The sequence below is a fragment of the Curtobacterium sp. MCLR17_034 genome (assembly GCF_003234485.1).
In the GTDB taxonomy this organism is placed as follows: Bacteria; Actinomycetota; Actinomycetes; order Actinomycetales; family Microbacteriaceae; genus Curtobacterium; species Curtobacterium flaccumfaciens.
In genome coordinates, this window is the sequence record NZ_QKTH01000006.1 from 57,672 (window position 1) to 115,342 (window position 57,671).

At 70.4% G+C, this 57,671-nt stretch carries 47 protein-coding genes and 1 tRNA gene (2 of these 48 cut by a window edge); 9 read left to right on the forward strand and 39 right to left on the reverse strand.

What is annotated here, in order from left to right:
- The 6 genes from tkt to pgl all read left to right on the forward strand — a co-directional run.
- Positions 1-655, forward strand: the final stretch of a protein-coding gene (gene tkt / locus DEI98_RS08450; RefSeq protein ID WP_111029283.1) for a transketolase. 1,439 nt of this gene lie to the left of the window's left edge; the window shows 655 of its 2,094 coding nt (coding positions 1,440-2,094); its start codon lies beyond the left edge, outside the window; it ends in the stop codon at positions 653-655.
- Positions 656-793: 138 nt separating this feature from the next.
- Complete coding sequence (gene tal / locus DEI98_RS08455; protein WP_071403753.1) at positions 794-1,906, forward strand: transaldolase; 1,113 nt, start codon at positions 794-796, stop codon at positions 1,904-1,906.
- Positions 1,906-3,504 carry a glucose-6-phosphate isomerase gene (locus DEI98_RS08460; RefSeq protein ID WP_111100494.1) on the forward strand — a complete coding sequence of 533 codons (1,599 nt, stop codon included), beginning with the start codon at positions 1,906-1,908 and terminating at the stop codon, positions 3,502-3,504. Before tal ends, DEI98_RS08460 begins: the two co-directional genes overlap by 1 nt.
- A gap of 22 nt (positions 3,505-3,526) precedes the next feature.
- Positions 3,527-5,065, forward strand: a complete 1,539-nt coding sequence (zwf, locus tag DEI98_RS08465; RefSeq protein WP_027465683.1) for a glucose-6-phosphate dehydrogenase — start codon at positions 3,527-3,529, stop codon at positions 5,063-5,065.
- The gene (locus tag DEI98_RS08470; RefSeq protein WP_027465684.1) at positions 5,062-6,006 is read left to right on the forward strand and encodes a glucose-6-phosphate dehydrogenase assembly protein OpcA; all 945 of its coding nucleotides are present in this window, start codon (positions 5,062-5,064) and stop codon (positions 6,004-6,006) included. Before zwf ends, DEI98_RS08470 begins: the two co-directional genes overlap by 4 nt.
- Before the next feature lie 100 nt (positions 6,007-6,106).
- Entirely contained in the window at positions 6,107-6,877 is a 771-nt protein-coding gene (pgl, locus tag DEI98_RS08475) for a 6-phosphogluconolactonase (protein ID WP_111100495.1), read from the forward strand.
- Between the two features lie 751 nt (positions 6,878-7,628).
- Here the strand turns inward: pgl and DEI98_RS08480 are convergent.
- From DEI98_RS08480 to uvrB, 11 genes are all read right to left on the reverse strand, one after another.
- Entirely contained in the window at positions 7,629-7,997 is a 369-nt protein-coding gene (locus DEI98_RS08480) for an RNA polymerase-binding protein RbpA (protein WP_110862753.1), read from the reverse strand.
- A gap of 3 nt (positions 7,998-8,000) precedes the next feature.
- On the reverse strand, positions 8,001-8,252 hold the full coding sequence (gene secG / locus DEI98_RS08485) for a preprotein translocase subunit SecG (protein ID WP_017887256.1): 252 nt from the start codon (positions 8,250-8,252) through the stop codon (positions 8,001-8,003).
- Between the two features lie 108 nt (positions 8,253-8,360).
- Positions 8,361-9,140: a triose-phosphate isomerase gene (gene tpiA, locus DEI98_RS08490; RefSeq protein ID WP_031259782.1), complete on the reverse strand. Its 780-nt coding sequence runs from the start codon at positions 9,138-9,140 to the stop codon at positions 8,361-8,363.
- Positions 9,137-10,354, reverse strand: a complete 1,218-nt coding sequence (locus DEI98_RS08495) for a phosphoglycerate kinase (protein ID WP_110864545.1) — start codon at positions 10,352-10,354, stop codon at positions 9,137-9,139. Before DEI98_RS08495 ends, tpiA begins: the two co-directional genes overlap by 4 nt.
- Before the next feature lie 3 nt (positions 10,355-10,357).
- Positions 10,358-11,362 carry a type I glyceraldehyde-3-phosphate dehydrogenase gene (gene gap, locus DEI98_RS08500; RefSeq protein WP_017887253.1) on the reverse strand — a complete coding sequence of 335 codons (1,005 nt, stop codon included), beginning with the start codon at positions 11,360-11,362 and terminating at the stop codon, positions 10,358-10,360.
- A gap of 269 nt (positions 11,363-11,631) precedes the next feature.
- Complete coding sequence (whiA, locus tag DEI98_RS08505; RefSeq protein WP_027465690.1) at positions 11,632-12,612, reverse strand: DNA-binding protein WhiA; 981 nt, start codon at positions 12,610-12,612, stop codon at positions 11,632-11,634.
- 75 nt (positions 12,613-12,687) lie between these two features.
- On the reverse strand, positions 12,688-13,587 hold the full coding sequence (rapZ, locus tag DEI98_RS08510) for an RNase adapter RapZ (protein WP_027465691.1): 900 nt from the start codon (positions 13,585-13,587) through the stop codon (positions 12,688-12,690).
- Between the two features lie 103 nt (positions 13,588-13,690).
- On the reverse strand, positions 13,691-15,760 hold the full coding sequence (uvrC, locus tag DEI98_RS08515) for an excinuclease ABC subunit UvrC (RefSeq protein WP_111100496.1): 2,070 nt from the start codon (positions 15,758-15,760) through the stop codon (positions 13,691-13,693).
- Entirely contained in the window at positions 15,761-18,832 is a 3,072-nt protein-coding gene (gene uvrA, locus DEI98_RS08520; RefSeq protein ID WP_111023039.1) for an excinuclease ABC subunit UvrA, read from the reverse strand.
- A 48-nt stretch (positions 18,833-18,880) separates the two neighbouring features.
- On the reverse strand, positions 18,881-19,798 hold the full coding sequence (locus DEI98_RS08525; protein ID WP_111100497.1) for an SDR family NAD(P)-dependent oxidoreductase: 918 nt from the start codon (positions 19,796-19,798) through the stop codon (positions 18,881-18,883).
- Positions 19,788-21,860 (reverse strand): excinuclease ABC subunit UvrB, encoded by a 2,073-nt coding sequence (gene uvrB, locus DEI98_RS08530; protein ID WP_111100535.1) that lies wholly within the window; start codon positions 21,858-21,860, stop codon positions 19,788-19,790. Before uvrB ends, DEI98_RS08525 begins: the two co-directional genes overlap by 11 nt.
- A gap of 170 nt (positions 21,861-22,030) precedes the next feature.
- On the opposite strand from uvrB, the gene DEI98_RS08535 reads away from it, so the two are divergent.
- The gene (locus tag DEI98_RS08535) at positions 22,031-23,359 is read left to right on the forward strand and encodes an MFS transporter (protein ID WP_071403746.1); all 1,329 of its coding nucleotides are present in this window, start codon (positions 22,031-22,033) and stop codon (positions 23,357-23,359) included.
- A gap of 151 nt (positions 23,360-23,510) precedes the next feature.
- On the opposite strand, the gene DEI98_RS08540 is transcribed toward DEI98_RS08535, so the two are convergent.
- The 7 genes from DEI98_RS08540 to polA form a co-directional block, all read right to left on the reverse strand.
- Positions 23,511-24,755, reverse strand: coding sequence for an acyltransferase (locus DEI98_RS08540; protein ID WP_181437986.1), 1,245 nt, complete (start codon positions 24,753-24,755; stop codon positions 23,511-23,513).
- A gap of 47 nt (positions 24,756-24,802) precedes the next feature.
- Positions 24,803-26,299 carry an AMP-binding protein gene (locus DEI98_RS08545; protein ID WP_111100499.1) on the reverse strand — a complete coding sequence of 499 codons (1,497 nt, stop codon included), beginning with the start codon at positions 26,297-26,299 and terminating at the stop codon, positions 24,803-24,805.
- A 22-nt stretch (positions 26,300-26,321) separates the two neighbouring features.
- On the reverse strand, positions 26,322-27,365 hold the full coding sequence (locus tag DEI98_RS08550; RefSeq protein WP_111100500.1) for a hypothetical protein: 1,044 nt from the start codon (positions 27,363-27,365) through the stop codon (positions 26,322-26,324).
- Positions 27,362-27,964, reverse strand: a complete 603-nt coding sequence (coaE, locus tag DEI98_RS08555) for a dephospho-CoA kinase (RefSeq protein WP_111100501.1) — start codon at positions 27,962-27,964, stop codon at positions 27,362-27,364. The genes DEI98_RS08550 and coaE overlap by 4 nt, the downstream gene beginning before the upstream one ends.
- 92 nt (positions 27,965-28,056) lie before the next feature.
- Entirely contained in the window at positions 28,057-29,532 is a 1,476-nt protein-coding gene (gene rpsA, locus DEI98_RS08560; protein WP_071403741.1) for a 30S ribosomal protein S1, read from the reverse strand.
- Positions 29,533-29,690: 158 nt separating this feature from the next.
- Positions 29,691-31,370, reverse strand: coding sequence for a DUF885 domain-containing protein (locus DEI98_RS08565; protein WP_111100502.1), 1,680 nt, complete (start codon positions 31,368-31,370; stop codon positions 29,691-29,693).
- A 50-nt stretch (positions 31,371-31,420) separates the two neighbouring features.
- Positions 31,421-34,090, reverse strand: a complete 2,670-nt coding sequence (gene polA, locus DEI98_RS08570) for a DNA polymerase I (RefSeq protein WP_111100503.1) — start codon at positions 34,088-34,090, stop codon at positions 31,421-31,423.
- A 101-nt stretch (positions 34,091-34,191) separates the two neighbouring features.
- On the opposite strand from polA, the gene DEI98_RS08575 reads away from it, so the two are divergent.
- Positions 34,192-34,560, forward strand: a complete 369-nt coding sequence (locus DEI98_RS08575; RefSeq protein ID WP_051596794.1) for a PaaI family thioesterase — start codon at positions 34,192-34,194, stop codon at positions 34,558-34,560.
- 16 nt (positions 34,561-34,576) lie between these two features.
- On the opposite strand, the gene DEI98_RS08580 is transcribed toward DEI98_RS08575, so the two are convergent.
- From DEI98_RS08580 to DEI98_RS08605, 6 genes are all read right to left on the reverse strand, one after another.
- Complete coding sequence (locus DEI98_RS08580; protein ID WP_111100504.1) at positions 34,577-35,047, reverse strand: GNAT family N-acetyltransferase; 471 nt, start codon at positions 35,045-35,047, stop codon at positions 34,577-34,579.
- Positions 35,048-35,156: 109 nt separating this feature from the next.
- Positions 35,157-35,762, reverse strand: coding sequence for an ANTAR domain-containing response regulator (locus DEI98_RS08585; RefSeq protein ID WP_017887240.1), 606 nt, complete (start codon positions 35,760-35,762; stop codon positions 35,157-35,159).
- A gap of 107 nt (positions 35,763-35,869) precedes the next feature.
- Positions 35,870-35,951: transfer RNA gene (locus DEI98_RS08590), tRNA-Leu, on the reverse strand.
- A 55-nt stretch (positions 35,952-36,006) separates the two neighbouring features.
- A complete protein-coding gene (locus DEI98_RS08595; protein WP_084740350.1) occupies positions 36,007-37,176 on the reverse strand; it encodes a helix-turn-helix domain-containing protein in 1,170 nt (389 codons plus the stop codon).
- 52 nt (positions 37,177-37,228) lie between these two features.
- Positions 37,229-37,627, reverse strand: coding sequence for a DUF779 domain-containing protein (locus DEI98_RS08600; protein ID WP_110864558.1), 399 nt, complete (start codon positions 37,625-37,627; stop codon positions 37,229-37,231).
- Entirely contained in the window at positions 37,627-39,168 is a 1,542-nt protein-coding gene (locus tag DEI98_RS08605) for an aldehyde dehydrogenase family protein (RefSeq protein ID WP_110864559.1), read from the reverse strand. Before DEI98_RS08605 ends, DEI98_RS08600 begins: the two co-directional genes overlap by 1 nt.
- Before the next feature lie 151 nt (positions 39,169-39,319).
- Here DEI98_RS08605 and DEI98_RS08610 point away from each other — a divergent pair, with 151 nt between their 5' ends.
- Complete coding sequence (locus tag DEI98_RS08610) at positions 39,320-39,859, forward strand: HdeD family acid-resistance protein (protein ID WP_173033968.1); 540 nt, start codon at positions 39,320-39,322, stop codon at positions 39,857-39,859.
- A 23-nt stretch (positions 39,860-39,882) separates the two neighbouring features.
- Here the strand turns inward: DEI98_RS08610 and DEI98_RS08615 are convergent, their stop codons facing one another.
- The 15 genes from DEI98_RS08615 to DEI98_RS08685 all read right to left on the reverse strand — a co-directional run.
- Complete coding sequence (locus tag DEI98_RS08615; protein WP_111100506.1) at positions 39,883-40,977, reverse strand: VIT1/CCC1 transporter family protein; 1,095 nt, start codon at positions 40,975-40,977, stop codon at positions 39,883-39,885.
- A 130-nt stretch (positions 40,978-41,107) separates the two neighbouring features.
- Positions 41,108-42,553 carry a pyruvate kinase gene (pyk, locus tag DEI98_RS08620; protein ID WP_017887208.1) on the reverse strand — a complete coding sequence of 482 codons (1,446 nt, stop codon included), beginning with the start codon at positions 42,551-42,553 and terminating at the stop codon, positions 41,108-41,110.
- A 179-nt stretch (positions 42,554-42,732) separates the two neighbouring features.
- A complete protein-coding gene (locus DEI98_RS08625) occupies positions 42,733-44,190 on the reverse strand; it encodes a glutamate synthase subunit beta (RefSeq protein ID WP_071403731.1) in 1,458 nt (485 codons plus the stop codon).
- A 53-nt stretch (positions 44,191-44,243) separates the two neighbouring features.
- Positions 44,244-48,848, reverse strand: a complete 4,605-nt coding sequence (gltB, locus tag DEI98_RS08630) for a glutamate synthase large subunit (protein WP_375334811.1) — start codon at positions 48,846-48,848, stop codon at positions 44,244-44,246.
- Between the two features lie 223 nt (positions 48,849-49,071).
- Positions 49,072-50,058 carry a prolipoprotein diacylglyceryl transferase gene (lgt, locus tag DEI98_RS08635; protein WP_071244753.1) on the reverse strand — a complete coding sequence of 329 codons (987 nt, stop codon included), beginning with the start codon at positions 50,056-50,058 and terminating at the stop codon, positions 49,072-49,074.
- A gap of 96 nt (positions 50,059-50,154) precedes the next feature.
- Positions 50,155-50,949, reverse strand: a complete 795-nt coding sequence (trpA, locus tag DEI98_RS08640; RefSeq protein WP_111100507.1) for a tryptophan synthase subunit alpha — start codon at positions 50,947-50,949, stop codon at positions 50,155-50,157.
- Positions 50,946-52,160 carry a tryptophan synthase subunit beta gene (gene trpB / locus DEI98_RS08645; protein ID WP_071244754.1) on the reverse strand — a complete coding sequence of 405 codons (1,215 nt, stop codon included), beginning with the start codon at positions 52,158-52,160 and terminating at the stop codon, positions 50,946-50,948. The genes trpA and trpB overlap by 4 nt, the downstream gene beginning before the upstream one ends.
- A 100-nt stretch (positions 52,161-52,260) precedes the next feature.
- The gene (gene trpC, locus DEI98_RS08650; protein WP_071403979.1) at positions 52,261-53,046 is read right to left on the reverse strand and encodes an indole-3-glycerol phosphate synthase TrpC; all 786 of its coding nucleotides are present in this window, start codon (positions 53,044-53,046) and stop codon (positions 52,261-52,263) included.
- 19 nt (positions 53,047-53,065) lie between these two features.
- Positions 53,066-53,305, reverse strand: a complete 240-nt coding sequence (locus DEI98_RS18640) for an HGxxPAAW family protein (protein ID WP_017887200.1) — start codon at positions 53,303-53,305, stop codon at positions 53,066-53,068.
- The gene (locus tag DEI98_RS08660) at positions 53,302-54,000 is read right to left on the reverse strand and encodes a Trp biosynthesis-associated membrane protein (protein ID WP_110864562.1); all 699 of its coding nucleotides are present in this window, start codon (positions 53,998-54,000) and stop codon (positions 53,302-53,304) included. Before DEI98_RS08660 ends, DEI98_RS18640 begins: the two co-directional genes overlap by 4 nt.
- A complete protein-coding gene (locus DEI98_RS08665) occupies positions 53,997-55,541 on the reverse strand; it encodes an anthranilate synthase component I (protein WP_111100508.1) in 1,545 nt (514 codons plus the stop codon). Before DEI98_RS08665 ends, DEI98_RS08660 begins: the two co-directional genes overlap by 4 nt.
- Positions 55,538-55,936 (reverse strand): phosphoribosyl-AMP cyclohydrolase, encoded by a 399-nt coding sequence (hisI, locus tag DEI98_RS08670; protein ID WP_110864563.1) that lies wholly within the window; start codon positions 55,934-55,936, stop codon positions 55,538-55,540. The genes DEI98_RS08665 and hisI overlap by 4 nt, the downstream gene beginning before the upstream one ends.
- A gap of 25 nt (positions 55,937-55,961) precedes the next feature.
- Positions 55,962-56,717, reverse strand: a complete 756-nt coding sequence (hisF, locus tag DEI98_RS08675; RefSeq protein WP_232536485.1) for an imidazole glycerol phosphate synthase subunit HisF — start codon at positions 56,715-56,717, stop codon at positions 55,962-55,964.
- Positions 56,718-56,728: 11 nt separating this feature from the next.
- Positions 56,729-57,568, reverse strand: a complete 840-nt coding sequence (hisG, locus tag DEI98_RS08680; protein WP_071403725.1) for an ATP phosphoribosyltransferase — start codon at positions 57,566-57,568, stop codon at positions 56,729-56,731.
- A gap of 58 nt (positions 57,569-57,626) precedes the next feature.
- On the reverse strand, positions 57,627-57,671 hold the 3' end of the coding sequence (locus DEI98_RS08685; RefSeq protein WP_027465728.1) for a phosphoribosyl-ATP diphosphatase. 219 nt of this gene lie beyond the right edge of the window; only the last 45 of its 264 coding nucleotides appear in the window; its start codon lies beyond the right edge, outside the window; it ends in the stop codon at positions 57,627-57,629.

Consider the following 57,671-nt stretch of genomic DNA (forward strand, 5'->3'; position numbering starts at 1 on the left):
CTGGACCCACGACTCCATCGCCCTCGGCGAGGACGGCCCGACGCACCAGCCGATCGAGCAGGTCTCGTCGCTCCGTGCGATCCCCGGTCTCGACGTCGTCCGCCCGGCCGACGCCAACGAGGTCGCGTACGCGTGGCTCGAGATGCTCAAGCACACCGACCGCCCGGCCGGCATCGCGCTGAGCCGTCAGAACCTCCCCGTGTTCGAGCGTGGCGAGGGTGACGCCTCCGGTGAGGTCTTCGCTTCGGCGAAGAACGTCGCCAAGGGTGCGTACATCCTGGCCGAGGCGCCCAACGGCACCCCGGACGTCATCCTCATCGCGACCGGTTCCGAGGTCCAGATCGCTGTCGATGCTCGCGAGCAGCTCAAGGCCGAGGGCATCAACGCCCGCGTCGTGAGCGCGCCGTCGATCGAGTGGTTCCGCGCCCAGTCCGAGAACTACCAGGACCAGGTGCTCCCGAAGAACGTCACCGCTCGTGTGTCGGTCGAGGCCGGCATCGCCATGAGCTGGCGCGACATCGTCGGCGACAAGGGCCGCAGCGTCTCGATCGAGCACTTCGGTGCCTCGGCCGACTACCAGACGCTCTTCAAGGAGTTCGGCTTCACGACGGAGCACGTCGTGGCCGCCGCGAAGGAATCGATCGCAGCTTCCTGACCTGCAAGGGCCGGGTCCGGTTTCCGGATCCGGCCCTTCTTCCGGGAGGCCCGGCTCGGTTCCGCCACGGGCCTCCCGTCCCCGAAACCCCGACTCACGGTCCTCACGGACCCGTCGATGAAAGAAGAAGAGAAACACATGGCTGAGAACACCCCCACCGCCGCCCTCTCCGCGGTCGGCGTGAGCATCTGGCTCGACGACCTCTCCCGCGAGCTCCTCGAAACCGGCAAGCTCACCGAGCTCATCGAGCAGAAGAACGTCGTCGGCGTGACGACGAACCCGACGATCTTCGCGTCCGCCCTCGCCAAGGGCGAGCGCTACGACTCGCAGGTCAAGGAGCTCGCCGCTGCGGGCACCGACGTCACCGACGCGATCTTCGCGATCACCACGCAGGACGTCGCGAACGCCTCCGACGTCTTCAAGCCGATCTACGACGAGACCAAGGGCTTCGACGGCCGCGTCTCGATCGAGGTCGAGCCGGGCCTCGCGCACGACACCGCCAAGACCATCGAGCAGGCCAAGTTCCTGTTCGAGAAGGTCGGCAAGGAGAACGTCCTCATCAAGATCCCGGCGACGCTCGAGGGTCTCGAGGCGATCACCGAGGTCATCGGCGCCGGCATCTCCGTCAACGTCACCCTGATCTTCTCGCTCGAGCGCTACCGCGCCGTCATCGACGCGTACCTCGGTGGGCTCGAGAAGGCCAAGGCCGCCGGCCACGACCTCTCCAAGATCCACTCGGTCGCGTCCTTCTTCGTGTCGCGCGTCGACTCCGAGATCGACAAGCGCCTGGACGCCGTCGGCACCGACGAGGCCAAGGCCCTCAAGTCGAAGGCCGGCATCGCCAACGCGCAGCTCGCCTACCAGGTCTGGACCGAGGCGTTCGCCTCCGAGCGTGCCCTCGGCCTGCTCGAGTCCGGCGCCAACACGCAGCGTCCGCTCTGGGCCTCGACCGGTGTCAAGGACCCGTCGCTCCCCGACACGCTCTACGTGACCGAGCTCGCCGCCCCGAACACCGTCAACACGATGCCGGGCAAGACGCTCGACGCCACGTTCGACCACGGTGAGATCCACGGCGACGCCATCGCCGGCACGTTCGACCAGGCGCAGCAGGTCCTCGACCAGCTCGCCGCACAGGGCGTCGACTACGACGAGGTCGTCGCACTGCTCGAGAAGGAGGGCGTGGACAAGTTCAACGTCTCCTGGGGCGAGCTCGTCGACACCGTCAAGGCAGCGCTCGAGGGCGCCAAGTAGTGACGGTTTCCATCGCAGCCAGCGGCGACGCCGCGCGGGCCATCGAACAGGTGGTCCCGCGGCTCGTCGCTGACCTGGTGGCCTCGGGCATCACCGCCCAGGACGCCGATCTGTGGGGAACCACCGCCGAGGCCGAGGCGTCGAAGCGCCTCGGCTGGGTGGAGGCCGTCGCGGTCTCCCGCCCGCTCGTCGCCGAGGTGACCGCGCTGCGCGAGTCGCTCCGTGCCGAAGGGGTCGACCACGTCGTCCTCGCCGGCATGGGCGGCTCGTCCCTCGCACCCGAGGTCATCACGCGCACCGCCGGCGTGCCCCTCACGGTCCTCGACTCGACCGACCCCGCACAGGTCCGTGCGGCCGTGACGACCGACCTCGAGCGCACCGTGCTCGTGGTCTCGTCGAAGTCCGGCTCGACGCTCGAGACCGATTCGCAGCGGCGTGTCTACGAGCAGGCCTTCCGCGACGCCGGCATCGACCCGGCGCGCCGCATCGTCGTCGTCACCGACCCGGGCTCCGCGCTCGAGGCCGCTGCGACCGACGCCGGCTACCGCGTCTTCACCGCCGACTCCACGGTCGGTGGCCGCTACTCCGCGCTCACCGCCTTCGGCCTCGTGCCGTCCGGGCTCGCGGGAGCGGACATCGCCGAGCTCCTCGACGAGGCCGACGCGATCTCCGCGCTGCTCTCGGTCGACCTGGACGAGAACCCCGGGCTCGTGCTCGGTGCGGTCCTCGCGGGCACCGAGCCGCTGCGCGACAAGATCGCCATCGTGCCCGACGGCACGCACATCGTCGGTTTCGGCGACTGGGTCGAACAGCTGATCGCGGAGTCGACCGGCAAGGACGGCCGCGGCCTGCTGCCCGTCGTGCTGCACGCGGACTCCCCCGAGGTCACCGCCGGCCTGCCCGACGTCCAGGTCATCCGCCTGGTCGGTTCGCGCGAGGACGAGCGTCACGTGGCCGAGGGCGAGGTCGAGATCACCGGCACGCTCGGTGGCCAGATCCTCGTCTGGGAGTACGCCGTCGCGGTCGCCGGTCGCCTGCTCGGCATCAACCCGTTCGACCAGCCCGACGTCGAGGCCGCCAAGGTCGCGACCCGCGCGCTGCTCGACGACCGCCCCGTTCCTGCCGAGCCGGCGTTCTCCGAGGACGGCATCGCCGTCCACGCGACGCCCGGACTCGCGGTCGGTGCGACGCTCTCGGAAGCCGTGTCGGGCCTCCTGTCCGCACTCGACCCGACCGGCTACGTGTCGGTGCAGGCGTACGTCGACCGCACCACCAACAGCGGTCTCGAGTCGCTGCGCGACGCGATCGCGGCGCGCACGGAGCGCCCCGTCACCTTCGGGTACGGCCCCCGGTTCCTGCACTCGACCGGCCAGTACCACAAGGGCGGCCCCGCCACGGGAGTGTTCCTGCAGATCGTGGCCGACGAAGCGGAGGACCTGGCGATCCCGGGTCGGCCGTTCACGTTCGGGCAGCTCCTCCGGGCCCAGGCAGCCGGCGACGCGAGCGTCCTCGCCGAGCACGGCCGGCCGGTCCTCACCCTCACGACGTCGGACGTCCACGCCGCCACCGCGGCGATCGCGTCCGCCGTCTCCCACTGACTCGTAAGGAGTTCACCGACTCATGTCACCGGTGGCAATCACCCCGGAGCACAACCCGCTCCGGCTGCCGACGGATCGTCGACTGAACCGGATCGCGGGACCGAGCACGCTCATCATCTTCGGCGTGACGGGCGACCTGTCACGCAAGAAGCTGATGCCCGCGGTCTACGACCTGGCCAACCGGGGGCTCCTGCCCCCGGGATTCGCGCTCGTCGGGTTCGCTCGTCGCGACTGGGAGGACCAAGACTTCTCCCAGCTCGTCCACGACGCCGTCAAGGAGCACTCGCGCACCCCGTTCGACGAGGACGTCTGGCGTCAGCTCGAACAGGGCATCCGCTTCGTCCAGGGCTCGTTCGACGACCCCGAGGCGTTCCGCGAGCTCAAGCGCACCGTCGACGACCTCGACGCCGAGCGCGGGACGCTGGGCAACCACGCGTTCTACCTGTCCATCCCGCCGAAGATGTTCCCGGTGGTCACCGAGCAGCTGAAGCTGTCCGGGCTGACCGAGAAGCGCGAGGGCTCCTGGAGCCGCGTGGTCGTCGAGAAGCCGTTCGGTTCCGACCTCCGCACCGCGCGCGAGCTCAACGCGATCGTCGAGAGCGTCTTCGCGCCCGACGACGTGTTCCGCATCGACCACTACCTCGGCAAGGAGACCGTCCAGAACCTCCTGACGCTCCGGTTCGCGAACCAGATGTACGAACCCATCTGGAACTCGAACTACGTCGACCACGTGCAGATCACGATGGCCGAGGACATCGGCGTCGCCGGGCGTGCCGCGTACTACGACGGCATCGGTGCGGCGCGCGACGTCATCCAGAACCACCTGCTGCAGCTCCTCGCACTCACCGCGATGGAGGAACCCGTCTCGTTCAAGGCCGCCGACCTGCGTGCCGAGAAGGAGAAGGTGCTCTCCGCCGTCCGTCTGCCCGAGGACCTGTCGACCGCCACTGCCCGCGGGCAGTACGACGGCGGCTGGCAGGGCGGCGAGAAGGTGCTCGGCTTCCTCGAAGAGGCCGGGATGAACCCGGAGTCCGGTACCGAGACCTACGCGGCGATCAAGCTCGACATCGCCACGCGTCGCTGGCAGGGCGTCCCGTTCTACCTGCGCGCCGGCAAGCGTCTGGGTCGTCGTGTGACCGAGATCGCGATCGTGTTCAAGCGCGTCCCCGAGGACGTCTACGGCAACACGCAGTCCCCGCTCGGTCAGAACGCGCTCGTCATCCGTGTCCAGCCGGACGAGGGCGTCACGCTCCGCTTCGGCTCGAAGGTCCCCGGCGTCGGCACCCAGGTGCGCGACGTGACGATGGACTTCGGCTACGGCCACGCGTTCACCGAAGCATCCCCCGAGGCGTACGAGCGACTCATCCTCGACGTGCTCCTCGGTGACCCGCCGCTGTTCCCGCGGCACCAGGAGGTCGAGCTGTCCTGGAAGATCCTCGACCCCATCGAGGAGTTCTGGGCCACGCAGGGCCAGCCCGAGCAGTACCGTCCCGGAACGTGGGGGCCGGCATCCGCCGACGCCCTGCTCGCCCGCGACGGTCGGACCTGGAGGCGTCCGTGAAGATCGACATGCCCGACACCACGGTGTCGAAGATCCAGAAGAAGCTCGTCCGCATCCGCGAGGAGGGCGGCGCCGTCGCCCTCGGCCGTGTGCTGACCCTCATCATCTCGACGGCCCTCGGCCACGAGGAAGAGGCGATCGAGGCGGCCAACGAGGCGTCCCGCGAGCACCCGATGCGCGTCATCATCGTCTCGAAGAACAGCGGTGACACGAAGTCCCCCGGTCGCCTCGACGCGCAGATCCGCGTCGGCAGCGACGCGGGCGCGAGCGAGGTCATCGTCCTCCGGGCGTACGGCGAGACCGCGACCGACGAGGAGAGCCTGGTCACCGGCCTCCTGCTGCCGGACGCACCCGTCGTGGCCTGGTGGCCGCAGACCGCTCCCGAGCAGCCCGCGGCCTCGGCCCTCGGCCGCATCGCGCAGCGACGGATCACCGACGCGGCCGCGCAGAAGGACCCCAACGGCGCGATCGAGGCACTCGGTGCGTCCTACGTACCGGGCGACACCGACTTCGCGTGGACCCGTCTGACCCTGTGGCGAAACCAGCTCGCCGCGGCGCTCGACCAGCCGCCGTACGAGCCGATCACCGCCGTCGAGGTCTCCGGAGCGTCCGACAGCCCGTCGACGATCCTCCTCGCCGCCTGGCTGCAGCTGCAGCTCCAGGTGCCGGTGTCCGTCGTCACGTCGCCGCGCGCAACGGGGTCGAGCGGCATCCACGGTGTGAAGCTCGTCCGTGAGTCCGGCACCATCGAGCTCGAGCGTTCCCTGGTGGACGTCGCCACGCTCTCGATGCCCGGGCAGCCGACGCACGACCTGTCGCTGCCACGCCGCAACCTGCGCGACTGCCTGGCCGAGGAACTCCGTAGACTCGACCCGGACGTCCTCTTCGGAGACGTCGTCAAGCACGGGGTGCCCCAGCTGCGCGAGACCATCGCCCGCTGATCAACACCCCACACGGTCGGGCCGCCTGTCTGGTGCAGGCGGCCCGACCGGACCGAAGGCGGTCGGACGACCGGTCGGCCGCCACGAACACGGGAGTCACGTGACCAACGAACGGCGGGTGCTCGTGCACCCGGACAAGCAGGCCCTCGGCGCTTCGGTCGCCGCACGCTTCATCACCAAGATCATCGACGTGCTCGACGAGCAGGAGCGCGCCGACATCGCGATCAGCGGTGGCTCGGTGTCCTCCCTCGTCCTCGCCGCGATCGGCCAGTCGCCGGCGCGCGAGAGCGTCGACTGGTCGAAGGTGCACGTCTGGTGGGTCGACGAGCGCTGGGTCCCGTCGGACGACGCCGACCGCAACACGATCGGCACCCAGACCGACTTCTTCGACCACGTCGACATCCCCGCGTCGAACATCCACCCGATGCCGGCGTCGGACGGCGGGCTCGACATCGAGGCCGCGGCGACCCAGTACGAGCGCGAGCTGCGGGACGCCGCGCCCGAAGGTGCCGTCGCTCCGCGCTTCGACATCACGCTGCTCGGTGTCGGCCCCGACGGGCACACCGCCTCGCTCTTCCCGGAGTTCCCGCAGCTCACCGTCACCGACCGTGCCGTCGTGTCGGTCGACGACTCCCCCAAGCCGCCGCCGCAGCGTCTGACCGTCACCTTCCCGGTGATCAACGCCTCGCAGCGCGTCTGGGTGATCCTCTCCGGTGCCGAGAAGGCATCGGTCCTCGGGCTGGCCCTCGCCGGTGCGTCGATCGAGGACGTCCCCGTCGGTGGCGTGCAGGGTCGCAAGCGCACCGTCTTCTTCGTGGACCAGGACGCCGCACGCGACGTCCCCGAGAACCTGATCGCGTCGACGTACTAGACGCGCGTTCCTGACGGACGGGAGGCCCGGTGCCAGCTGGCACCGGGCCTCCCGTCCGTCTGTGGTCGCGCCCACTGCGCGCCGCGCCCGAGCGCCTGAGTCGAGGGGGCACGAACTGTCGGCCGCGGGCGCCCCAGGCGACAGTTCGTGCCACCACCGCGCACCGCACGCGGCGTGTCGTGACCACTCGGCGAACCGCCGCTCCGCGCGGCATCCCGGCACCGAGCGACGCCGAGCGGTCACGACTCCCCGCCGGCACGACGCCGAGTGGTCACGAACTGTCGCTTGCGGGCGCCGCAGGCGACGGTTCCCGCCACCTCGGCGCACCGCACGCGGCGTGTCGTGACCCCTCGGCGAACCGGCACTCCGCGCGGCACCCGGACGCGGCACCCCGGCGCCGAGCGGTCGCGACACCCCGCCGGCACGACGCCGAGTGGTCACGAACTGTTGGCCGCAGGCGCCGCAGGCGACAGAACGCGCCACCTCGACACACTTCACGCGGCGTGTCGTGACCCCTCGGCGAACCGTCGCTCGGCGCGCGCGGCCGGGCACCGACCTGCCGCGACTCCCCGACGGCACGACGCCGAGTGGGCACGAACTGTCGGTTGCGGCGCCTGCAACCGACGGTTCGCGCCACCAGCGCGCACCGCACGCGGCGTGTCTTGACCACTCGGCGACCGAGCCGCCCCTGCCCCGGACGCACCAAGGCCCCCACACCATCGGTGCAGGGGCCTTCGGCAGCGTGTGTGCGCTAGCTCTTCTTCGCCGCGGTGCCGCGACGCTCTCGGAGCTGCTGGAGCGCGTCCTCGAGGAGCTGCGCTGCCTCTTCCTCGGTGCGGCGTTCCTTCACGTACGCGAGGTGCGTCTTGTAGGGCTCCGTCTTGGAGACCACGGGAGGGTTCTCCTTGTCGCGCCCAGCCGGCAGACCACTCGACGGCGAGTCCACCGTCTCGGGGATCTCTTCATCGGGCAGGTTCGCGGCGAAGTACCGCACGACCTCGTTGCCGAGGGCGTCCCAGTACGAGATCGCCACGCGCTCTGCCTGGACCCCGCGGTCCTGTTCGCCCATCGGTCCCGCGCCGACGCGAGACCCTCGGATTGCACTGCCTCCGCTTGCCATGGATCAGACCCCCGCCGTGAACTTGTTGATGAGACCGAGCACGATGATGGAGACGATCCAGACCAGACCGAGGATCACCGTGATGCGGTTGAGGTTGCGCTCGGCCACGCCGGACGCACCGAGGTTGCTCGTGACCCCACCGCCGAACATGTCGGAGAGGCCACCACCGCGGCCCTTGTGCAGCAGGATGAGGAGCGTGAGCAGGAGGCTCGTGATTGCGAGCAGGACCTGCAGCACGACGGAGAGTATCGCCACGACGTACCTTTCGTGTCAGTCAGCCGTACCAGTGTACCGGCCGCGCGGAGCACGGCCGGTACCTGGACGGGAGTGGTGCGGACGACTGCCCGCGACGACGCCTGCGGACTACAGCCCGACGTGCTGACGGAACCGGGCGATGGCCGCGAACTCCTGCACGTCGAGCGAAGCGCCACCGACGAGCGCGCCGTCGATGTCGGGCTCGCGGAGGAACCCCGCGATGTTGCCCGACTTGACCGAGCCGCCGTAGAGCACTCGGGTGTCTGCAGCAGCCTGGTCACCCCAGGCTGCGGCGATGCCACGACGGATCGCCGCGCACTCGTCCTGCGCCTGCTCGGCCGTGGCGGCCTGGCCGGAGCCGATGGCCCAGACGGGCTCGTACGCCACGACGATGTCGGCGGGCTTGACCGCGTCGAGCACGACGCGGAGCTGCTCGACCGGCACGACACCGGCGCCGCGCTCCTCGCGCTGCTCGCCGGTCTCGCCGACGCACACCACGGGGACGAGGCCGTGCTTGACGGCCGCCGCGGTCTTCGCCGCGACGACCTCGTCGGTCTCACCGTGCAGCGTGCGCCGCTCGGAGTGGCCGACGATGACGTACTGGGCGTCGAGCGCTGCGAGGAACGCACCGGAGACGTCACCGGTGTAGGCACCGGAGTCGAACTGCGACAGGTCCTGCGCACCGAAGTGGATCGGCAGCTTGTCAGCCGAGATCAGCGTCTGCACGCTCCGCAGGTCGGTGAACGGCGGGAACACCGCGACCTCGACGTCGTCGAAGTCGTGCCGGGCGTCCTTGAGCGTCCATGCGAGCTTCTGCACGGTCGCGATGGCCTGGAGGTGGTCCAGGTTCATCTTCCAGTTCCCGGCGATCAGTGGCGTGCGGGTCATGCGGTCCACCCCAGTGCTTCGAGACCGGGCAGCGACTTGCCCTCGAGGAACTCGAGGCTCGCACCGCCACCGGTCGAGATGTGGCCGAACTGGTCGTCTGAGAAGCCGAGCGACCGCACGGCGGCAGCGGAATCGCCACCACCGACGACGCCGAGGCCGTCGACCTCGGTCAGCGCCTGCGCGACGGTCTTCGTGCCGGCGGCGAAGGCCGGGAACTCGAACACACCCATCGGGCCGTTCCAGAACACGGTCTTCGAACCCGAGACGGCCGAGGCGAACCGCGCAGCGGTCTCCGGGCCGATGTCGAGGCCGATGCCGTCCGTACCGAACGACGAGGACTCGATGGCGTCGGCCGCCACGGTCTCGTGGTCGGCGTCGGCCGCGAAGCCGGAGGCCACCACGACGTCGGTCGGCAGGTCGATGGTGACACCGAGCTCCTTCGCCCGCGAGAGGTACTCGCGGACGACGTCGAGCTGGTCCGCCTCGAGCAGCGACTTCGCGACCCCGTGGCCCTGGGCCGCGAGGAACGTGAAGAGCATGCCGCCACCGATGCAGAGGGTGTCGACCTTCGGCAGGATGTGGTCGATGACACCGAGCTTGTCGCTGACCTTCGACCCGCCGAGCACGACCGTGTACGGCCGCTCCGGGTCCTTGGTCAGGCGCTCGAGCACGCGCAGCTCGGTCTCGATCAACGAACCGGCCGCACTGGGCAGTGCGGACGCGAGCTCGTAGACCGAGGCCTGCTTGCGGTGCACGACACCGAAGCCGTCGGAGACGAAGGCGTCACCGAGGGCGGCGATGCGGTCCGCGAAGGCACCGCGCTCGGCGGCGTCCTTCGAGGTCTCCTCCGGGTTGAAGCGGAGGTTCTCGAGCAGCAGGACGTCGCCGTCCTCGAGGGCCTCGGCCGCGGCGGTCGCTTCGTCACCGACGGTCTCGCCGACGAACGTGACCTCTTTGCCGAGCAGCTCGGAGAGCCGCTGGGCCACCGGTGCGAGCGAGAACTCGGGCTTGGGCTCCCCGTCGGGGCGGCCCAGGTGCGAGATCACGATGACGCGTGCGCCGGCGTTGACGAGGGTGTTCAGCGTGGTGAGCGACGCGCGGACGCGGCCGTCGTCCGTGATGGTGCCGTCCTTGAGCGGGACGTTCAGGTCACAACGGACGACGACGCGCTTGCCGGCGAGGTCGCCGAGGTCCTCGAGGGTGCGGAGGGCCATGTGTTACAGACGCTCGCCGACGTACTCGGTGAGGTCGACGAGGCGGTTCGAGTAGCCCCACTCGTTGTCGTACCACGAGGTGATCTTCACGAGGCCGCCGATGACCTTGGTCAGGCCGGAGTCGTAGATCGAGGAGTGCGGGTCCGTGGTGATGTCGGTCGACACCAGCGGGTCCTCGCTGTAGAGCAGGATGCCCTTGAGGGGACCTTCTGCGGCCTCCTTGTAGGCGGCGTTGATCTCGTCGACGGTGACCTCGGACTTGGTCTCGAGGGTGAGGTCGGTGATCGAGCCGGTGGGGACCGGGACGCGCAGCGCGAAGCCGTCGAGCTTGCCGGCGAGCTCCGGCATGACCTGGCCGATGGCCTTGGCGGCACCGGTCGAGGTCGGGACGATGTTCAGCGCGGCGGCGCGGGCACGACGGGGGTCCTTGTGCGGGCCGTCCTGCAGGTTCTGGTCGGCGGTGTAGGCGTGCACCGTGGTCATGAGGCCACGCTCGATGCCGAACTTGTCGTGGAACACCTTGGCGAGCGGCGCGAGGCTGTTCGTGGTGCAGGACGCGTTCGAGATGATGTGGTGGTTCGCCGCGTCGTACTGGTCCTCGTTCACGCCGAGCACGATGGTGACGTCGTCACCCGAGGCCGGGGCGGAGATGATGACCTTCTTGGCGCCGGCGTCGATGTGCTTCTGCGCATCGGCGGCCTTGGTGAAGAACCCGGTCGACTCGATGACGATGTCGACACCCAGCTCGCCCCAGGGGAGGTTGGCGGGGTCGCGCTCGGCGAGGACCTTGATGGCCTTGCCGTCGACGACGATGTTGTCGCCGTCGAGCTCGACGGAGACGCCGAGACGGCCCGTGATGGAGTCGAACTTCAGCAGGTTGGCGAGCGACGCGTTGTCGGTGAGGTCGTTCACCGCCACGATCTCGAGGTCGGAGCCCTTCGCGAGGGCGGCCCGGAAGAAGTTACGGCCGATGCGGCCGAAGCCGTTGATACCGATCTTGACGGTCAATGGATCTCCTGGTGAGTGTGGAGCGCCCAGGGGGCGCTGCTTTCGGGAGTCGCGCACCCTGGCGGGCCCGCGTGTGGTGGACGATACGCCCCGTAACGTCGCCGTAACGACCCTAGCAGTCGGACACTGCGTGCCCGAGCGGGATGACGGTCCGTCCGGACGGTCGCCGACCAGGCCGGGAACGGGTCCGAGAACGGGCCGGGAAACGGACGGGAGGCGCGGTGCCAGCTGGCACCGCGCCTCCCGTCCGCAGGGTCGACAGACCGCTCTCAGGCCCCTTCGAGCTCCTCGGGAACGCTCGCTTCGGTGCCCGGGATGCCGAGGTCGGAGGCCCGCTTGTCGGCCATCGCCAGCAGGCGCCGGATGCGGCCGGCGATGGCGTCCTTGGTCATGGGCGGGTCCGCGTGCTGGCCGAGCTCGTCGAGCGACGCGTCGCGGTGCTGCAGGCGCAGCGTGCCGGCGTACTGCAGGTGGTCGGGGACCTCGTCGCCGAGGATCTCGAGCGCACGCTCGACCCGGGCGCAGGCGGCCACGGCGGCCTGCGCGGAACGGCGGAGGTTCGCGTCGTCGAAGTTGACCAGGCGGTTCGCGGTCGCGCGGACCTCGCGACGCTGGCGCATCTCCTCCCAGTCGGCGGTGGTGCGCGCCGCGCCCATGACGGTCAGCATCTGACCGATGGCCTCGCCGTCGCGGATGACGACGCGGTGCACCCCACGGACCTCGCGGCCCTTCGCGGCGACCCCGAGACGCGAGGCGGCACCGACGAGGGCCATCGCGGCCTCGTTGCCGGGGCAGGTGACCTCGAGCGCTGCGGCCCGACCCGGGTCGGTCAGGGTGCCGGATGCGAGGAAGGCGCCGCGCCAGATGGCCGCGAGGTCCTCGCGGTTGCCCGTGGTGAGGCGGTTCGGCAGCCCGCGGACGGGACGACGACGGGCGTCCATCAGGCCGGTCTGGCGGGCGAGGGTCTCCCCCGCCTCGAGCACGCGGACCAGGTAGCGGGTCCCGCGGCGGGCGGACGCGGACGAGCCCACCGACGCCTCGCTGCGCACGCCGTAGAGCTCGGCGAGGTCCTTGCGGACCCGGTGCACGATGATCCGGGTGTCGAGCTCGACCTCGACCGCGATGCGGCCCGAGATGACGTGCAGACCACCAGCGAACCGGAGGATCGTGGCCAGTTCGGCGGCGCGGACCGTGTTGCGGTTCACGGCGACCCTGGCCAGTTCGTCCTTGACCTCGGCAGTCAACGGCACAGCATCATTCCTAACGTTCGTTCAGTGGTTCCCGCAGATCCGGCGGCACGGGCGTGGGAGCGGCCGGAGGGACGGTCACTCCCGGCCGAGATCTCGGTTCTTCACACGCACGGCGACGCCAGGCATCCCGCGGAGGAGGTTCGCCAACTCGGCGACGATGGCGACCGAGCGGTGCTTCCCGCCGGTACAGCCGATGGCGATCGTAGCGTGTCTTTTGTTCTCGCGCTGGTACCCCTCGAACACCGGCTCGAGGACGGAGGCGTAGCGATCGACGAACGGACGGGCTCCGGCCTGCGCCAGCACGTAGTCCGAGACCGGCTGGTCCAGCCCGGTGTGGGGCCGCAGTTCCGGGACCCAGTAGGGGTTCGGGAGGAACCGCACGTCGGCCACCATGTCGGCGTCGGCGGGCAGACCGTACTTGAACCCGAAGCTCATCAGCGTGACCTGTACACCCACGAAGTGCTCGTCGGCGAAGTGCTCGATCACGGTGTTCGCGAGCTGGTGGATGTTGAGGTCGGAGGTGTCGATCACCACGTCGGACGCCTCGCGCAGGCCGGCGAGACGCGCTCGTTCGCGGGCGATGCCGTCGAGCAGGGTGTCCTCGCCCTGGAGCGGGTGGGGTCGGCGGACCTGCTCGAAGCGCCGGACCAGCACGGCGTCGGTGGCTTCGAGGAACAGCACACGGACCCGCGCGGAGGTGCTCGAGCGGACCTGCTCGACCGCGTGCTCGGGGTCGGTGAAGAACCGCCCGCCGCGGACGTCGACCACCGTGGCGATCTTCGGGATCTTCTCCCCCGCGCGGTCGGCCAGTTCGGTCAGCGGGGCCAGCATCTGCGTGGGCAGGTTGTCGACGACGTACCAGCCCAGGTCTTCGAGGGCCTTGCCGACGGTGGACCGCCCGGCCCCGGACATGCCGGTGACGATGAGGATGTCGTGCTGCGACGCGTGGGTGGTCGCGGTGGCGCTGTCGGTCATCTGGGAGTGGGCTCCGTCGTGGCGGCCCGGGCGCGTCGCCCGGGGAGGTCTCGGCTGCCGGACCAGGCTACCGCCCGGTGGCGGCCGGGAGGCGCGGGGTTCGTCACGACGGTCGCTGCGGACCGTCGTCGGTCACCTCGGGGACCCGCACCGGGCCTCCGGGGTGGGTGGCGGTCTGCTGGGTGGCGGTCTGCTGGGTGGCTGCGTTCTCGGTCACGGTGTCCGCGATCGCGTCGGCGTCCGGTTCGGGGGCGCTGGACGCGCTCGTCGCCGGCGCGCTCGTCGGCGTCTGGGCCAGCTTCGAGACCACCGCGGCAGCGGTCGCCGGGCCGATCCCGTTCACCTCGCCGATGTCCTCGGCCGTGGCTTCACGCAGCCGGGCGACCGAGCCGAAGTGCTTCAGCAGGGCGTTGACGCGACTCGGGCCGAGACCGGGGATCTCGGACAGCCGCGACCGGACGTCGCGCTTCCGCTTGCTGCGCTGGTGGGTGATCGCGAACCGGTGCGCCTCGTCGCGGATGCGCTGGATGAGGAAGAGCGCCTCGGAGTTGCGGGGCAGGATGACCGGGAAGTCGTCGTCGGGGAGCCAGAGCTCCTCGAGCCGCTTGGCGATGCCGACCAGGGCGATGTCGTGCACGCCGGCTTCGTCCATTGCGCGCTTCGCTGCCTGCACCTGTGGCTGGCCGCCGTCGACGATGAGCAGCTGCGGGCGGTACGCGAACCGCTTCGTCGGCTTCGACCCCTCGACGACCTCGTCGGTCGTGACGTCCGGGACGTCCGGCAGCTCGGCGTCCTCGTCCAGCCGCGCCAGGCGCCGCGAGAGCACCTGGTACATGCTGTCGGTGTCGTCGGTGGTCTCGGCGATCGAGTACCGGCGGTACTGGTCCTTGCGCGGCAGGCCGTCCTCGAACACCACCATCGACGCGACGACGTTCGTGCCCTGCAGGTGCGAGATGTCGTAGCACTCCATGCGGAGCGGCGCCTCGGTCATGCCGAGGGCGTCCTGGATGTCGGCCAGTGCCGCGGCCCGGGTGGTGTAGTCGGCCGAACGCTTGGTCTTGTAGAGCATGAGCGCCTGCCCGGCGTTCTGCGCGGCCGTCCGTGCGAGCCCGGCGCGATCGCCGCGCTGTGCCGTGCTGAGCTTCGTGCCGCGCCCGTTCCGGCGCTTGCTGAGCCACTCCTGGAGCGCGTCGGCGTCCTCCGGCAGTTCGGGGACGACGACCTCGCGCGGGGGCTCGTCGGTGACGTAGACGCCCTGCACGATCTGCTCGACGAGGTCGCCGGTGGCGATGTCGAGCTCCTTGTCGACGACCCAGCCGCGGACACCGCGGATGCGGCCGCCACGGACGGAGAACAGCTGCACGGCCGCGGCGAGCTCGTCTTCCGCGATGCCGAACAGGTCGAGGTCGACCGAGTCGCGGAGCACCACGGCGGACTTCTCGAGCACGGCTTCGAGCGCCTCGACCTGGTCGCGGTACTTCGCGGCCTGCTCGTACTGCATCGCGTCGGCGGAGGCCCCCATGCGCTGCCGGAGTTCGGTGATGACCCGACGGTCGTAGGAGTTCATGAAGCGCACGAACTCCTCGACGAGCGCGCGGTGCTCCTCGATCGTGACCTTCTGCGAGCACGGGCCACCGCACTTGCCGATCTGCCCCGGGAAGCACGGACGGCCCGTCTGCATCGCCTTCTTGTACGACGAGTCCGAGCACGTGCGGATCGGGAACACCTTGATCATCAGGTCGATGGTGTCGTGCACCGCCCAGATCTTCGGGTACGGACCGAAGTACTTCGCGCCTTTGATCTTGCGGTTGCGTGTCACCATCACCCGCGGCGCTTCGTCGCCCAGGGTGACCGCCATGTACGGGTACGACTTGTCGTCGCGGAACTTGACGTTGAACGGCGGGTCGAACTCCTTGATCCAGGTGTACTCCAGCTGGAGCGCCTCGATCTCGGAGCCGACCGTCGTCCACTCGACGCTGCGTGCCGTCAGGACCATGCGCCGCGTGCGCTCGTGCAGCGTCGGCAGCGGCGCGAAGTAGTTGCTCAGCCGGGCGCGGAGGTTCTTCGCCTTGCCGACGTAGAGCACCCGACCGGCTTCGTCGCGCCAACGGTAGACGCCCGGGTCGGTCGGGATCTCCCCCGCCTTCGGACGCCACGGGACGGTGTCCGCCACCTACCGAGCACCCGCCTTCTGCTTGCTCGCCTGCTTGGTCGTGCCCTGCTTCTCGTCGCCCTGCTGCTTGCCGCCCTGCTGCTTCTGGGTGGCCTGGCGTGCGCCGACCGCCTGCTGCTTGCCGACCCGGGCGTCCTGGGCGTCGAAGATCTCGCGCAGGAAGACACCGGTGTGGCTCTCCGGCACGGTCGCCACGTGCTCCGGGGTACCCGTCGCCAGGACCGTGCCACCACCGGAACCGCCCTCGGGTCCCATGTCGATCAGCCAGTCGGCGGACTTGATGACGTCGAGGTTGTGCTCGATCGTGATGACGGTGTTGCCCTTGTCGACCAGGCTCTGCAGCACGAGGAGCAGCTTGCGGACGTCCTCGAAGTGCAGACCGGTCGTCGGCTCGTCGAGCACGTAGACCGTGCGGCCGTTCGAGCGACGCTGCAGCTCGGTGGCGAGCTTGACGCGCTGCGCCTCGCCGCCGGAGAGCGTGGTCGCGCTCTGGCCGAGACGCACGTAGCCGAGGCCCACGTCGACCAGGGTCGCCATGTAGCGGTGGATGGCCGAGATCGGCTCGAAGAACTCGGCCGCCTCGCTGATCGGCATGTCGAGGACCTCGGAGATGTTCTTGCCCTTGTAGTGCACCTGGAGCGTCTCGCGGTTGTAGCGCGCACCACCGCAGACCTCGCACGCAACGTAGACGTCGGGCAGGAAGTTCATCTCGATCTTGATCGTGCCGTCGCCCGCGCAGTTCTCGCAGCGGCCGCCCTTGACGTTGAAGCTGAAGCGGCCCGGCTGGTAGCCGCGGGTCTTGGCCTCTTGCGTCTCGGCGAACAGCTGGCGGATGCGGTCGAACACGCCCGTGTAGGTCGCCGGGTTCGAGCGCGGCGTGCGGCCGATCGGTGCCTGGTCGACGTGCACGACCTTGTCGAGCTGGTCGAGGCCCTTCACCCGGGTGTGCTTGCCCGCGATGTGCCGGGCGCCGTTGAGCTGGTTGGCGAGCACCTTGTACAGGATGTCGTTCACCAGCGTCGACTTGCCGGAGCCGCTGACGCCCGTCACCGCAGTGAACACACCGAGCGGGAAGTCCGCGTCGATCGACTTGAGGTTGTTCGCCCGGGCGCCCTGCACGGTGATGGCCCGCTTCAGGTTGACCTTGCGACGCTCGGCCGGCACCTCGATCGCGCGTCGGCCGGCGAGGTAGTCACCGGTGATCGACTCGCGGTTCTCGATGATGCCCTCGTACGAACCGGAGTGCACGACGTTGCCGCCGTTCACACCGGCACCGGGGCCGATGTCGACGACCCAGTCGGCCGTGCGGATCGTGTCCTCGTCGTGTTCGACGACGATGAGCGTGTTGCCGAGGTCCTTGAGCTTGACCAGGGTGTCGATGAGTCGACGGTTGTCGCGCTGGTGCAGGCCGATGCTCGGCTCGTCGAGCACGTACAGCACGCCCGTCAGCCCGGAGCCGATCTGCGTCGCCAGGCGGATGCGCTGCGCCTCACCGCCGGAGAGACCGCCGGCACCACGTGCCAGCGTGAGGTAGTTCAGGCCGACCTCGAGCAGGAACTCGAGGCGTGCGCGGATCTCGCGGAGGACCGCGGCGGCGATGTGCGCTTCGCGGTCGGTCAGCGTCAGCTCGTCCATGAACGAGTACGCGTTGTCGAGCGACATGTCGGTGACGTCCGCGATGCTGCGGTCGTTGACCGTCACCGCGAGCACCTCGGGCTTGAGGCGGGTTCCCTCGCACACCGGGCACGGGACCTCGCGCAGGTACCCCTGGAATCGCTGCCGCTGCGAGTCCGATTCGGCCTCGGCGAACTTGCGCTCGATGTAGGGCATGACGCCTTCGAAGCCGCTCGTGTACCGCATCTCGCGGCCGAAACGGTTGCGCCAGGAGACCGACACCTGGAAGTCCTTGCCGGTCAGGATCGACGCCTGCACCGCGGGGTCGAGCTGGTTCCACGGGGTGTCGAGCGAGAAGCCGAGCTCCTTGCCGAGGCCGCCGAGCAGCTTCTCGAAGTAGGAGTACAGCCCGCTGGTGCCGGTCCAGGGCAGCAGGACGCCGTCACGCAACGAGGCCTCGGGGTCGCCGAGCACCAGGTCGGGGTCGACCGACATGCGCGTGCCGAGGCCGGAGCACTCGGGGCAGGCACCGAACGGCGCGTTGAACGAGAACGTGCGCGGCTCGATCTCGGTGAGTGCGAGCGGGTGGTTGTTCGGGCACGAGAGGTTCTCGGAGTAGTTCCGGACCGCTCCGGGCCCCTCGTGGTCCACCAGGTCGATGCCGACGGTGCCGTCGGTCAGGCGCAGGGCGGTCTCGAGCGAGTCGGTGAGGCGACCGAGGATGTCGTCGCTCGCCACCAGGCGGTCGACGATGACCGAGATGTCGTGCTTGACCTGCTTCTTCAGCTTGGGCGGGTCGCTGAGCTGGATGCGCTCCCCGTCCACGATCGCGCGGGCGTAGCCGGACGCCGCGAGCTCCTGGAAGAGGTCGACGAACTCGCCCTTCTTCTTCGAGATCACGGGTGCGAGGACCTGGAAGCGTGTGCCGGTCTCGAACTGCATCAGCTGGTCGGCGATCTGCTGCACGGTCTGCTTGCTGATCACTTCGCCACACGTCGGGCAGTGCGGGACCCCGATGCGCGCCCAGAGCAGACGCATGTAGTCGTAGACCTCGGTGATCGTGCCGACGGTCGACCGCGGGTTGCGGTTGGTCGACTTCTGGTCGATCGACACCGCCGGCGAGAGCCCCTCGATGAAGTCGACGTCGGGGCGGTCGACCTGCCCGAGGAACTGGCGCGCGTAGGCGGACAGCGACTCGACGTACCGCCGCTGCCCCTCGGCGAAGATCGTGTCGAACGCCAGCGAGGACTTGCCCGAGCCGGACAGGCCGGTGAACACGACGAGCGAGTCGCGCGGGATCTCGAGGTCGACGTCACGCAGGTTGTGCACGCGCGCGCCGCGCACGCTGAGCGTGGAGGTGCTGTGCGGAGCGGTCCCGCCGGGGAGGTGGAGGTCAGCGGGCTCGCCGAAGGCGTTCCGGCCCGACGTCGAGGTACCGGGGTCAGAGGTGATGGTCATCGTCGTCGATTCTACGAAGCGGCACCGACATTCGGCCGGGATGGAGGGTCAGACGAGTGCGTCGAGAGCGAACGCGACGCCGGATGCACGCTCACTCGCCGCCCAGAGCTGTGCTGCAACCGTGCGGTCGTGCGCCCGAGGTTCGGCCGCGACCACCGTGGCCGGGCCCCGGAGCTGCATCCAGCCGGCCGGGCCCCAGTACTCCCCCGAGTGCACGTCAGGACCGACGGCCGCGTGCACGAGCGGCTGGGCGCCGACGTCCTTGCCCTGGGCGACGATGCGCTGCGCCGGGCGGATCCACTCGGGTTCGGCTCTCGTCGGGCTGACGTCGGGACGGCCCGGCGACAGGCGGTCGAGCGACAGGCCGGGGTGCGCGACGACGCTCGACACGGACGACCCCGAGTCGGCCAGTCGTTGGGCGAGCTCGAAGCCGAACAGCATCACGGCGAGCTTGCTCCTGGCGTACTGGCGGTGGCTCGAGTACCGACCGACGCCGAGCGGATCGGTCGCGTCGATCTGGGCGAACCGGTGGGCGATCGACCCGAGGTGCACGACCCGGCCGGCTCGTCGTTCGAGCAGGGGCAGGACCCGGGCGGTCCACGCGAAGTGCCCGAGGTGGTTCGTACCGACCTGCAGTTCGGTGCCCTGCGCCGTGCTCCCCCGCGTCGACGCCCCGACGACCCCGGCGTTGTTCACGACCGCGTCGACGCCGTCGGGTTCCAGCGCGGCGAGTTCGTCGGCAGCGGCACTGACCGAGTCGAGGTCGGCGAGGTCGAGGTGGACGTGGGCGAGCGAGGCCCCGTCGACGTGCCGACGGATGCTGCGCTCGGCGGCGTCCGCCCGGCCGCGGTCGCGCGTCGCCAGCACCACACGGTGCCCCGCCGAAGCGAGCTGCTCGGCGGCGTGGTACCCGAGCCCGGCGCTCGCACCGGTGACGACGACCGTGCGGGCGCCGTCAGCTGACATGTCCGGCCGACTCCATCTGGCGCAGGGCCTTCTTCAGGTCCTGCACCTCGTCGCGCAGTCGCGCCGCGAGCTCGAACTTGAGCTCGGCCGCGGCCTGCAGCATCTGGTCGTTGAGGTCTGCGATGGTGGCACCGAGCTGGGTCGCGCCCTCGCCGGCGATGCCACCGCGCTTGAGGTTCGGCGTGGGCGACCGACGACCGTCGGTGCCGGGTCGGCCCTGCAGCAGCGCCTTGGTGTCGTCGTTCTCGCGCTGCAGGACCTCGGTGATGTCCGCGATCTTCTTGCGCAACGGCTGCGGGTCGATTCCGTGCTCGAGGTTGTACGCGACCTGCTTCTCACGGCGCCGGTCGGTCTCCTCGATGGCCTGCTTCATCGAGTCGGTCATCTTGTCGGCGTACATGAGCACCTGCCCCGACACGTTGCGGGCGGCACGACCGATCGTCTGGATGAGCGACGTCGACGACCGCAGGAAGCCTTCCTTGTCGGCGTCGAGGATCGCGACGAGCGAGACCTCGGGCAGGTCGAGGCCCTCGCGGAGCAGGTTGATGCCGATGAGCACGTCGTACACGCCCTGCCGCAGCTCGGTCAGCAGCTCGACGCGCTTGAGCGTGTCCACGTCGGAGTGCAGGTACCGGACCCGGACGCCGGCGTTGCCGAGGAAGTCGGTGAGCTCTTCCGCCATGCGCTTCGTGAGCGTCGTGACCAGCACGCGCTCGTTCTTCTCGGCGCGCTGCTTGATCTCCTCGAGCAGGTCGTCGATCTGGCCGTCGCTCGGCTTGACGATGATCTCGGGGTCGATCAGCCCCGTGGGGCGGATGATCTGCTCGACCACACTGTCCGTGATGCCGAGCTCGTACTTGCCGGGCGTCGCCGACAGGAAGACCTTCTGGCCGACGCGGTCGAGGAACTCCTCCCACTTGAGCGGGCGGTTGTCCATCGCGCTCGGCAGACGGAAGCCGTGCTCGACGAGCGTGCGCTTGCGGGAAGCGTCGCCTTCGTACATCGCGCCGATCTGCGGCACGGTGACGTGCGACTCGTCGATGACCAGGAGGAAGTCGTCGGGGAAGTAGTCGATGAGGCAGTGCGGCGCCTCGCCCGGGCCACGGCCGTCCATGTGGCGCGAGTAGTTCTCGATACCGGAGCAGAACCCGATCTGCTCCATCATCTCGATGTCGAACGTGGTGCGCATGCGGAGTCGCTGGGCCTCGAGCAGCTTCCCCTGACCCTCGAGCTCGGCGAGCCGTTCCGCGAGTTCTTCCTTGATGGAGGCGATCGCGCGGTGCATCACGTCGGTGTCGGCCACGTAGTGCGACGCCGGGAAGATCGACACGGCGGGCAGGTCGTCGATGACGTTGCCGGTGAGGGGGTGCAGCGACGAGAGCGCCTCGACCTCGTCGCCGAACATCTCGATGCGGATGGCGTGCTCTTCGTACATCGGGATGATCTCGATGGTGTCGCCGCGGACCCGGAACGTGCCACGGGCGAAGTCGACGTCGTTGCGCTGGTACTGCATCGCGACGAACTTGCGCACCAGCTGGTCGCGGGAGATCGTCTGGCCCACGTGCAGTGCGACCGATGCGTTCATGTACTGCTCGGGCGTCCCCAGGCCGTAGATGCAGGAGACCGTCGACACCACGACGCTGTCGCGGCGGCTGAGCAACGAGTTCGTCGTGGAGTGCCGGAGTCGTTCGACCTCGGCGTTGACCGAGGAGTCCTTCTCGATGAAGGTGTCGGTCTGCGGGACGTACGCCTCGGGCTGGTAGTAGTCGTAGTACGAGACGAAGTACTCGACCGCGTTGTTCGGCATCAGGCTGCGGAACTCGTTGGCGAGCTGCGCCGCGAGGGTCTTGTTGTGCGCGAGCACGAGCGTCGGCCGCTGCACCTGCTCGATGAGCCACGCGGTCGTCGCCGACTTGCCGGTACCGGTCGCACCCAGCAGCACGACGTCGGTCTCACCGGCGTTGATCCGCCCGGCGAGTTCCGCGATGGCCGCGGGCTGGTCGCCACTCGGCGAGTACTCGCTGATGACCTCGAACGGACGCACCGCTCGGGTCGGTTCGATCGCAACACCCATGGGGACAACGGTAGTCGGCACCCCTGACACCGAGGACCGCTGCTCGCCCTCGGCGTACTGTCCGCTGCAAGCAGGCTCCAAGTCGACTGATGGTCAACGGGCATACCGTCCGATCCGTTCAGTCACCCGACTCCTTCCCACTCCCCCGAAGAGGCCTCATGACCACGGCGACCCCGGCCGCACCGATCAAGGGCACCCCGTTCCGCGGACGCATCCGCGGACGCGTGCTCGTCCTGCTCTGCTGCATGTACGCGATCTCGTACATCGACCGGACGAACATCTCGACGGCGCTGCCGCACATCACCGAGGAGTTCGGGTTCAACGAGGCGACCGCCGGTCTCATCGTCTCCGCGTTCTCGTTGCCGTACGCACTGCTGCAGGTGTTCGGCGGCACGATCAGCGAGAAGTTCGGCCCGCGCCGGGCGCTCTTCGTCATCACGGTGATCTGGGGCGTCGCGACGCTCTGGACCGGGTTCGCGGTCGGCTTCTGGACCCTCTTCGCCGCACGGGCCCTGCTCGGGCTGAGCGAGGCCGCCGCGTTCCCGACCGCCACGCAGGCGATGAGCCGGTGGATCCCCCGCGACCGGAACGGCTTCGCCCAGGGCGTGGTGCACTCCGCGGCACGGCTCGGCAACGCGCTGGCCCCGCTCATCGTCGCGTGGGTGATCGGCGCGACGGGCAGCTGGCGCTGGGCGTTCTTCGCCACTGCGGTGCTGTCCCTGGCATGGGCCGTCGTCTGGTTCGTCTGGTTCCGCGACAAGCCCGAGTCCGCGAAGGGCATCACGCAGGTCGAGCTCGCCGAGCTCCCGCCGGTCGAGACCCGCGCGACCCGTCCCCCGGTGCCGTGGCGGCAGATGGCGAAGCAGATCCTGCCGGTCACCTTCGTCGACTTCGGGTACGGCTGGACCCTCTGGGTGTTCCTCACGTGGCTCCCGACGTTCCTCAGCTCCACCTACGGCCTGGAGATCGGCGACTTCGCCCTGTTCACCACCCTCATCCTGCTGGCCGGTGTCGTCGGGGACACGGTCGGCGGGATGCTCAGCGACCGAATCATCCACCGCGGCGGGAACACCCGGAACGCCCGCCGGACCATCCTGGTGATCGGGCTCGGCGGCTCGCTCCTCTGCCTCATCCCGCTCGTGATCGGGCAGGGCCTGCTCGTCGCGACGATCTCGCTGGCCCTGTCGTTCTTCTTCCTCGAGCTCTGCAACGCCAACCTCTGGGCGATCCCGATGGACGTGGCGCCGCAGTGGTCCGGCACGGCCTCGGGCTTCATGAACACCGGGTTCGGCATCGCCGGTGTCGTCTCGCCCATCGTGTTCGGTCTGCTCATCGACGCCTCCGGCTGGCAGGTGCCCTTCGCGCTCTCCTGCGTCCTGCTCGGAGCCGCGGCCGTCGTCGCGTGGTTCATGAAGCCCCAGCGGCTGACGTCCACCGACGGCGTGCTCGAGATCGGCACCCCGAAGGCCGAGCAGCGCTCGGCCTGACGGCCGGCAGCCGGTGCGCGGAACGTGCGCCGGACCTGGTGGTCCGCACGCGGCGGCCGGGAGGCGCGGGTCGGGCCCGCCACGTGCCTCCCGGACGCCGCGCCACGTGTCCACCGCCCCGCACGGCTGGTGCGAGCGTGCGGGCGAACGCTCAGCGCGCGGCGCGCCGCCCGACGTCGTCGGTCTCGCCGACGAGGGCGTCGTCCGGCTCCACCGGCTCCGGCGACCGCTGCGGCACCCCCGCGCCGGCGGACCGACGCGCCCGCGCCGCTCGTGACGCCCGCGAGGACAACGACGGCCGCCCGGTCAACGGCACGCTGAGGGGCGTCCACCGGAACAGCTCGGTCACCGCGACGGACAGCACCAGCACGAGCACGTAGGTGACGAGGGTGAGCCACGGCCGTGGCACGACGGCCTCGAGCCAGCTGTCGCCGTAGAGCAGGATCCAGATGACGAACGGGTGGCTCAGGAAGATGCCGAACGAGCGATCGGAGGCGTAGTCGACGAACCGGGCGGTCCGGCTCCCGGGGCGCCGTCGATTTGCCCAGGCCGCGCCGATCGCCAGGAACCCGACGAACACCGCGGTGCTCCAGACCACCTGGACCGGCTGCAGCGGCGTCCCCGCGGCGTAGAGGGACTGCCCGAGGCCGACCTGCAGCGCCCACACACCGAGGGTGAGCCCACCGACGCCGGCGAACGCCCACAGGACCGAACGGCGGTGGACCCGGATGAACCGCAGGAACGCGTCCGCGTGGTCGGCGGCGATCGCCCCCGAGACGATGAAGAAGACGTACGAGAAGAAGAACTGCTTCTGGTACCCCTGCATCCACGCGTCGCTCGCCGGGAAGTACTTGTACCCGGCGAACACCACCAGCTGGACCAGGAACGCCACGACCAGCACGGTCACGTGGTGCCCACGGGTCCGGCGCACCAGCCAGACGATCACCGGCAGGAGCAGGTACACCTGCATCGTCACGAGCAGGAAGTACAGGTGGTACCACGAGGTGCCGGTGACGATGCCCTCGGCCGCGGTGCGCACCAGGTCGGGGACGTCGCCACGGCGGGTGGGACTCAGCAGCCACGCCGCCGCGACGTAGACGAACGACCACGCCAGGTACGGCACGCCCACGAGCAGGAACCGCTTCGGCCAGAACTGTGCCATCGGCCTCGGGCGCAAGGTGTAGCTGTACACGAGCACGAACGCGGTCAGCGAGAAGAAGACCAGCCGGGTGAAGTGCAGCAGGGCGAGCAGCGCGTTCAGCCCGACGTCGTCGGTGGCCGCGGTGTGGCTCGTGGTGTGCACCCCGATCACGCACGCGAACGTGAGGATGCGGAGCACGTCGACCTCGTACAGGTGCCGGGGCTTGCCCTCGGCCGTGCGTGTCGGCGTCTGCACCCCCGGCTCGTCGCCGGTCGATGCCGGGGACACGCGTGATGGTCCGTTCACGATGGTCGGGCCATGGTCCGGACCTTCGCGCGCTGCACCTTGCCGGTGGGTGCGCGCGGCAGGTCGGGCACGACGATGACCTCGACCGGTCGGCGGAACCGGGTCAGGTGCGCCTCGGCCCGGGCCACGAGGTCAGCCACGAGGGCTGCGTGGTCGACGGGTTCGTCGGGCTGCGGGATCACGTAGGCGATCGGGACGGCACCGAGCACGTCGTCGGGGCGGCCGACGACGACCGCCTCGAGCACGCGTGGGTCGCCGAGCAAGACGTCCTCGACCTCGGACGGGTAGACCTTCTCGCCACCGCGGTTGATGACGTCGTCGGAGCGTCCTGCCAGTGACACCCAGCCGTCGGTGCTGACGGAGCCGACGTCACCGGTGTGGAGCCAGCCGTCGGCGTCGAACCGCTCGGACGCGCGACCACCCAGGTAGCCCCGCACGATCCCCTCGCCCCGCACCCACAGCGCACCGATCTCGCCGGCGGGCAGCACCGAGCCGTCCTCGCCGCGGACCTGTACCTCGGACCCGACCGGCACCCCGACGGTACCGGGCCGGGCCGGTTCGTCGAGCGGCGTCGCCGTGATCTGCGAGGCACCTTCGGTCATGCCCCAGCTCACGACGAGCGGCACGTCACCGAGGGCGGCGCGCACCGGGTCGGGCAACGGCGCCGACGCGCTGCGCACGAACCGCAGGCCCGGCGGGAACTCGAGCGGCCCGGTCTTCGCCAGTACGGCCAGGACGGCCGGGACGGCGTTCAGCCAGGTGATCCGTCGTTCCGCGAGCAGGTCCCAGAACCCGGTACGACGGAAGCGCCGGTCGAGCACGAGGGTCGCGCCGGCGACGAGCGTCGCAAGCAGTCCGACCACCTCGGCGTTGACGTGGAACAGCGGCAAGGAGTTGAACCCGCGGTCGTCCGGCACCAGCCGGTTGTGCTGCGCGACGGCCCGGGCGACGAACAGCAGCTGCGTCTCGGGCAGCTCGACGCCCTTCGGCGTGCCGGTCGACCCGGAGGTGAACAGCACGACGGACCCCTGGCCCGGCGCGTGCGGGCTGTGAGCGGGCAGGTCGCCGTCACGGACGGCGGTCGGGAGGAACGTGACCGGGTCGATCCCGCTCGCCGGTGCCCCGGGGACGGTCGCGTCCACCGCGCGGTCCGACACGACGATGGACGCTCCGCCGATGAGGTCGGCGAGACGGCCGGGCTCGGTGGCCGGCTGGCCGGTGTCGACGGGGATCGCGCGGCGACCGGAGGCGACGGCGCTCAAGTGCACGACCGCGAACGCGAGCGGGTCACCCACGTCGACCAGGACGGCACCCGACGGGGCGATGCCGATCGCGTCGAAGGTCCGCGACCAGGCGGTCACCGCGTCGTCGAGCGCGCGGTAGGTGAGGACGCGCTCCGAGCGAGCGTCCTCGAGGAAGTGGCGCACGCCCCCGTCGGCCGCACGGGCCCGGATGAGCGAGCGCAGGTCGGGTTCATCACGAACGGGCTGCACGCAGGAAGGCTATTGCGCGACGCTATGAGCGGTCGGAGGGAACAGCGGGATCTGTGGAGAACCGGTGCAGCATCCACTGCCACAGCGGGAGCATCCGGGGGACGCCGTCACGGGTGAGCGGCGTCGAGTCCTTGATGATCAGGGAGTGCGCCTTGCCCTCGCCGCCGAGGTCGGTGAGGATCGCGTGCGGGTCCGCTCCGGCGAGTGGCGGTGCGGTGTCCGTCTCGAACGGCCCGGACACACCGCTCAGCCCGAGGACGTCCCACGAACCGGTGATGCGGGGGCCGAACGTGTCACGGACGTCGTCGATGGCGTACATCCGGTCCACCGGTGTCCGGCCCGGGCGGTCCATCCACGCTGCGTGCGCCGGTCCGCGGGACTCCACGGGTGACGAGAACATCAGCGCGCCGTGGACACTGCGGATGTGGGCGATGTACGCCGCCTCTCCGCCGCCCTGCGAGTGCCCGGCCACGACGATGTCGTTCCAGACGATGCGGTCGTCGCCCTGGACGAACCGCCCCCAACCGCCGTCGGGGTCGTGGTCGTCGAGGTACGCGACGGCGTCCCGGAAGCGCGAGACGATCGACCCGGCCGGACTGACCGCACTGAACGCCGAGGGCCGCGTGCCGTCGAAGCGGTTCCGCTGCACCATGCCGTAGCAGCGTGCGTCGGCCTCACACGTGCCGGACAGGGTGCGGCCCAGGTTCCAGTAGTCGAGGCCGAGCACGTGGTACCCGTCAGCCAGGGCGGCTCCGAGGAACCGCTGGTACTCCGCGGGACGGGATCGGGTCGCGGGCAGGAACAGCAGGAGCGGACCGTCGGCCGAGGTGCGCGCGGCGAAGTCGTCCCGGTTCGGCGTGAGCCGCTCACCGTTCACCGTTCCGAGCCGGAACCGGTGGAACTCTCCCTCGGGCCCGTGTTCGTCACCCGACGGCCGCTCGTGCACCGCGACCCGGCCGTTGTCCGCCACTCGCTGGGCACCGAGGACGTTCGCGGCGACGAGCGACGCGCCCCCGATCGCCACGAGGACGATCGCGGCGAGGACGAGCAGCAGGCGGTGGCTCATGGAGTGATCCGCGCCCACACCTCGTCAGCGGAGCGGATCGTCTGCTCGAGCGTCCCGGTGGCGTCGACGACGTGGTCGGCGAGGGCGAGACGGTCGGCATCGCTCGCCTGGGCGGCGACGCGGCGCTCGGCCTCGTCACGGGGCATGCCGCGGTGCTCGACGAGCCGTTCGATGCGCTGCGCCGCGGGGGCGTCGACCACCACGACGGCGTCGAACCGGAGCGGACGCGAGCCGCGGGCCTCGGCGAGCAACGGCACGTCGTAGACCACCACGGCGTCGGGGTCGGCGGCCTCGGCGGCGTCGAACGCCTGCTGCGCGAGCCGCCAGACCTCGGGGTGCGTGATGGCTTCGAGGTCCTTCCGCGCCGCGGGGTCCGCGAACACGATCGACCCGAGCGCCGGCCGGTCGAGCGAACCGTCGGCGGCGATCACCGACGGACCGAACCGCTCGGCGACCTGCACCAGGCCCGGGCTGCCCGGTGCCACGGCGTCCCGAGCCAGTCGGTCAGCGTCGACGACGACGGCCCCGTGCTCGGCCCAGCGCCGGGAGACGGTCGACTTGCCCGCGGCGATGCCGCCCGTGAGTCCGATGATGTGCACGGCAACAGGGTAACGACCCCGATGCCCGGAAACGCCGGAAGCCCGGCACCCTGTCAGGGGTGCCGGGCTTCCGGTCGGGACGAACCGCTCGATCAGTTGTTGGTCGAGCTGAGCTTCTCGCGGAGTGCAGCGAGCGACGCGTCGTCGGCCAGGGGGCTCGCGCCACCCGTCTCGCCGGCGAACGACGAGGTCGACGACGACGAGGAAGCCGTGGCCGGGAGGTCGAAGCCACCCTGCGCCTCGTCGGCGATGGTCTTCGCGACCTGCGCCTTGTGGGCTTCCCAACGCCCCTGGGCGGCCGCGTACTGGCCCTCCCACTCGGTGCGCTGCGTGTCGTAGCCCTCGAGCCACTCGTTGGTCTCCGGGTCGAAGCCCTCGGGGTACTTGTAGTCACCCTTGTCGTCGTACTCGGTCGGCATGCCGTAGAGCGCCGGGTCGAACTCGTCGCTCTCCGGGTCGACGCCCTCGTTCGCCTGCTTGAGGCTGAGCGAGATGCGGCGACGGTCGAGGTCGATGTCGATGATCTTGACGAAGACCTCGTCGTTGACCGAGACGACCTGCTCGGCGAGCTCGACGTGCTTGTTCGAGAGCTCCGAGATGTGAACGAGGCCCTCGATGCCGTCGGCAACGCGGACGAAGGCACCGAACGGGACGAGCTTCGTGACCTTGCCCGGTGCGATCTGACCGATCGCGTGGGTGCGGGCGAAGACCTGCCACGGGTCCTCCTGCGTCGCCTTGAGCGAGAGCGACACGCGCTCGCGGTCCAGGTCGACCTCGAGGATCTCGACGGTGACTTCCTGACCGACCTCGACGACCTCGCTGGCGTGCTCGATGTGCTTCCAGCTGAGCTCGGAGACGTGGACGAGACCGTCGACGCCGCCGAGGTCCACGAACGCACCGAAGTTGACGATCGAGGACACGATGCCCTTGCGGACCTGGCCCTTGTGGAGGTTGTTGAGGAACGTCGTCCGGGACTCGGACTGCGTCTGCTCGAGGAGCGCACGGCGCGACAGGACCACGTTGTTGCGGTTCTTGTCGAGCTCGAGGATCTTGGCCTCGATCTCCTGGCCGAGGTACGGCGTGAGGTCGCGGACACGACGGAGCTCGATGAGCGAGGCGGGGAGGAAGCCACGGAGGCCGATGTCGACGATGAGACCGCCCTTGACGACCTCGATGACCGTCCCGGTCACGACGCCGTCGGACTCCTTGATCTTCTCGACGTCGCCCCACGCACGCTCGTACTGCGCGCGCTTCTTCGACAGGATGAGGCGGCCTTCCTTGTCCTCCTTCTGGAGAACCAGGGCCTCGACCTCGTCGCCGACCTCGACGACCTCGTTGGGGTCGACGTCGTGCTTGATCGAGAGCTCGCGCGAGGGGATGACGCCCTCGGTCTTGTAACCGACGTCGAGGAGGACCTCGTCGCGGTCGATCTTCACGACGGTGCCGGAGATGAGATCACCGTCGTTGAAGAACTTCAGGGTCTTCTCGACCTCGGCCAGGAAGTCATCAGCCGAACCGATGTCGTTGATGGCGACCTGCTTAGGAGCCTTGGTCGTAGTGGTTGTCATGTAGAGATTGCTCCGAACGGACATGAGTCGGGCCATGGCGTGCGGGGACTCGGCCCCCGTGGTGCACCGCCGTGGCGATTGATTGAGTGGCGCGGATTGCGCCGCACAAGTCTAACCGCACCGGCGGAGGCCCCACAACCGGGCGTGTCGACGGCGCGTCACCCGACCAGGGCGGTCCGCAGGGTGTCGAGGCCGATGCTGCCGAGGGAGAGCGCACGGTGGTGGAACGCCTTCAGGTCGAAGTCGGCTCCCTCGCGGGCGGCGACCTCGTTGCGGATGGACTCCCAGACGCGCTGACCCACCTTGTACGAGGGGGCCTGCCCCGGCCACCCGAAGTACCGGGCGACCTCGAACCGGACGAACGCGGGGTCCATGTTCACGTTCTGCCCCATGAAGTCGAGCGCGTACTCCCACGTCCAGCCGCCGCCGTCGGGGTTCGTCTTCTGCAGGTGCACGCCGATGTCCAGCACGACGCGGGCCGCACGCATCCGCTGCCCGTCGAGCATGCCGAGGCGGTCCCCGTCGTCATCGAGGAACCCGAGCTGCTCCATCAGCCGTTCGGCGTACAGCGCCCAGCCCTCGACGTGGCCGGAGGACCCGGACAGCTGCCGGCGCCACGTGTTCAGTTCGCCGCGGTTGTAGACGCCCTGGCTGATCTGCAGGTGGTGTCCGGGAACACCCTCGTGGTAAACCGTCGTCTTCTCGCGCCAGGTGCCGAACTCGGTGACGCCCTCGGGCACGGACCACCACATGCGGCCAGCACGGGAGAAGTCGTCGGAGGGGCCGCTGTAGTAGATGCCGCCCTCCTGCGTGGGGGCGATCCGGCACTCGAGGCGACGGATCGGGTCCGGGATGTCGAAGTAGGTCCCGGCCATCGCGGCGATCGACGCGTCGCTCGTCTCCTGCATCCACCGCTGCAGCGCGTCGGTGCCGTGCAGGATCCGGGACGGGTCGGTGTCGAGCACCTCGATCGCCCGGGCGACGCTCGCACCGGACTCGATGCGGTCGGCGATGCGCTCCTGCTCGTCCCGCATGCGCGCGAGTTCCTCGAGGCCCCACTCGTACGTCTCGTCGAGGTCGACGACCGCGCCGAGGAACCGGCGCGAGTGCAGCTCGTAGGCCTCGCGACCGACGGCGTCGACGGGGGTGGCGAGCGGCAGCAGCTCGTGCTCCAGGAACTGGCCGAACGAGCGGTAGGCCGCCGCGGCGACCTCGGCACCGCGGTGCAGGTCTGCTCGGAGCGTCTCCGGCACGGGGCCGTCGCCCTCGAACGCCGCGGAGTCGGCCAGCTGACGGAACATCCCGCCCTCGGCGCCGGTTCGCGCCGCCTGCTCGGCGATGAGCGCGACCTGGCGCTTCGCCGGGGTGACGTCCTCGCGGGTGCCCTCGAGCAGGGTCTCGCGGATGCCCTCGAGCGCGTCGGGCAGCGCGCGCAGTCGGCTCGCGATGTCCTGCCAGTCACCCTCGGTCGCGGTCGGCATCAGGTCGATGATCTCGCGGACCGACTGCGCCGGGCTCGCGATGACGTTGAGGTCACGGAGGTGCAGCTTGCGCTCGTACGACTCCTGCAGCAGGTCCAGCTCGGCCCCGAGGTCGGCCTTCGTCACCTGGTCCACCGAGTCGACGGCGGGAGCGGCGTCGAGCGCACGCTTCGCACCGCGCGCGGCCTCGGCCATCGCGGCGGCGCCGGCGGGCGAGGTGTCGCCGTACTCCCCCGTGCGCCCCGGGACGCCGATGTAGGTGGCGGTCGTCGGGTCGAGGTCGACGAGGGTGGTGACCCAGTCCTCGGCGACGCGGTCGACGGCGGATGGCTGGCGGACAGGACGCTCTTCGCTCATGCCCCGACCCTACCGACCCGCGGGTCGGCAGGACTCCCGAGCCGCCCGGGTCAGTGGGCGGCGCTCTCCCAGTTCGGCCCCACACCGACCGAGACGTCGAGCGGGACGGTCAGCTCGGCTGCGCTGCCCATCCGGGTGCGGAGGATCTCCTCGACACGCTCCTGCTCCCCGGGCGCGACCTCGAGGATGAGCTCGTCGTGCACCTGGAGCAGCAGGTGCGACTGCAGCTCGCCCTCGCGCAGGTCGTCGGCGACCCCGAGCATCGCGATCTTGATGATGTCGGCGGCCGAACCCTGGATCGGGGCGTTCAGCGCGGCGCGTTCGGCGTTCTCACGCAGGACCCGGTTCGGGCTCTTCAGGTCGGGGAACGGGCGACGGCGACCGAAGATCGTCTCGGTGTAGCCGTCCTCGCGCGCCTGCTCGACGACGTTGCGCAGGTAGTCGCGCACGGCACCGAAGCGGGCGAAGTACTCGGTCATCAGGGTTCGGGCCTCGGACTGCTCGATGCGCAGCTGCTTCGACAGACCGAAGGCGCTCAGCCCGTAGGCCAGGCCGTAGGACATCGCCTTGACCTTGGTGCGCATCTCGTTGGAGACCTCGGACGGGTCGACGCCGAACACCCGGGCGCCGACGAAGCGGTGCAGGTCCTCGCCCTCGTTGAAGGCCTGGATCAGCCCCGGGTCGCCGGAGAGGTGCGCCATGATGCGCATCTCGATCTGCGAGTAGTCGGCGGTGACGAGCGTCGTATACGGCTCAGCGACCGCGAACGCCGACCGGATCCGGCGACCGACGGCCGTCTTCACCGGGATGTTCTGCAGGTTCGGGTCGGTCGACGAGACCCGGCCGGTGCTCGTACCGGTCTGCTCGTAGCGGGTGTGGATGCGCCCGTCGACCACGGCGGCGTCGAGCGTGTCGACGATCTGCCGGAGCTTCGTGGCGTCGCGGTGCTGCAGCAGGAGCCCGAGGAACGGGTGCGGGTGCTGTTCCTGCAGGTCGGCCAGGCTCGCGGCGTCGGTCGAGAACCCGGTCTTGGTCTTGCGGGTCTTCGGCATCGCGAGCTCGGTGAACAGGACCTCCTGCAGCTGCTTCGGCGATCCGAGGTTGACCTCGTGCCCGATCTCGGCGAAGGCCTGCTGCGCGAGTTCGGCGGCGCGCTCCCCGAGTTCCTTCGACAGGCCGGTCAGCACCGGGCGGTCGATGCCGACGCCGATGGTCTCCATGCCCGCCAGCACCGACACGAGCGGCAGCTCGATGTCGTCGAGGACCTGCAGCGAGGACGCGTCGATCCGGGCGCGCAGGGCCGTGGTGACGCGGAGCACGAACCACGCGTGCACCCCGACGTTGACCGGGTCGGTCTCGGGGACCAGCTGGTTGGGGTCGGCCGTCGGCAGTTCCTCGCCGAGCTCCTGGTAGACGAGGTCGGACAGTGGCTGTCCCTGCTTGCCGGGCTGCGCGAGCCACCCCATGATCCGTGCGTCGCCGGCGATGCCGTTCACGACGAAGCCGGCGGTGCCGAGCGCCTTGATCGCGGCCTTGGCGTCGTGGAAGTGCTTCGGGGCGTCGGAAGCGAACCAGGCCGAGAGCTGCTCGTAGTCCTTCGCGCCGCTGCCGCCCGGCACCAGCACGGCGTCGTCGTGGGTCGCGATGCCGATGGCGCTGAGGCGTCCGTCGATGACCTCGACCGCGACGCCGTAGCCGTTCGCCGCCTCGGTGGCGTTGCGGCGCTCGAGCCAGTAGCCGAGCTCTTCGTCGATCAGCGTCTTGACGGGCGGCGGGGTCGTCGCGCCGTCGGTGACGGTGCCCTCGGCCGCGGGCTCGGCGGGGTCGCCCGACCCGGCCACCTTGAAGACGCGGTCGAGCAGCGTGCGGAACTGCAGCTTGGCGAAGAGCTCGCGCACCGCGGTCTCGTCGACCGGGCGGAGCGCGACGTCGGCGGGACCGACGGGCAGCTCGACGTCGGTGACCAGGCGGTTGAGCCGGCGGTTCCGGATCGCCCGGTCCTGCTGCTCGCGCAGGTTGTTGCCGACGACGCCCTTGATCTCGTCGGCGTGCTCGAGGACGCCGTCGAGCGACCCGTACTGTGTCACCCACTTGACCGCGGTCTTCTCGCCGACCTTGTCGATGCCGATCAGGTTGTCGCTGGTCTCGCCGACGAGTGCGGCGATGTCCGGGTACTGGTGGGGCTCGATGCCGTAGCGCTCGTAGACCTTGTCGCGGTCGTAGCGGGTGAGCTCGGAGACACCGCGGACGGACGGGTAGAGCAGCGTGACGTCGTCGTTGACGAGCTGGATCGAGTCGCGGTCACCGGAGACCACGTAGACCGTGAAGCCCTGGTCGGCACCCTGCTTGGAGAGGGTCGCGAGGATGTCGTCGGCCTCGTAGTCCTCCTTCGTGACGGTGGTGATGCCCATCGCCTCGAGCGCCTGCTGCAGGAGCGGGATCTGGCCCTTGAACTCGGCCGGGGTCTCGGAGCGGGTGCCCTTGTACTCGGCGTACTCACGGGTGCGGAACGAGAACCGGGAGATGTCGAACGCCACCGCCAGGTGGGTGGGCTTCTCGCGCTGCAGCAGCATCAGCAGCATCGAGATGAATCCGTGGATCGCGTTGGTGTGCTGCCCCTCGCGGTTCACGAAGCTGTCGACCGGCAGCGCGTAGAAGGCCCGGAAGGCGAGCGAGTGGCCGTCGATGACCATGAGGGTAGGCTTTGCGGAGTCCGACACCCGGACAGCCTACCGACGCCCGCTGACACGGAAGGTCGACGCAGACCGTGACCGACGACACCACATCGACCACGATCGATCCCCGCATCGACGAACGCGGCATGGGCGAGCTGGCCGAGAAGATGGGCATGGTCATCACCGAGCTCTCGGCCGAGCGGGCGGTCGGTTCGATCCCCGTCGAGGGCAACCGCCAGCCGGTCGGCCTGCTGCACGGCGGTGCCTACGTCGTCCTCGCGGAGAGCCTCGGTTCGATGGCCGCGAACGTGCACGCCGGGCCCGGCCGCTACGCCGTCGGCATCGAGCTCAGCGCCTCGCACTCCCGCAGCGCCACGAGCGGCATCGTCACGGGCACGTGCACCGCCATCCACCTGGGCGGCACGCTCACCACCCACGAGATCGTCCTGACCGACGACCAGGGTCGCCGGTGCTCCACCGTCCGGATCACGAACATGATCCGCGAGCGTCGCTGACCGACTGACCGAGGACTCAGTCCTCGGGCGGCCGCTGCAGCAACAGGCGGGCGTCGCCGAACCCGAGCCTCCGGTAGAGCCGCTCGCCGTCCACGCTCGAGTGCACCGACGTCCGCTCCACGCCGAGTTCGTCGGCGAGCTCCAGCAGGGCCGTGACGAGCCGTCCGGCGACGCCGGAACCGCGCAGCTCCGGGTGCACGTAGACCGTCTGCAGCTCAGCGGCGAACCGGTCACCGTCGACGTGCGGCGCCGGCGGTCGCGGGTTGACCGCCAGCCACGCCATGCCGAGCACCACACCGTCCCGGTCGGCGACGACGCACCGGTGCGACTCCCGGTGGTCGACCGCGAACTCCGTCATCGCACGGCGGTACTCGTCCGGCGTCTGCACCGGCGTGCGGCCGTCCTCGTCGACGCTCCACCGCCACCGCAGGTCGGCCACCGCCGGCATGTCGTCAGGCCGGGAGGCCCGGATCACCACGTCGTCCATTTCTCCAGCCTGCCAGGTGGTCGCGGCACACGCCCCGCCCCCGGACTCAGGAACGCCGCCGACCCCAGGGGGTCCGGCGGCGTTCCGTGAGCGACGGTGGAGCGCTGGACTACTTCTTGGCGCTGAGCTGCTCGATGATCGCCTTCGCGACGTCGTGCATGGTCAGGCGGCGGTCCATCGAGGCCTTCTGGATCCAGCGGAACGCCTCGGGCTCGGTGAGGCCCATCTTCTCGTTCAGCAGGCCCTTGGCGCGGTCGACGAGCTTGCGGGTCTCGAAGCGCTCGACGAGGTCGGCGACCTCGGCTTCGAGCGTGATGATCTGCTGGTACCGCGAGAGGGCGATCTCGATCGCGGGGAGCAGGTCGTTCGGGGTGAAGGGCTTGACCACGTAGGCCAGCGCGCCGGCCTCGGTGGCACGCTCGACGAGGTCCTTCTGGCTGAACGCGGTCAGCAGGACGACGGGCGCGATGTGGTTCTTGGACAGCTTCTCGGCTGCGGAGATGCCGTCGAGCTGGGGCATCTTGACGTCCATCACGACGAGGTCGGGGCGGAGGTCGGTCGCGAGCTGGACGGCGGTCTCACCGTCACCGGCTTCACCGACCACGTCGAACCCGTTGTCGCGGAGGATCTCCACGATGTCGAGGCGGATGAGCGACTCGTCCTCGGCGACGACGACGCGACGGGGTGCTGGTGCTGTTGCTTCTGTGTCACTCACGGACGAAAGCCTACTAGACGACGGAAGTGCCGTATCCCAGACCCACCGGTTTGGTACGAGTGGCGGGACGCGGGTCCGAACTGCCCCGCACGCCGTGAGCAATTTCGTACGAGTGGCGGGACTTGAACCCGCACGCCGTGAGGCAGAGCATTTTGAGTGCCCCGTGTCTGCCGATTCCACCACACTCGCGAGGAGGCCAACACTACCAGCCCGACCCGCGCCTCCCGGCCCGTCGTCGACCGTCTCAGGAGCCCTCGAGCGCCTCGATCGCCGCCACGAGACCGGCCCGTCGCGGCGACCGCCGCGGCAGCACCGCGAGCAGCGCGCGCAGCACGAGCGCGTCGGTCGCACCGTCCGGGGTGCGCGCCCACGCGAGCAGGGCGTCGACGCCGCCGTCGGCGACGACCGACTCGCGGAACCGCAGCCGCACCAGGTCACGGACCGCGTCGACGCCGGGTGCGGCGGAGCCCGGCAGGACCGGTCCGGCGTACCGGTCGACGGCCTGGAGGCGCGCCCCGCGTTCGAGCGCGGACAGCACGCCGTCGACGTCGGTCCGGACCCCGGTCACCCGGTACGGCCGCGACGTCACGGTCACGTCCGGCGCGTGCTGCGCGAGGACCCGGCGCAGCCGGACGACCTCGGCGCGCAGGGTGACGACCGCGCCCGGGTCACCGTAGACGGCGGCGGCGAGGTCGGTCGCTGCGAGGCCCGCGGGGTGCGCGGCGAGCACGACGAGCAGTTCGGAGTGCCGGGCGGACAGCTCGACCCGGCGGTCGGCGATCCGGAGCACGGCGGTGTCGGTCCCGAGCACGGTCAGCTCGGCCGACGGTACGCGGGGTGTCCGTGCCCGGGGGCGGACCGCAGCCAGGGCGAGTTGGGCCTCGGCTGCGGCGACCGTGGCGGCGAGCAGCGACAGCGTGTGCCGCTCGACGGCGCGGTCGTCGCCCGTCAGGTCGAGCACCCCGACGGTGGCACCGCTCACGTCGTGCACCGGGACGGCCGTGCACGAGAACGGCTTGACGGCGTTCGCGTAGTGCTCGTCGGAGCGGATCTGCACCGGACGGTCGAGGCGCAGTGCCGTGCCGGGCGCGCTGGTGCCCACGCGGTCCTCCGACCAATCGGCCCCGGGGACGAAGCCCATGTCCTCGGCCGCGCGACGCGTGGAGCGGGCGCCGTCGACCCAGACGAGACGGCCCGCGGCGTCCGCGACGGCGACGACGCACCCGGCCGAGCGGGAGTCGTCGAGCAGCAGCCGGCGGACCACCGGCAGCAGGGTGGCGAGGGGGCCGTCGTGCCGGACGGCGTCGAGTTCGTCGTCGCCGAGTGCGAGGACCGGCGCGGCGTCGGGGTCGACCCGGGCGGACCGCTGCCACGATGCGGCGACGAGCGGGCGGAGCCGACCGGGTGCGCGCATGCGTCCTCCGATCGACCCCACCCGCCGCTCCGTCGCGACGCGTGCGGTCAGCCTACGTCCGGGCCACCCGCGGGACCAGGCCGAGATCGGCGAGCTCGGCGTCGTCGAACAGCCGCGACCGGGTGAGGAACCGTTTGCCCTCGGGGACCTCGACCGAGAACCCGCCGCCCCGACCGTCGACCACGTCGATCGTCAGGTGCGTGTACTTCCAGTACTCGAACTGCGACACCGACATGTAGACCTCGACCGGCTCGAGGCCGTCCACCTGCAACGCGCCGAGCAGGACGTCCCCCGGACCGGTCCGGAACATGCCGACGGGGTAGCACATCGGACTCGAGCCGTCGCAGCAGCCGCCGGACTGGTGGAACATCAGCGGGCCGTGCCGGGCGGTGAGGGTCCGCAGGAGCTCCCCCGCCGCCGGCGTCACCGCGACGCGTGCGGTGTCGGGCATCAGAAGAAGCCCATCGGTCCGTCGGCGTAGGAGACGAGCAGGTTCTTCGTCTGCTGGTAGTGGTCGAGCATCATCTTGTGGTTCTCACGACCGATGCCGGACTGCTTGTAGCCGCCGAAGGCCGCACCCGCCGGGTACTGGTGGTACGTGTTCGACCACACGCGCCCGGCCTGGATGTCCCGGCCGGCGCGGTACAGGGTCGTGACGTCACGGCTCCACACCCCGGCGCCGAGCCCGTACAGGGTGTCGTTGGCCGTGGCGATCGCGTCGTCGTAGCCGCTGAAGGACGTCAGGGCGAGCACGGGCCCGAAGATCTCCTCCTGGAAGATCCGCATCGAGTTGTCGCCCTCGAACACCGTCGGGGTGACGTAGTAGCCGCCGGAGAGTTCGCCGCCCAGATCGGCGCGCTCGCCCCCGGTCAAGAGCTTCGCGCCCTCCTGCTTGCCGATGTCGATGTAGCTGAGGATCTTCTCGAGCTGGTCGTTGGACGCCTGGGCACCGATCATCGTCGACAGGTCGAGCGGATGGCCCTGCTTGACGGCACGGACGCGCTCCAGGCCGTCGGCGACGAACCCGTCGTAGATCTCCTTCGCCACGAGTGCCCGGGACGGACACGTGCAGACCTCGCCCTGGTTCAGGTTGAAGAACGTGAAGCCCTCGAGCGCCTTGTCGTAGAAGGAGTCCTTCTCGGCCGCCACGTCGGGGAAGAACACGTTCGGGCTCTTGCCGCCGAGCTCGAGCGTCACCGGGATGAGGCTCTGCGAGGCGTACTGCATGATCAGCCGCCCGGTGGTGGTCTCCCCCGTGAAGGCGATCTTCCGGATGTCCGGGTGCTGCGCGAGCGGTGCGCCGACCTCGATGCCGAAGCCGTTGACGACGTTGAGCACCCCGGCGGGCAGCAGGTCGCGGATGAGCTCGACGAGCACGTGGATGGACGCCGGGGTCTGCTCGGCGGGCTTCAGCACGACGCAGTTGCCGGCGGCGAGGGCCGGTGCGAGCTTCCACACCGCCATCAGGATCGGGAAGTTCCAGGGGATGATCTGCCCGACCACGCCGAGCGGCTCGTGGAAGTGGTAGGCCACGGTGTCGTGGTCGATCTCGCCGGCGGAGCCCTCCTGGGCGCGGATCGCCCCGGCGAAGTACCGGAAGTGGTCGATCGCGAGCGGGATGTCGGCGCCGAGGGTCTCGCGGATCGGCTTGCCGTTCTCCCACGTCTCGGCGACGGCGAGCATCTCGAGGTGCTCCTCCATGCGGTCCGCGATCTTGTTGAGGATGATCGCACGTTCGGCCGCGCTTGTCCGTCCCCAGGCCGGGAACGCCTTCCACCCGGCGGCGACGGCCCGGTCGACGTCCGAGGAGTCACCGCGGGCCACCTCGGTGAACACCTTGCCCGTGACGGGCGTCGGGTTCTCGAAGTACTGCCCGCTCGCGGACGGCACGTACTCCCCGCCGATGAAGTGGTCGTACCGGGATCGGTACTCGACCAGGGAGCCGGGCTCGCCGGGTGCGGCGTAGCTGGTGGGCGAGGGTGCGATGGTCATGGTGGTGCCCTTTCGACGACGCTGTCGGGGCGCACGAGTCGCGCGCCTGATCCGCACGGTACGACCGCGGGGGTTGCAGGTCGTTGCACGGCCCGCGGCTCCGACGGGTAGCGTGCTGGACACCAGCGCTGGCGATCAGGGAGGAGCGCTCGTGGATTCTCGTGCCGTCAGGACGTTCCGGGTGTTCGTCGTCGTCACCGCCGTCGTCGCCATCGCACTGGGCATCGTGGCCATCGTCTGGCCCCGCCCGTCGCTCGTGCTCGTGGCGCTGCTGTTCGGCGTGTACCTCGTCGTGGCCGGGGCACTGCGCGTCTTCGCCGCGGTGCGGGGGCACGGCACCCGTCCGGTGTGGCGGTGGACGTCCGGCATCGTCGGCGGCCTGGTCGCGGTCGCGGGGCTCGTGACCCTGCTCGACCCGGCGATCCCGCTCGTCGTCTACGCGGTGCTCGCCGGGGTCGGGTTCCTGATCGAGGGGGTCGCCGCGATCGTCGGCGGCTTCGTCGGCCACCCGGGGTCGTCACGCGTCCCGACCGTCGTCAGCGGCGTGCTGTCGATCATCGGGGGCATCGTCGTGCTCGTCGCGCCCGGACTCGCGCTGACCGTCTTCATGGTCTTCGCCGGCATCGCGCTCATCGTCGTCGGGGCCGCGGCCCTGCTGCTCCTGCCGCCGCGCGCCGCCGTCCGCCGCTAGCCGCTGCTCGCCGCCTTCCGCCGCTAGGCCGACCCGGTGCCGAAGAGCAGCCCGAGCGCGTAGGTGACGATCGCCGCACCGAACCCGATGGTGAGCTGCCGGAAGGCGCGCTTGCCCGGGGACGCTCCGCTCAGCACGCCGACGACCGCACCGGTGCCGAGCAGGGCGATGCCCACCAGCCCGCCGGCCACCGCGATCGCCGGCCACCCCTGCATGCCGAACAGGAACGGCAGCACCGGGATGATCGCGCCCGAGGCGAAGAAGCAGAAGCTCGACACCGCGGCGCTCAGCCCGGTACCGACCGCCTCGTGGTCGTCCGCGACCGCGGTCGAACCGGTCGCGGGCCGCCGCTCACCGATGCCGGAGAGCACCTGCGCGGCGTGCTCGGTTGCCTCGGCCTCGGACATCCCGCGCGCGCGGTAGACCAGCGCGAGCTCGTTCGCGTCGACGTCGAGGTCCGACACGGCCTTGCCGGCCTCGGGGTGCGGCGCGGACGCCTCGAGCAGCTCGCGCTGCGACCGGACGGAGACGTACTCCCCCGCCCCCATCGACAACGCGCCGGCGAGCAGGCCGGCGATGCCGCTCAGCAGCACGAAGTGGCGGTCGGCCCCCGAGGCACTGATGCCGATGATGAGCGCCAGGTTGGACACCAGGCCGTCGTTCGCGCCGAACACCGCCGCCCGGAACGTGCCGGACAGCCGCATCCGGCCGCGGTTCGCGAGCCCGCGCACGACCTCGCCGTGGATCCGCTCGTCGGCAGCCATCCGCGCGGTCGCGTCCGAGTCGTCGGCGTACGGTGAACGGTCCTCGGCGCGCTGCATGAGCGCGAGGACGAAGACCGACCCGAACCGCTTGGCCAGCACGGCGAGCACCCGGGTGCGCAGGCTCCCCCGCTGCGGCCGTCCGACGTCGTCGCCGAGCAGGTCGAGCCAGTGGTCGGCGTGCCGTCCCTCGGCCTCGGCCAGCGCGGCGAGGATCTCGCGCTCCTCGCCGGAACGGCGGGCAGCGAGGTTGCGGTACACGGCCGCCTCGGCGCGTTCGTCGGCCAGGTAGCGACGCCAGCGGCGGACGTCGGCGCGCGGCGCCGGGGTGTCGGATCGGAGGCTCACAGCGACCATCCTGCCGCCTGCGGCCGACGTCCGGTCACCACCAGGGCCGTGGAGACGCGGCAGGGCGCGGACCGGAAGCGGTCGGCGCTGCTCGCACCGGGCCTCCAGTCCGCGCCCTGGTGGCGACGGATCCCTCGGATCAGTCCCGGACGTAGGCCGGGGCGGCCTCGGCGTGGGCGTCGCCCACCCGGTGCACGCGCAGGTCGTTCGTCGAGCCCTCGATGCCGGGAGGGGACCCGGCCGTCACGATGACGCGGTCGCCGGGGGCGGCCAGGCCGTTCTCGAGGAGGACGTCGTCCACCTGCGAGAAGAGCTCGTCGGTGTGGGTCTTCCGCTCCACCAGGAACGAACGGACACCCCAGGTGAGGGCCATCCGGCGGCGCGTGGCCTCGTTCGGGGTGAAGGCGATGATCGGCAGACCGTGGCGCAGACGCGACATGCGGCGGGCCGAGTCACCGGACTCGGTGAAGACGCAGAGGTACGACGCCTCGGTGAACTCGGCGATCTCGACGGCGGCGAGGGTGATCGCACCGCCGAGGGTGCGCGGCTTGGTGCCGAGTGGCGCGATGCGCTCGAGACCGTGGTCCTCGGTGGACTCGACGATGCGGGCCATGGTGCGGACGGTCTGCACCGGGTACTCACCGACGCTCGTCTCACCGGACAGCATGACCGCGTCCGCACCGTCGAGGACGGCGTTCGCGACGTCGGAGGTCTCGGCGCGGGTGGGGATCGGCGACGAGATCATCGACTCGAGCATCTGCGTCGCGACGATGACCGGCTTGGCCATGCGGCGGGACAGCTCGACGGCGCGCTTCTGCACGATCGGGACGGCCTCGAGCGGGAGCTCGACGCCGAGGTCACCGCGGGCGACCATGATGCTGTCGAAGGCGTCGATGATCTCCTCGAGGGCGTCGACGGCCTGGGGCTTCTCGACCTTGGCGATGACGGGCAGGCGCTTGCCCTCTTCGTCCATGATCTCGTGGGCACGCACGACGTCGCTCGCGTTGCGCACGAACGACAGCGCGATGAGGTCGGCCCCCTGGCGGATCGCCCAGCGCAGGTCGGCCTCGTCCTTCTCGCTCAGCGCGGGGACGTTGACGGCGACACCGGGCAGGTTGATGCCCTTGTTGTTGGACACCGTGCCGGGGACGACGACCTCGGTGCGGACCCGCACGCCGTCGGTGTCGAGGACACGGAGGCGGACACGGCCGTCGTCGATGAGCAGCGGATCGCCGGGCTTGACGTCCTGCGGCAGGCCCTTGAACGTCGTGCCGCAGATCTCCTTCGAGCCGGGGACGTCCTCGGTCGTGATGGTGAAGATGTCACCGACTGCCAGGTCGTGCGGGCCGTCGGCGAAGCGTGCCAGACGGATCTTCGGACCCTGCAGGTCGACGAGGATCGCGACGGGCTTGCCGAGTTCTTCGGCGGCACGACGGACGTTGACGTAGTTGGCCTCGTGGACGCTGTAGTCACCGTGGCTGAGGTTGAGGCGGGCGACGTCGACGCCCGCTTCGATGATCTCCTTGACGGTCTCGTAGTCCGACGTTGCCGGTCCGAGCGTCGAAACGATCTTTGCGCGTCTCAATGGATTCCTTCGTGGTGGTGGATGGAGCTTGGGTTTCCGCGCTGTGGGGCCGCGCGGAACGAAGCGAGGCCACCAGCACCCTACCGAGTGCTGGTGGCCTCACGCTCACGGGAGCGTGAGCATCTGGTGGAAACGGTCCGCCGCCTGGCGGCGGCCCGACATCTGGTGCGCGTCCGACATCAGACGGAGATCGCCCGGTCGGTCGCCTTGACCGGTGCCGGCAGGATCGTGGAGCCCTCGAGGTACTCGTCGACCTGCGCGGCCGCGGCACGACCCTCGGCGATCGCCCACACGATGAGCGACTGCCCGCGACCAGCGTCGCCGGCGACGAACACCCCGGCCTCGTTGGTCGCGTAGTCGGCACGGCGGTCGAGCGCCCCGGAACCCGTGGTCGGCAGACCGAGCTGCGGCTCGATCGTGTCCGACTCGGGGCCGGTGAAGCCCATCGCGATGAGGACGAGGTCGGCCGGGATCTCCCGCTCGCTCCCCGCCTTCGGGACCCGTCGGCCGTCGAGGTACTCGGTCTCGGCGACCCGCAGTGCGCGGACCTCGCCGGCGTCGTTCGACAGGAACTCCACGGTCGAGGCGAGGAAGTGCCGCTCGCCGCCCTCTTCGTGGGCGCTCGTGATCTCGAACACGGTCGGGAACATCGGCCACGGCTGGTCGGACGGACGCTCGAGCGGCGGCTGCTTGCCGATCGCCAGGTTCGTCACGCTCAGCGCACCCTGGCGGTGTGCGGTGCCGATGCAGTCCGCGCCGGTGTCGCCGCCACCGATGACGACGACGTGCTTGCCCTCGGCCGTGATCTGGTTGTCGACCGTCGTCCCCGCGTTCGCCTTGTTCTGCTGGACCAGGTAGTCCATGGCGAAGTGCACGCCCTCGAGGTCGCGCCCCGGGATCGGCAGGTCGCGCGGCACCGTTGCGCCGGTGGCGACCACGACTGCGTCGTAGCGCGACTTCAGGTCGTCCCAGGTGATGTCCTTGCCGATCTCGACCCCGGCACGGAACCGGGTGCCCTCGGCCTGCATCTGGGCGAGGCGCGCGTCGATCTGGCGCTTCTCCATCTTGAAGTCCGGGATGCCGTAGCGCAGCAGCCCGCCGATGCGGTCGTCCCGCTCGTAGACGGCGACCGTGTGGCCGGCGCGCGTGAGCTGCTGCGCGGCGGCGAGACCGGCGGGACCGGAGCCCACGACGGCGACGGTCTTGCCCGTCAGGCGCTCCGGCGGGTGCGGGGTGACCCAGCCGTTCTGGAACGCCTGGTCGATGATCGAGACCTCGACCTGCTTGATCGTCACCGGGGGCTGGTTGATGCCGAGCACGCACGACGACTCGCACGGTGCCGGGCAGAGCCGCCCCGTGAACTCCGGGAAGTTGTTCGTCTCGTGCAGACGCTCGATCGCCTGGCGGCCCTCACCGCGCCAGGTCAGGTCGTTCCACTCCGGGATCAGGTTGCCGAGCGGGCAGCCCTGGTGGCAGAACGGCACACCACAGTCCATGCAGCGGCCGGCCTGGCGCTTCAGGACACCGGACTCCTGCTGCTCGTAGACCTCTTTCCAGTCCATGAGCCGCACGGGCACGGGTCGCCGGGGCGGGAGTTCGCGTTCCTGGACCTTCAGGAATCCCTTGGGGTCAGCCACCGGTCACCTCCGAGGTCGTGTCGGGCACTGCCTGTTCCGGACGTGCGTGACGCTCAGCCACCGGTCACCTCCATGATCCTGTTCCAAACGATGTCACCGTCGGGGTCGAGCCCCTCGTCGACGGCCTGTCTGCGCGTCTCGAGCACCGCCGCGTAGTCGCGCGGCAGCACCTTGACGAAGTCGCTCAGGTCTCCGGACGCCAGCAGGTCGGACGCGAGCGTCGACCCCGTCTCGTCGGCGTGCCGGGTGAGCAGGTCGGTGACGATCTCGACGTCGGCGCTGTCGAGCGCCTCGAGCCGGAGTTCACCGGACGCCAGTGCGTCGGTGTTCACGTGTTCCTGGCACAGGCCTCGGACGTACGCCGTCCCACCGGACATGCCGGCGCCGAGGTTCCGGCCGGTCTCGCCGAGGATGAGCGCGAGCCCGCCCGTCATGTACTCGAGCGCGTGGTCGCCCACGCCCTCGACGACGGCCGTGGCACCGGAGTTCCGCACCAGGAAGCGCTCGCCCACGATGCCGCGGATGAACATGCTGCCCTGGGTGGCGCCGTACCCGATGACGTTGCCGGCGATGACGTTCTCGGCCGGGTCGAAGCCCGAACCGGCGTCGGGACGGACGACGATCTGGCCGCCGGAGAGCCCCTTGCCGACGTAGTCGTTGCTGTCGCCGATGAGCCGCAGCGTGATGCCTGCCGGCAGGAACGCACCGAGCGACTGCCCGGCGGAACCGCGCAGCGTCACGTCGATCGATCCGTTCGGCAGGCCGTGCTCGCCGTGCCGCAGGGTCACCTGGTGGCCGAGCATGGTGCCGACGGCGCGCTCGGTGTTGCGGATGGGCAGGTCGAGCGCGATCGAACCGCCGTGGTCGAGCACGTCCGCGGTCTGCTGGATGAGCTGCACGTCGAAGTGCTGGTCCAGTTCGTGGTCCTGCTCGCGGTGGTGGCGGCGCGGTTCGGCGTCGTCGAAGTGCGGTCCCTTGAGCACCGGCGCGAGGTCGAGGCCCGACGCCTTCCAGTGCTCGACGGCACGGTCGACGTCGAGCGCGTCGGACTGCCCGATGGCCTCGTCGAGGCTGCGGAAGCCGAGCTCGGCGAGGAGCTCGCGGACCTCTTGTGCGATGAACTCGAAGAAGTTCACGACGAACTCGGGCTTGCCGGAGAACCGCTTGCGGAGCTCGGGGTTCTGCGTGGCGACGCCGACCGGGCAGGTGTCCAGGTGGCAGACGCGCATCAGGATGCAGCCCTCGACCACGAGCGGGGCGGTCGCGAAGCCGTACTCCTCGGCCCCGAGCAACGCGGCCACGACGACGTCGCGTCCGGTCTTCATCTGCCCGTCCACCTGCACGACGACGCGGTCACGCATGCCGTTCAGCATGAGCGTCTGCTGGGTCTCGGCCAGGCCGATCTCCCACGGGGTGCCGGCGTGCTTGAGCGAGTTGAGCGGGCTCGCGCCGGTGCCGCCGTCGTGGCCGGACACGAGCACGACGTCGGCCAGGGCCTTCGTCACGCCGGCCGCGACCGCACCGATGCCGGACTGGCTCACGAGCTTCACGTGGACGCGGGCGGCCGGGTTGGCGCGCTTGACGTCGAAGATCAGCTGCTTGAGGTCCTCGATGGAGTAGATGTCGTGGTGCGGCGGCGGCGAGATGAGGCCGACGCCCGCGGTGGCATGCCGGGTGCGGGCCACCCACGGGTAGACCTTGGCCGGGGGCAGCTGACCGCCCTCGCCGGGCTTCGCGCCCTGCGCCATCTTGAGCTGGATGTCGGTGGCGTGCGTGAGGTACATGCTCGTCACGCCGAACCGGCCGGAGGCGACCTGCTTGATCGCGCTGCGGCGCTCGGGGTCGAGCAGGCGGTCGACGTCCTCGCCGCCCTCACCCGTGTTCGAACGGCCACCAAGTCGGTTCATCGCGATGGCGAGCGTCTCGTGAGCTTCCTTCGAGATGGACCCGTAGGACATCGCACCGGTGTTGAACCGCTTGACGATCGACTCGATCGACTCGACCTCGTCGAGCGCGATGGGCTTCCGAGCGCCCTGCTTGAACCGGAACAGCCCGCGGAGCGTCATGAGCTGCTCGGACTGGTCGTCCACGGCGCTCGAGTACTCGCGGAAGATGTCGTAGCGGCGGGCACGGGTGGCGTGCTGCAGGCGGAACACCGTGTCCGGGTTGAACAGGTGCGGCGGGCCCTGACGGCGCCACTGGTACTCGCCACCGATCTGCAGTCGCTCGTGCGAGAGCACCGCGCCGTCCTGCGGGTACGCCTGGGCGTGCCGCTCGGCGTTCTCCTTGGCGATGACGTCGATGTCGACGCCACCCAGGATCGACGAGGTGCCCGTGAAGTACTTGTCGACGAACTCCTGGCTGAGCCCGACGGCCTCGAACGCCTGCGCACCGGCGTAGCTGGACACCGTGGAGATGCCCATCTTCGACATGATCTTCAGCACGCCCTTGCCGAGCGCCTTGATGACGTTCTTGACGGCCTGCTCCGGGGTGATCCCGGGGATCATGCCGGCGCGGACCAGGTTCTCGCAGGTCTCCATCGCCAGGTACGGGTTGATCGCCGAGGCGCCGTACCCGATGAGGGTCGCCACGTGGTGGACCTCGCGCACGTCGCCGGCTTCGACGATCAGCCCGACCTTCATGCGCTGCTCGGTGCGGATCAGGTGGTGGTGGACCGCGGCGAGGAGCAGGAGGCTCGGCACCGGTGCCTGCTCGGAGTTGCCGTCGCGGTCGGACAGCACGATGAACTGCTTGCCGGACTCGATCGCGGCGTCGACCTCGTCGCACACGGCGGCGATGCGCTTCTGCATCGCCTTCTTGCCGGCGTCGACGCGGTACAGGCCCTTGATCGTGACGGTCAGGTGGCGACCCGACTCGGTCTCGAAGTGCTGGACCTTGGCGAGCTGGTCGTTGTCGATCACCGGGAAGTCGAGCGTGATCTGCTTCGCGTGCTCGGGACCGGCGGAGAGCAGGTTGCGCTCCGGACCGAGTCCCATCCCCATCGAGGTGATGACCTGCTCGCGGATCGAGTCGAGCGGCGGGTTGGTCACCTGCGCGAACTGCTGCGTGAAGTAGTCGAAGAGCAGGCGTGGACGCTCCGACAGCACGGCGATCGGGGTGTCCGAGCCCATCGCGCCCAGGGGTTCGGCACCCGCTGCCGCCATCGGGCGCAGCAGGATCCGGACTTCTTCCTCGGTGTACCCGAACGCGCGCTGACGACGGGTGACCGACGCCGGGGTGTGCACGATGTGCTCGCGCTCCGGCAGGTCGTTGAGGTTGATGCGTCCGGCTTCGAGCCAGTCGCCCCACGGACCCGAGGCGGCGAGCTCGCGCTTGACCTCGTCGTCCTCGATGATGCGGCCGGCCTCGGTGTCCACCAGGAACATCCGGCCCGGACGCAGACGGCCCTTGCGCACGACCTTGGCGGCCGGCACGTCGATGACCCCGGTCTCGGAGCCCATCACGATGAGGCCGTCGTCGGTGACCAGGAAGCGTCCGGGGCGCAGGCCGTTGCGGTCGAGGGTGGCGCCGACGAGCGAGCCGTCGGTGAAGGTGATCGCGGCGGGGCCGTCCCACGGCTCCATGAGCATCGAGTGGTACTCGTAGAACGCGCGGAGGTCCGGGTCCATCCCGACCTGGTTCTCCCACGCCTCGGGCACCATCATCGACACGGCGTGCGGCAGGGTCCGGCCGGTCAGGGTCAGCAGCTCGAGGACCTCGTCGAACGAGGCCGAGTCGCTCGCCCCCGGGCTCACGATGGGCAGCAGCGGGGCCATGTCGCCGAGCAGTTCGCTCTCGAGCTGCGACTGGCGGGCGCGCATCCAGTTGCGGTTGCCGCGCACGGTGTTGATCTCACCGTTGTGGGCGATCGTCCGGAACGGCTGCGCGAGCGGCCACGACGGGAACGTGTTGGTGGAGTAGCGCGAGTGCACGATCGCGAGCTTCGACGCGAAGCGCTCGTCGCTGAGGTCCGGGTAGAACGGCTCGAGCTGGAGCGTCGTGACCATGCCCTTGTAGACCATGGTGCGGCTCGACAGCGACATGAAGTACAGGTCGTTGTCGTGCTCGGCCCGCTTGCGGAGGCGGAAGGCCTGACGGTCCAGCGCGATGCCGCTCCACGAGGCACCGTGCACGTCGTGCCGGATGGAGGCGACGAAGAGCTGCTCGAACGCCGGCATCGCGGCACGGGCCAGCGTGCCGAGGACCTCCGGACGCACCGGGACCTCGCGCCACCCGAGGACCTTCAGGCCCTCTTCGCGGGCGAGCCGCTCGACGGCGCCCTTCACCGCGTGGCGGGCGTCGTCGTCCAGGGGCAGGTAGGCGGTGCCGACGGCGTACTCCCCCGCTGCCGGCAGCTCGAACGGCACGACGGCCCGCAGGAACTCGTCGGGCACCTGGCACAGGATGCCCGCGCCGTCACCGGTGCCAGCGTCGGACCCCACGGCACCGCGGTGCTCGAGATTCCGGAGCGCACCGAGGGCCGCGTCGACGATGTCGTGCCCGGGCGTGCCGCGCAGGGTCGCGACCATCGCGAGACCGCAGGCGTCCTTCTCGTTCGCCGGGTCGTACATGCCCGTCGCGTCCGGGATCGCGGAGAAGCGGCGGTGCGGCGGCACGAGGCTCGTCGGTGCCGAGGGCTGGGTTGGCTGGAGCGCCATGGGGAACCGTCCTCACGAGGAAGTGGAACAGGGACAGCGGTGGCCCGGTGGTGCGTTCCGCCCGAGCGGGCGGGACTGGTGCCCGTGCCCGCCGTCAGTGAGTTGCCCTGCCGGCCGGCGAGGTTGCTGGGCCCCGCTTGTGGCGGGGACCGTCTGGTGCTGCTGCTGCTGGTGTGCTGCACGTGACCGGTGGTCGTCGGGAGCGGGTGCTCCCACCACGGGATCAGCGAGTGGTCGTGACCGGTTCGTCGCTCGTGACGCCGTCTGCTGCGTCGTCATCGTGCTCCGAGAAGGTGTCCTCGGAGTCTACAACGGAGGTCGGACGGGGCCCGCGACCCGGCAGGTACGGGCTCGGCTCCTTGCCGGTGTGGCGACGGCTCTGCACCACGAAGATCAGGATGCCTATCACGACCGCGGCGAGGGCCACCCACACGTTGGTGCGGACGCCGAAGAAGGTCTCGCTCGTGTCGACGCGGATGGACTCGAGCACCGAGCGCCCGGCGCCGTACCAGATCAGGTACAGGCCGAGGACCTTGCCCCACTGCAGCGTGAACTTGCGCGCCAGGAAGAGGATGACGACCACACCGAGGACGTTCCAGATGATCTCGTACAGGAAGGTCGGGTGGAACAGCGTGCCCTCGGGCAGGCCCTTCGGGAACGCAGCGTTGCTCGAGTCGATCTCGAGGCCCCAGGGCAGGCTCGTCGGCATGCCGAAGAGCTCCTGGTTGAAGTAGTTGCCCAGGCGACCGAAGGCCTGTGCGAGCAGGACGCCCGGCACGACCGCGTCGATGAACGACGTGAACCGCAGGCCCACCTGACGGCAGCCGATCCACGCACCGACCGACCCGAGGATGAGCGCCCCGAAGATGGCGAGCCCGCCCTCCCAGATGTACAGGAAGGACAGCGGGTCGATGCCGGGGCCGAAGTAGTCGGACACGTGGGTGAACACGTGGAAGAGACGACCGCCGATGATGCCAGCGGGCACGGCCCAGATCGCGATGTCGATGATGATCCAGCGCTCGACGCCACGGGCGTTGAGTCGTCGGTTCGCCAGGACGACCGCGGCGACGATCCCGATCAGGATGCAGATCGCGTACGCGTGGATGCGGAAGTCGAGGGGCAGCGACCAGCCGAACGCGTCGCGCAGCCAGGCGGTCAGGTCGAAGTACTGCCAGGCGGTGCTCGGGCTCGGGATGCTCAGGAGGGGCATGGAGGTGCTGTCGCCTTTCGGAACTGACGGGGCGCGGTCGACGTGGCGTCGGCCTCGCTCACTGTAGCGCGGCTCGCGAGCCGGACAGGAACTGGACTAGCGGCGGCGGGCGCCGGTGGCGAGGTCGGCGGCACGGTCGGCCACACCCTGCACACCGAGGTCGGCCAGCGCACGGACGAACGCGGACCCGACGATGGCACCGTCGGCGTACTCGAGGACCTCACCGACCTGCTCGGCCGTCGAGATCCCGAGACCGACGCAGGTGCGCTCGACCCCGGCGTCGCGCAGACGCGACACCACCGTGCGTGCGGCGACGTCGACGCCGACCCGGGCACCGGTCACACCCATCGTCGAGACGGCGTACACGAACCCACGGCTGGCCTCGACCGCCTGGCGCATGCGCTCGTCCGACGAGGACGGCGCGGCGAGGAAGACCCGGTCGAGCCCGGTCCGTTCCGAGGCCTCGGTCCACGCGGAGGCCTCGTCGGGGATGAGGTCGGGCGTGATGAGGCCGGCGGCACCGGCGGCGACGAGGTCGTCGGCGAAGCGGTCCACGCCGTAGCGCAGCACCGGGTTCCAGTAGGTCATGACGAGGACCGGCACGTCGGCCCGTTCGGTGATCTGCTGCACGGCGTCGAAGACCTGTGCGACCCGGAAGCCGTTCGCCAGGCTCTCCTCGGCTGCCCGCTGGATCACGGGGCCGTCCATCACGGGGTCGGAGTACGGCAGACCGAACTCGATGACGTCCACGCCGTTCTCGGCGAGGGCGACGGCGGCGTCGACGCTGGTCTGCAGGTTCGGGTACCCGGCGGGCAGGTAGCCGACGACGGCTCCGGCGCGCTCGGCGTTGGCGGTGTCGATCGTCGTGGCGACGGTCCGGTTCGTGGTCACAGCTGCACCGCGTTCTCGTCGAGGATGCCGAAGTAGCGACTGGCGGACGCGACGTCCTTGTCGCCCCGGCCGGACAGGTTCACGAGCACGACGCCCTCGGGGCCGAGCTCCTTGCCGAGCTTCATGGCACCGGCGAGGGCGTGGGACGACTCGATCGCCGGGATGATGCCCTCGGTCTGGCTCAGCAGGCGGAACGCCTCCATCGCCTCGGTGTCGGTGATCGGCTGGTACTTCGCGCGGCCGATCGACGCCAGGTACGCGTGCTCCGGTCCGACGCTCGGGTAGTCGAGTCCGGCGGAGATGCTGTGGCTCTCGATCGTCTGGCCGTCCTCGTCCTGCATCAGGTACGACTTCGCGCCCTGCAGGACGCCCTCGCGACCGAGCGTGATGCTCGCCGCGTGCCGACCGGTCTCGACGCCGTCGCCGCCGGCCTCGAAGCCGTGCAGCGCGACGGACTCGTCGTCGAGGAACGCCTCGAAGATGCCCATCGCGTTCGATCCGCCGCCGACGCAGGCCGCGACGGCGTCCGGCAGGCGCCCGACGCGGTCGAGGACCTGCTGGCGCGCTTCCTCGCCGATGACCTTGTGGAACTCGCGCACCATCTCGGGGAACGGGTGCGGACCGGCGACCGTGCCGAGCAGGTAGTGCGTCGACTCGACGTTGGCGACCCAGTCGCGCAGGGCGTCGTTGATGGCGTCCTTCAGGGTGCGCGAACCGGTCTCGACGGGGATCACCTCCGCGCCGAGCAGGCGCATCCGCGCCACGTTGAGGGCCTGTCGCTCGGTGTCCACGGCGCCCATGTAGACGACGCACTCCATGCCGAACAGGGCTGCGGCGGTCGCGGTCGCGACGCCGTGCTGGCCGGCACCGGTCTCCGCGATCAGGCGGGTCTTGCCGAGCCGACGGGCGACGAGGGCCTGGCCGAGGACGTTGTTGATCTTGTGGGACCCGGTGTGGTTCAGGTCCTCGCGCTTCAGGATGACCCGGGCACCACCGGCGTGCTTCGCGAACCGCGGCACCTCGGTGATGATCGAGGGGCGCCCGGTGTAGTCGCGCTGCAGCTCGTCGAGCTCCGCACGGAACGCCGGGTCCGCCCAGGCCTGGCGGAAGGCGGCCTCGAGCTCGTCGAGCGCGAGGACGAGGGACTCGGGGACGAAGCGTCCGCCGAAGTCACCGAAGTAGGGGCCGTGCAGGTCGCGGAGTGAGGTCACGATGTGTCTCCCGGGACGAGTCCGACGCGGCTGGTCGGCCGCGTCGGACGGGTGGAACGTGCGGCCGCGGTCGGCGGCCTCGATACGTGGGCGGAGCCGGTCAGGCCCGGTCGGCGGCGTCGACGAACGACGCCAGGGTCGCGGCGGGGTCGTCACCCGTCACGAGCGCTTCGCCGACCAGCACGACGTCGGCGCCGGCCGCCCGGTAGTGGGCGACGTCGGCCGGACCGGAGACCGCGGACTCGGCGACCCGCACGACCCCGGTGGGGATGCGGTCGGCGAGCGACCCGAACAGGTCGCGGTCGAGCGAGAAGTCGGTGAGGTCGCGGGCGTTGACGCCGAGGATGCGAGCACCGGCGTCGAGGCCACGCGTGACCTCGTCACCGGAGTGCGCCTCGACCAGCACGCGCATGCCGAGTTCTTCGGCCAGGGTGTGCAGCTCGACCAGGCGGGCCTGCTCGAGCGCCGCCACGATGAGCAGCACGACGTCGGCTCCGGACGCCCGGGCCTCGATCACCTGGTACGGGTCCGCGATGAAGTCCTTGCGGAGCACGGGGACCCCGACGCGGGCCTTCACGGCCTCGAGGTCGGCGAGGCTGCCGAGGAACTTGCGGCCCTCGGTCAGGACGCTGATCGTCGAGGCCCCGCCACGCTCGTAGTCGGCGGCGAGGGCAGCCGGGTCGGCGATCGCGGCCATCGACCCGCGGGACGGGCTGGCGCGCTTGACCTCGGCGATGATCTTCACCCGGTCGCCCGGGCTGAGGAACGCGAGGGCGTCGAGCGGCGACGCCACCCGGTCGAGGTCGCGTTCGACGTCCGAGTACGGACGGTCGACACGACGGGCGGCGGCGTCCTCGAGCGCGCCCGCGACGAGGGTCTCGAGCACGTTCGGCATCGGGAGACCCCTACTCGCCGTGGTGCTTAGGGACGAACTTCGGACCGTCGACGCCGTAGCCGGCCTTCTTCATCACGCCACCGACGATGAGGCCGATGAGGACGACGCCAGCGGAGGCCCAGACGCCCCACGGCTGGTCGAACCAGAAGAACAGCGTGCCTGCCGCGAATCCGATCAACATGATCACGACGGCGGTCCAGGCGGCCGGCGAGTGGCCTTCGCCGAGTTCTGCGGGCTCAGTGTTGCTCACGGTGCTCCTCGTTCTGCTCCGGCGTCGTCGGTCGAGCGACGCCCTGTCGATCCTACCGTGTCGTCACTCGGCGCCCCCGCGCCCGCGCCGTCGGCGGTGGTCGGGTCCACGCCCGCGCTCAGGTCGTCCCAGTCGACGACCGCGTCGCGCTGGACGGGAGCTGCTGCACGTGCTGCTGCGGCGGCTCCGGCGGTGGCGGCAGCGTACTTCCGGCTCGGGCCGGGCCAGGCGCGCTGGACCACGATGACGACCACGCCGAGCAGCACGGCGAGCACGCCACCCGCGATCCCGACGGCGGGCCACGGGCTCACGGAGACGCTCGACACGACACCGCGGACGGCACCGAGGTCACTGACCCCGGCGACCTCGCCGACGGCACCGCGTGCAGCGGCGATCGGGTCGCCGAGGGCGGTGATGCCGCTGACGACCACGCCGAGGCCGAGCAGGATCTCGACGGCGGCGAGCACGATGCGCAGCACCCGCCCCGCGATGGTCATCGCCAGGAAGAGCGCGAGGCTCGCGATCGCCAGCGCGGTGTACTGCGGCACGACCGCCGCCCCGTCGGCCGCGACCGTCGAGGTGACGGCGGCGCCGGCGTGCAGGCGGACGGTGAACCAGGTCTGGGTCCAGGCGAGCATGATGACGCCGGCGACCAGGAGCCCGGCGACGACGACGATCGGACGCGAGCGCTTCACGAGCGGACCTCGCGCATCCGGTTGGCGGTGGCGACGGCACGCAGCGGGGCGGCGGCCTTGTTGACCGCCTCGACGTGCTCGGTCTCCGGATCGGAGTCCGCGACGAGTCCGGCACCGGCCTGCACGCGGGCCACGCCGTCCTTGATCAGGGCGGTCCGGATCGCGATCGCCAGGTCGGCGTCACCCGCGAAGTCGAAGTACCCGACGACACCGGCGTACGCACCGCGCTTCGCCGGCTCGAGCTCGTCGATGATCTCGAGCGCACGCGGCTTCGGCGCGCCCGAGAGCGTGCCGGCCGGGAACGTCGCCCGGAACACGTCGATCGCCGAGGCGTCGGGGCGCACCCGCCCCTCGACGCTCGACACCAGGTGCATGATGTGGCTGAACCGCTCGACGGTCATGAACTCGGTGACGCTGACGGTGCCCGGCTCGCACACCTTCTGCAGGTCGTTGCGTGCGAGGTCGACGAGCATCAGGTGCTCGGCGCGCTCCTTCGGGTCGCCGAGCAGGTCCTCGCCGAGGTGGACGTCCGCTTCCGGGGTCGCACCGCGCGGGCGGGACCCGGCGATCGGGTGCGTGATGGCGCGGTCGCCCTGCACCTTGACCAGCGCCTCTGGCGATGCGCCGACGATCCAGAACCGCTCGTCGGCGGTGTCCGCGAGGGCGAGGAAGTACATGTACGGGCTCGGGTTCAGCGTCCGGAGCACCCGGTAGACGTCGAGCGGGTCGGCCGTGACCTCGTGGTCGAACCGCTGCGAGATGACGACCTGGAACACGTCACCGTCGCGGATGAAGCCCTTCGAGCGCTCGACGGCCGCCATGTAGTCGGCCGGACTCGTGCGGTGGGTGGGGGTCGGCTCGGCGATCTCGAAGGCCTCGGCCACGGTCGCGACGCTCGGCTGCACCAGGTCGCCCTGCATGCGGTCGAGGCGCTGCTGCGCATCCGCCCAGAGCGTGTCCGCGTCGTCGGTGCCGTCGTTCAGCACGCTCGCGACGAGCAGCACGAGACCGGTGCGGTGGTCGAGCGCGGCGAGTTCGGAGACGAAGGACAGCGCCTGTCCGGGGACGTCGAAGTCGGCCGGCGGCACGTTCGGCAGGTGCTCGAGCTGCCGCACGGCCTCCCACCCGATGAAGCCGACGGTGCCGCCGACGAGCGGCGGCGAGCCGGGCACACGGGGCGTCGCCCAGCGCTCGTGCAACCGCGCCAGGACCTCGAGCGGGGCGCCGTCGAGCGACCCGACGGCGCGCTCGGCGTCGATGCCGGTGTCGATCCAGGCCGCGCGGTCGCCGTCCTGGGTCAGGACGCCGAAGCTCCGCACGCCGACGAACGACCAGCGCGACCACAGGCCGCCCTGGCCGGCGGACTCGAGCAGGAAGGACCCGGGGCGGCCGTCGGCGAGCTTGCGGTAGACGCCGACCGGCGTCTCGCTGTCGCCGTACAGCGCGCGGACGACCGGCAGGACACGGTGGTCGCCGAGCAGGCCGTCGAACTCCGGTCGGGTGGTCGTGTGCGGGGTCTCGGAGATCGTCGCGGTGGTCATCGGGTCGGCTCCACGGCCGTGTCCGCCGGGGCGGACATGGTCACGGGCGCGAGCGGGTCGACGTCGAAGCACCGGTGCGCACCGGTGTGGCACGCAGCCCCGACCTGCTGCACCGTGACGAGGAGCGTGTCGTCGTCGCAGTCCAGCGCGGCACCGCGGACGTACTGGGCGTGTCCCGACGTGTCGCCCTTCCGCCAGTACTCGTTCCGCGACCGCGACCAGAAGGTCACACGGCCTTCGGTGAGGGTGCGGCGGAGGGCTTCCCGGTCCATGTAGCCGAGCATGAGGACGTCCTTCGACGATTCCTCCTGCACGATGGCGGGGAGCAGGCCGTCCGCACCGAAGTGTGCGCGGTCGAGGACCGCCTCGGTGTCGGTGCTGGTGCTGTCGGTCATGAGGCTCCTAGCCTACGGCGGCGGATCAGCGGACGGCGTGGCCGGTCGCGCGGAGCGCGGCCTTGACGTCCCCCACGGTCATCTCGCCACGGTGGAAGACGCTGGCGGCGAGGACTGCATCGGCACCCGCGTCGACGGCCGGGGCGAAGTGCTCGACGCGACCCGCGCCTCCCGAGGCGATCACCGGGACCGACGAGACGGCGCGCACCGCGGCCACGAGTTCGAGGTCGAACCCGTTCTTCGTGCCGTCGGCGTCGATGGAGTTGACGAGCAGCTCCCCCGCGCCCCGCTCGACGGCCTCGCGTGCCCACGCGATGGCGTCGAGGTCGGACTCGGTCCGCCCGCCGTGGGTGGTGACCACGAAGCCCGAGGGCATCCGGTCGGACCGCTTGACGTCGAGCGACAACACGACGGCCTGGGCACCGAACCGGTCGGCGATCTCGCCGATGAGCTCGTGCCGGGCGATCGCTGCGCTGTTCACGCCGATCTTGTCTGCGCCGCACTGCTGCAGCCGCGAGACGTCGTCCACACTGCGCACCCCGCCGCCGACGGTGAGCGGGATGAAGACCTGCTCGGCCGTCCGGGTCACGGTGTCGTACATCGTCGCCCGGTTCTCGACCGTGGCGCCGACGTCGAGGAAGGTCAGCTCGTCGGCACCCTGCTCGTAGTACCGAGCCGCGAGTTCGACGGGGTCACCGGCGTCCTGCAGGTCGAGGAAGTTCACGCCCTTGACGACGCGCCCTCCCTTGACGTCGAGGCACGGGATGACCCGGACCGACACGCCACCGGGGGTCACAGGCGTGCGGCGTGGATCGGGCTGACGAGGATCGCCCGGGCGCCGAGGTCGTAGAGCGCGTCCATGATGAGGTTCGCGTCGTCGCGCGGGATCATCACGCGGACCGCGGCCCAGTCGCGGTCGTGCAGCGGCGACACGGTGGGCGACTCGATGCCGGACGCCACCGCCGTCGCCTGCTCGAGCAGGGCCGTGGGGACGTCGTAGTCGAGCATCACGTAGCCACGGGCGACGAGGACGCCCTGCAGGCGTCGGCGCAGGACGTCGATACCCGGGATGGTCTCGTCGGTGGAGACGAGCACCGCGGTCGACTCGAGGATCACCGGGCCGAAGATCTCGAGGCCCGCCTGCCGGAGCGTGCTGCCCGTCGACACGACGTCGGCCACGGCGTCGGCGACCCCGAGCCGCACGGCGCTCTCGACCGCGCCGTCGAGCTTCACGAGCGTGGAGCTGACCCCGTGCTCGGCGAGGAAGGCCCCGACCAGGCCGGGGTAGCTCGTGGCGACCCGGACGCCGTCGAGGTCCTGCAGCGAGCCGAACCGACCGGGCGTGCCGGCGAACCGGAAGGTGGAGTCGGCGAAGCCGAGCGCGTCGACCTCGTGCGCCTCGGACCCGGAGTCGAGCAGCAGGTCGCGGCCGGTGATGCCGACGTCGAGCGCGCCGGACCCCACGTACGTGGCGATGTCCCGCGGGCGGAGGAAGAAGAACTCGACGCCGTTGCGCTCGTCGAGCAGGTGCAGCGCCTTCGGGTCGCGGCGGCCGGCGTACCCGGCCTCCCGCAGCATGTCGGACGCGGTCTCGGACAGGGAGCCCTTGTTGGGCACGGCGATGCGGAGCATCAGTGGGTCTGCTTTCTGTGGGGTCGTCGGCGGTCGTCGGTGCGCCGGGCGGCGCTTCCTACAGATGTCGCCAGACGTCCGCCGGGGTGAGCCCCTTGGCGAC

What these genes read in the sequence shown, in the direction of transcription:
- DEI98_RS08535 (WP_071403746.1), top strand. Translation starts at nt 22,031, where the DNA reads ATGACCACGGCGACCCCGGCCGCACCGATCAAGGGCACCCCGTTCCGC.
- rpsA (WP_071403741.1), bottom strand. Translation starts at nt 29,532, where the DNA reads ATGACAACCACTACGACCAAGGCTCCTAAGCAGGTCGCCATCAACGAC.
- tal (WP_071403753.1), top strand. Translation starts at nt 794, where the DNA reads ATGGCTGAGAACACCCCCACCGCCGCCCTCTCCGCGGTCGGCGTGAGC.
- rapZ (WP_027465691.1), bottom strand. Translation starts at nt 13,587, where the DNA reads ATGACCGACAGCGCCACCGCGACCACCCACGCGTCGCAGCACGACATC.
- hisG (WP_071403725.1), bottom strand. Translation starts at nt 57,568, where the DNA reads ATGCTCCGCATCGCCGTGCCCAACAAGGGCTCCCTGTCCGAGACCGCG.
- DEI98_RS08495 (WP_110864545.1), bottom strand. Translation starts at nt 10,354, where the DNA reads ATGGCCCTCCGCACCCTCGAGGACCTCGGCGACCTCGCCGGCAAGCGC.
- zwf (WP_027465683.1), top strand. Translation starts at nt 3,527, where the DNA reads ATGTCACCGGTGGCAATCACCCCGGAGCACAACCCGCTCCGGCTGCCG.
- DEI98_RS08575 (WP_051596794.1), top strand. Translation starts at nt 34,192, where the DNA reads ATGGGCGAGCTGGCCGAGAAGATGGGCATGGTCATCACCGAGCTCTCG.
- DEI98_RS08565 (WP_111100502.1), bottom strand. Translation starts at nt 31,370, where the DNA reads ATGAGCGAAGAGCGTCCTGTCCGCCAGCCATCCGCCGTCGACCGCGTC.
- DEI98_RS08665 (WP_111100508.1), bottom strand. Translation starts at nt 55,541, where the DNA reads ATGACCACCGCGACGATCTCCGAGACCCCGCACACGACCACCCGACCG.
- hisI (WP_110864563.1), bottom strand. Translation starts at nt 55,936, where the DNA reads ATGACCGACAGCACCAGCACCGACACCGAGGCGGTCCTCGACCGCGCA.
- DEI98_RS08550 (WP_111100500.1), bottom strand. Translation starts at nt 27,365, where the DNA reads ATGAGCCACCGCCTGCTGCTCGTCCTCGCCGCGATCGTCCTCGTGGCG.
- lgt (WP_071244753.1), bottom strand. Translation starts at nt 50,058, where the DNA reads ATGCCCCTCCTGAGCATCCCGAGCCCGAGCACCGCCTGGCAGTACTTC.
- DEI98_RS08525 (WP_111100497.1), bottom strand. Translation starts at nt 19,798, where the DNA reads ATGTCAGCTGACGGCGCCCGCACGGTCGTCGTCACCGGTGCGAGCGCC.
- tpiA (WP_031259782.1), bottom strand. Translation starts at nt 9,140, where the DNA reads ATGACCCGCACGCCACTGATCGCCGGGAACTGGAAGATGAACCTGGAC.
- DEI98_RS08600 (WP_110864558.1), bottom strand. Translation starts at nt 37,627, where the DNA reads ATGCCCGACACCGCACGCGTCGCGGTGACGCCGGCGGCGGGGGAGCTC.
- uvrA (WP_111023039.1), bottom strand. Translation starts at nt 18,832, where the DNA reads ATGACCATCACCTCTGACCCCGGTACCTCGACGTCGGGCCGGAACGCC.
- DEI98_RS08580 (WP_111100504.1), bottom strand. Translation starts at nt 35,047, where the DNA reads ATGGACGACGTGGTGATCCGGGCCTCCCGGCCTGACGACATGCCGGCG.
- gltB (WP_375334811.1), bottom strand. Translation starts at nt 48,848, where the DNA reads ATGGCGCTCCAGCCAACCCAGCCCTCGGCACCGACGAGCCTCGTGCCG.
- DEI98_RS08615 (WP_111100506.1), bottom strand. Translation starts at nt 40,977, where the DNA reads ATGGTCGCTGTGAGCCTCCGATCCGACACCCCGGCGCCGCGCGCCGAC.
- DEI98_RS08595 (WP_084740350.1), bottom strand. Translation starts at nt 37,176, where the DNA reads ATGCGCGCACCCGGTCGGCTCCGCCCGCTCGTCGCCGCATCGTGGCAG.
- DEI98_RS08480 (WP_110862753.1), bottom strand. Translation starts at nt 7,997, where the DNA reads ATGGCAAGCGGAGGCAGTGCAATCCGAGGGTCTCGCGTCGGCGCGGGA.
- DEI98_RS08605 (WP_110864559.1), bottom strand. Translation starts at nt 39,168, where the DNA reads ATGACCATCGCACCCTCGCCCACCAGCTACGCCGCACCCGGCGAGCCC.